This window comes from Cupriavidus sp. SS-3 (genome assembly GCF_035818815.1).
Taxonomy (GTDB): Bacteria; Pseudomonadota; Gammaproteobacteria; order Burkholderiales; family Burkholderiaceae; genus Cupriavidus; species Cupriavidus taiwanensis_C.
Genome location: NZ_JAYLVT010000012.1, coordinates 1 through 55,406 on the forward strand (window position 1 = coordinate 1; position 55,406 = coordinate 55,406).

At 68.5% G+C, this 55,406-nt stretch carries 54 protein-coding genes (1 of these 54 running past the window's edge); 29 read left to right on the forward strand and 25 right to left on the reverse strand.

Annotated features, from left to right (window positions below):
• Positions 1-240: 240 nt before the first annotated feature.
• The 4 genes from U9J39_RS18755 to U9J39_RS18770 all read right to left on the reverse strand — a co-directional run bounded on the left by U9J39_RS18755 (position 241) and on the right by U9J39_RS18770 (position 3,446).
• Positions 241-1,017: an enoyl-CoA hydratase gene (locus tag U9J39_RS18755; protein WP_115710947.1), complete on the reverse strand. Its 777-nt coding sequence runs from the start codon at positions 1,015-1,017 to the stop codon at positions 241-243.
• Between the two features lie 87 nt (positions 1,018-1,104).
• Positions 1,105-1,857 carry an amino acid ABC transporter ATP-binding protein gene (locus tag U9J39_RS18760; RefSeq protein ID WP_115710949.1) on the reverse strand — a complete coding sequence of 251 codons (753 nt, stop codon included), beginning with the start codon at positions 1,855-1,857 and terminating at the stop codon, positions 1,105-1,107.
• A gap of 37 nt (positions 1,858-1,894) precedes the next feature.
• On the reverse strand, positions 1,895-2,548 hold the full coding sequence (locus U9J39_RS18765) for an amino acid ABC transporter permease (protein ID WP_012353984.1): 654 nt from the start codon (positions 2,546-2,548) through the stop codon (positions 1,895-1,897).
• Between the two features lie 106 nt (positions 2,549-2,654).
• Positions 2,655-3,446: an amino acid ABC transporter substrate-binding protein gene (locus tag U9J39_RS18770; protein ID WP_115681219.1), complete on the reverse strand. Its 792-nt coding sequence runs from the start codon at positions 3,444-3,446 to the stop codon at positions 2,655-2,657.
• 264 nt (positions 3,447-3,710) lie between these two features.
• Between U9J39_RS18770 and paaG the strand changes: the two genes are divergently transcribed.
• Genes paaG through paaK form a run of 3 tightly spaced genes read left to right on the forward strand, consistent with a single transcriptional unit; the run spans position 3,711 to position 6,388 of the window.
• Positions 3,711-4,535, forward strand: coding sequence for a 2-(1,2-epoxy-1,2-dihydrophenyl)acetyl-CoA isomerase PaaG (gene paaG / locus U9J39_RS18775; RefSeq protein ID WP_115681220.1), 825 nt, complete (start codon positions 3,711-3,713; stop codon positions 4,533-4,535).
• 44 nt (positions 4,536-4,579) lie between these two features.
• Positions 4,580-5,032, forward strand: coding sequence for a hydroxyphenylacetyl-CoA thioesterase PaaI (gene paaI / locus U9J39_RS18780; protein ID WP_115681221.1), 453 nt, complete (start codon positions 4,580-4,582; stop codon positions 5,030-5,032).
• Between the two features lie 51 nt (positions 5,033-5,083).
• Positions 5,084-6,388, forward strand: coding sequence for a phenylacetate--CoA ligase PaaK (gene paaK / locus U9J39_RS18785; RefSeq protein ID WP_326347751.1), 1,305 nt, complete (start codon positions 5,084-5,086; stop codon positions 6,386-6,388).
• Between the two features lie 78 nt (positions 6,389-6,466).
• Here paaK and mltA read toward each other — a convergent pair whose 3' ends face one another.
• Positions 6,467-7,612 (reverse strand): murein transglycosylase A, encoded by a 1,146-nt coding sequence (gene mltA, locus U9J39_RS18790; RefSeq protein ID WP_326347752.1) that lies wholly within the window; start codon positions 7,610-7,612, stop codon positions 6,467-6,469.
• A gap of 124 nt (positions 7,613-7,736) precedes the next feature.
• Between mltA and U9J39_RS18795 the strand changes: the two genes are divergently transcribed.
• Complete coding sequence (locus U9J39_RS18795; RefSeq protein ID WP_116313136.1) at positions 7,737-7,952, forward strand: hypothetical protein; 216 nt, start codon at positions 7,737-7,739, stop codon at positions 7,950-7,952.
• A 13-nt stretch (positions 7,953-7,965) separates the two neighbouring features.
• On the opposite strand, the gene apaG is transcribed toward U9J39_RS18795, so the two are convergent.
• Positions 7,966-8,340 carry a Co2+/Mg2+ efflux protein ApaG gene (gene apaG / locus U9J39_RS18800; RefSeq protein WP_012353991.1) on the reverse strand — a complete coding sequence of 125 codons (375 nt, stop codon included), beginning with the start codon at positions 8,338-8,340 and terminating at the stop codon, positions 7,966-7,968.
• 278 nt (positions 8,341-8,618) lie between these two features.
• Between apaG and rpe the strand changes: the two genes are divergently transcribed.
• The 8 genes from rpe (at position 8,619) to U9J39_RS18840 (ending at position 15,954) form a co-directional block, all read left to right on the forward strand.
• Positions 8,619-9,320: a ribulose-phosphate 3-epimerase gene (gene rpe / locus U9J39_RS18805; protein WP_116313137.1), complete on the forward strand. Its 702-nt coding sequence runs from the start codon at positions 8,619-8,621 to the stop codon at positions 9,318-9,320.
• Positions 9,317-10,060, forward strand: a complete 744-nt coding sequence (gene gph, locus U9J39_RS18810) for a phosphoglycolate phosphatase (protein ID WP_115681225.1) — start codon at positions 9,317-9,319, stop codon at positions 10,058-10,060. Before rpe ends, gph begins: the two co-directional genes overlap by 4 nt.
• 437 nt (positions 10,061-10,497) lie before the next feature.
• Positions 10,498-12,015 carry an anthranilate synthase component I gene (trpE, locus tag U9J39_RS18815; protein ID WP_115710960.1) on the forward strand — a complete coding sequence of 506 codons (1,518 nt, stop codon included), beginning with the start codon at positions 10,498-10,500 and terminating at the stop codon, positions 12,013-12,015.
• Between the two features lie 20 nt (positions 12,016-12,035).
• Complete coding sequence (locus U9J39_RS18820) at positions 12,036-12,605, forward strand: aminodeoxychorismate/anthranilate synthase component II (RefSeq protein ID WP_115710962.1); 570 nt, start codon at positions 12,036-12,038, stop codon at positions 12,603-12,605.
• 62 nt (positions 12,606-12,667) lie between these two features.
• Positions 12,668-13,693, forward strand: coding sequence for an anthranilate phosphoribosyltransferase (gene trpD / locus U9J39_RS18825; RefSeq protein WP_115710964.1), 1,026 nt, complete (start codon positions 12,668-12,670; stop codon positions 13,691-13,693).
• A gap of 11 nt (positions 13,694-13,704) precedes the next feature.
• Positions 13,705-14,508 carry an indole-3-glycerol phosphate synthase TrpC gene (trpC, locus tag U9J39_RS18830; protein ID WP_116313139.1) on the forward strand — a complete coding sequence of 268 codons (804 nt, stop codon included), beginning with the start codon at positions 13,705-13,707 and terminating at the stop codon, positions 14,506-14,508.
• Positions 14,509-14,518: 10 nt separating this feature from the next.
• Positions 14,519-15,148 (forward strand): CYTH domain-containing protein, encoded by a 630-nt coding sequence (locus U9J39_RS18835; protein WP_115710967.1) that lies wholly within the window; start codon positions 14,519-14,521, stop codon positions 15,146-15,148.
• A 29-nt stretch (positions 15,149-15,177) separates the two neighbouring features.
• Positions 15,178-15,954, forward strand: a complete 777-nt coding sequence (locus U9J39_RS18840) for a uracil-DNA glycosylase (protein ID WP_115710969.1) — start codon at positions 15,178-15,180, stop codon at positions 15,952-15,954.
• Positions 15,955-15,966: 12 nt separating this feature from the next.
• Here the strand turns inward: U9J39_RS18840 and U9J39_RS18845 are convergent, their stop codons facing one another.
• On the reverse strand, positions 15,967-16,245 hold the full coding sequence (locus tag U9J39_RS18845; RefSeq protein WP_115710971.1) for an acylphosphatase: 279 nt from the start codon (positions 16,243-16,245) through the stop codon (positions 15,967-15,969).
• A gap of 220 nt (positions 16,246-16,465) precedes the next feature.
• On the opposite strand from U9J39_RS18845, the gene U9J39_RS18850 reads away from it, so the two are divergent.
• Together U9J39_RS18850 and U9J39_RS18855 are read left to right on the forward strand one after the other, a co-directional pair.
• A complete protein-coding gene (locus U9J39_RS18850) occupies positions 16,466-18,220 on the forward strand; it encodes an ABC transporter permease (protein WP_198036004.1) in 1,755 nt (584 codons plus the stop codon).
• Between the two features lie 7 nt (positions 18,221-18,227).
• The gene (locus tag U9J39_RS18855) at positions 18,228-19,556 is read left to right on the forward strand and encodes an ABC transporter ATP-binding protein (protein WP_326347753.1); all 1,329 of its coding nucleotides are present in this window, start codon (positions 18,228-18,230) and stop codon (positions 19,554-19,556) included.
• A 67-nt stretch (positions 19,557-19,623) separates the two neighbouring features.
• Here U9J39_RS18855 and U9J39_RS18860 read toward each other — a convergent pair whose 3' ends face one another.
• The 5 genes from U9J39_RS18860 to U9J39_RS18880 all read right to left on the reverse strand — a co-directional run bounded on the left by U9J39_RS18860 (position 19,624) and on the right by U9J39_RS18880 (position 27,213).
• Positions 19,624-22,032 (reverse strand): FUSC family protein, encoded by a 2,409-nt coding sequence (locus U9J39_RS18860; protein ID WP_326347754.1) that lies wholly within the window; start codon positions 22,030-22,032, stop codon positions 19,624-19,626.
• 59 nt (positions 22,033-22,091) lie between these two features.
• A complete protein-coding gene (locus U9J39_RS18865) occupies positions 22,092-23,906 on the reverse strand; it encodes a M61 family metallopeptidase (RefSeq protein WP_115710977.1) in 1,815 nt (604 codons plus the stop codon).
• Between the two features lie 83 nt (positions 23,907-23,989).
• The gene (gene acuI / locus U9J39_RS18870; RefSeq protein ID WP_115710979.1) at positions 23,990-24,994 is read right to left on the reverse strand and encodes an acrylyl-CoA reductase (NADPH); all 1,005 of its coding nucleotides are present in this window, start codon (positions 24,992-24,994) and stop codon (positions 23,990-23,992) included.
• 112 nt (positions 24,995-25,106) lie between these two features.
• Positions 25,107-25,865, reverse strand: coding sequence for a DsbC family protein (locus tag U9J39_RS18875; RefSeq protein WP_115710980.1), 759 nt, complete (start codon positions 25,863-25,865; stop codon positions 25,107-25,109).
• Positions 25,866-25,923: 58 nt separating this feature from the next.
• Complete coding sequence (locus tag U9J39_RS18880; RefSeq protein WP_115710982.1) at positions 25,924-27,213, reverse strand: UbiH/UbiF family hydroxylase; 1,290 nt, start codon at positions 27,211-27,213, stop codon at positions 25,924-25,926.
• Between the two features lie 259 nt (positions 27,214-27,472).
• Here U9J39_RS18880 and U9J39_RS18885 point away from each other — a divergent pair, with 259 nt between their 5' ends.
• The 3 genes from U9J39_RS18885 (at position 27,473) to U9J39_RS18895 (ending at position 30,149) form a co-directional block, all read left to right on the forward strand.
• Complete coding sequence (locus tag U9J39_RS18885; protein ID WP_115681238.1) at positions 27,473-27,718, forward strand: hypothetical protein; 246 nt, start codon at positions 27,473-27,475, stop codon at positions 27,716-27,718.
• Between the two features lie 283 nt (positions 27,719-28,001).
• Positions 28,002-29,093: a redox-regulated ATPase YchF gene (gene ychF, locus U9J39_RS18890; protein ID WP_115705000.1), complete on the forward strand. Its 1,092-nt coding sequence runs from the start codon at positions 28,002-28,004 to the stop codon at positions 29,091-29,093.
• Positions 29,094-29,507: 414 nt separating this feature from the next.
• Positions 29,508-30,149, forward strand: coding sequence for a LysE family translocator (locus tag U9J39_RS18895; protein WP_326347756.1), 642 nt, complete (start codon positions 29,508-29,510; stop codon positions 30,147-30,149).
• A 38-nt stretch (positions 30,150-30,187) separates the two neighbouring features.
• On the opposite strand, the gene U9J39_RS18900 is transcribed toward U9J39_RS18895, so the two are convergent.
• Genes U9J39_RS18900 through U9J39_RS18910 form a run of 3 tightly spaced genes read right to left on the reverse strand, consistent with a single transcriptional unit; the run spans position 30,188 to position 32,840 of the window.
• Positions 30,188-30,685, reverse strand: a complete 498-nt coding sequence (locus tag U9J39_RS18900) for a GDYXXLXY domain-containing protein (RefSeq protein WP_326347757.1) — start codon at positions 30,683-30,685, stop codon at positions 30,188-30,190.
• Positions 30,682-31,797 carry a DUF4401 domain-containing protein gene (locus U9J39_RS18905; RefSeq protein ID WP_326347758.1) on the reverse strand — a complete coding sequence of 372 codons (1,116 nt, stop codon included), beginning with the start codon at positions 31,795-31,797 and terminating at the stop codon, positions 30,682-30,684. The genes U9J39_RS18900 and U9J39_RS18905 overlap by 4 nt, the downstream gene beginning before the upstream one ends.
• Entirely contained in the window at positions 31,794-32,840 is a 1,047-nt protein-coding gene (locus tag U9J39_RS18910) for a DUF2157 domain-containing protein (RefSeq protein ID WP_326347760.1), read from the reverse strand. The genes U9J39_RS18905 and U9J39_RS18910 overlap by 4 nt, the downstream gene beginning before the upstream one ends.
• Positions 32,841-32,994: 154 nt before the next feature.
• On the opposite strand from U9J39_RS18910, the gene U9J39_RS18915 reads away from it, so the two are divergent.
• Positions 32,995-33,762 carry a 5'-methylthioadenosine/adenosylhomocysteine nucleosidase gene (locus U9J39_RS18915; RefSeq protein ID WP_115705009.1) on the forward strand — a complete coding sequence of 256 codons (768 nt, stop codon included), beginning with the start codon at positions 32,995-32,997 and terminating at the stop codon, positions 33,760-33,762.
• Positions 33,763-33,834: 72 nt separating this feature from the next.
• On the opposite strand, the gene U9J39_RS18920 is transcribed toward U9J39_RS18915, so the two are convergent.
• Positions 33,835-34,080 carry a hypothetical protein gene (locus U9J39_RS18920; protein ID WP_115710994.1) on the reverse strand — a complete coding sequence of 82 codons (246 nt, stop codon included), beginning with the start codon at positions 34,078-34,080 and terminating at the stop codon, positions 33,835-33,837.
• Positions 34,081-34,247: 167 nt separating this feature from the next.
• Between U9J39_RS18920 and hemA the strand changes: the two genes are divergently transcribed.
• The 6 genes from hemA (at position 34,248) to U9J39_RS18950 (ending at position 39,363) form a co-directional block, all read left to right on the forward strand.
• On the forward strand, positions 34,248-35,552 hold the full coding sequence (gene hemA / locus U9J39_RS18925; protein ID WP_115710996.1) for a glutamyl-tRNA reductase: 1,305 nt from the start codon (positions 34,248-34,250) through the stop codon (positions 35,550-35,552).
• Between the two features lie 93 nt (positions 35,553-35,645).
• Positions 35,646-36,728 carry a peptide chain release factor 1 gene (gene prfA / locus U9J39_RS18930; protein ID WP_092317999.1) on the forward strand — a complete coding sequence of 361 codons (1,083 nt, stop codon included), beginning with the start codon at positions 35,646-35,648 and terminating at the stop codon, positions 36,726-36,728.
• A 191-nt stretch (positions 36,729-36,919) separates the two neighbouring features.
• Positions 36,920-37,249 carry a hypothetical protein gene (locus tag U9J39_RS18935; RefSeq protein WP_018005248.1) on the forward strand — a complete coding sequence of 110 codons (330 nt, stop codon included), beginning with the start codon at positions 36,920-36,922 and terminating at the stop codon, positions 37,247-37,249.
• 155 nt (positions 37,250-37,404) lie between these two features.
• Positions 37,405-38,298, forward strand: a complete 894-nt coding sequence (prmC, locus tag U9J39_RS18940; RefSeq protein ID WP_116313147.1) for a peptide chain release factor N(5)-glutamine methyltransferase — start codon at positions 37,405-37,407, stop codon at positions 38,296-38,298.
• A 121-nt stretch (positions 38,299-38,419) separates the two neighbouring features.
• Positions 38,420-38,731, forward strand: coding sequence for a Grx4 family monothiol glutaredoxin (grxD, locus tag U9J39_RS18945; RefSeq protein ID WP_012354019.1), 312 nt, complete (start codon positions 38,420-38,422; stop codon positions 38,729-38,731).
• 8 nt (positions 38,732-38,739) lie between these two features.
• A complete protein-coding gene (locus tag U9J39_RS18950) occupies positions 38,740-39,363 on the forward strand; it encodes a UbiX family flavin prenyltransferase (RefSeq protein ID WP_012354020.1) in 624 nt (207 codons plus the stop codon).
• Between the two features lie 28 nt (positions 39,364-39,391).
• Here U9J39_RS18950 and U9J39_RS18955 read toward each other — a convergent pair whose 3' ends face one another.
• The 3 genes from U9J39_RS18955 to U9J39_RS18965 all read right to left on the reverse strand — a co-directional run bounded on the left by U9J39_RS18955 (position 39,392) and on the right by U9J39_RS18965 (position 42,425).
• The gene (locus U9J39_RS18955) at positions 39,392-39,586 is read right to left on the reverse strand and encodes a hypothetical protein (RefSeq protein WP_112776756.1); all 195 of its coding nucleotides are present in this window, start codon (positions 39,584-39,586) and stop codon (positions 39,392-39,394) included.
• Between the two features lie 143 nt (positions 39,587-39,729).
• Entirely contained in the window at positions 39,730-41,247 is a 1,518-nt protein-coding gene (gene amaB / locus U9J39_RS18960) for an L-piperidine-6-carboxylate dehydrogenase (RefSeq protein ID WP_326347762.1), read from the reverse strand.
• Complete coding sequence (locus tag U9J39_RS18965; protein WP_326347763.1) at positions 41,244-42,425, reverse strand: saccharopine dehydrogenase C-terminal domain-containing protein; 1,182 nt, start codon at positions 42,423-42,425, stop codon at positions 41,244-41,246. The genes amaB and U9J39_RS18965 overlap by 4 nt, the downstream gene beginning before the upstream one ends.
• A gap of 130 nt (positions 42,426-42,555) precedes the next feature.
• Here U9J39_RS18965 and U9J39_RS18970 point away from each other — a divergent pair, with 130 nt between their 5' ends.
• Together U9J39_RS18970 and dapB are read left to right on the forward strand one after the other, a co-directional pair.
• Entirely contained in the window at positions 42,556-43,005 is a 450-nt protein-coding gene (locus U9J39_RS18970) for an Lrp/AsnC family transcriptional regulator (RefSeq protein ID WP_010809873.1), read from the forward strand.
• Positions 43,006-43,050: 45 nt separating this feature from the next.
• Positions 43,051-43,860: a 4-hydroxy-tetrahydrodipicolinate reductase gene (dapB, locus tag U9J39_RS18975; RefSeq protein WP_115711005.1), complete on the forward strand. Its 810-nt coding sequence runs from the start codon at positions 43,051-43,053 to the stop codon at positions 43,858-43,860.
• Positions 43,861-43,896: 36 nt separating this feature from the next.
• On the opposite strand, the gene U9J39_RS18980 is transcribed toward dapB, so the two are convergent.
• From U9J39_RS18980 to U9J39_RS18995, 4 genes are all read right to left on the reverse strand, one after another.
• Entirely contained in the window at positions 43,897-44,628 is a 732-nt protein-coding gene (locus U9J39_RS18980) for a hypothetical protein (protein WP_116313151.1), read from the reverse strand.
• Between the two features lie 178 nt (positions 44,629-44,806).
• Positions 44,807-46,297, reverse strand: coding sequence for a chloride channel protein (locus U9J39_RS18985; protein WP_116313152.1), 1,491 nt, complete (start codon positions 46,295-46,297; stop codon positions 44,807-44,809).
• Positions 46,298-46,401: 104 nt separating this feature from the next.
• The gene (locus U9J39_RS18990; RefSeq protein ID WP_326347766.1) at positions 46,402-47,418 is read right to left on the reverse strand and encodes a Bug family tripartite tricarboxylate transporter substrate binding protein; all 1,017 of its coding nucleotides are present in this window, start codon (positions 47,416-47,418) and stop codon (positions 46,402-46,404) included.
• 54 nt (positions 47,419-47,472) lie between these two features.
• Entirely contained in the window at positions 47,473-48,966 is a 1,494-nt protein-coding gene (locus U9J39_RS18995; RefSeq protein WP_116313154.1) for an acyl-CoA synthetase, read from the reverse strand.
• Between the two features lie 123 nt (positions 48,967-49,089).
• On the opposite strand from U9J39_RS18995, the gene U9J39_RS19000 reads away from it, so the two are divergent.
• From U9J39_RS19000 to U9J39_RS19010, 3 genes are all read left to right on the forward strand, one after another.
• Positions 49,090-50,004 carry a LysR family transcriptional regulator gene (locus U9J39_RS19000; RefSeq protein WP_115711015.1) on the forward strand — a complete coding sequence of 305 codons (915 nt, stop codon included), beginning with the start codon at positions 49,090-49,092 and terminating at the stop codon, positions 50,002-50,004.
• Between the two features lie 134 nt (positions 50,005-50,138).
• Entirely contained in the window at positions 50,139-50,663 is a 525-nt protein-coding gene (locus U9J39_RS19005) for a winged helix-turn-helix transcriptional regulator (RefSeq protein ID WP_116313155.1), read from the forward strand.
• A complete protein-coding gene (locus tag U9J39_RS19010; RefSeq protein ID WP_116313156.1) occupies positions 50,656-52,014 on the forward strand; it encodes an MATE family efflux transporter in 1,359 nt (452 codons plus the stop codon). Before U9J39_RS19005 ends, U9J39_RS19010 begins: the two co-directional genes overlap by 8 nt.
• A 127-nt stretch (positions 52,015-52,141) precedes the next feature.
• On the opposite strand, the gene U9J39_RS19015 is transcribed toward U9J39_RS19010, so the two are convergent.
• Together U9J39_RS19015 and U9J39_RS19020 are read right to left on the reverse strand one after the other, a co-directional pair.
• On the reverse strand, positions 52,142-53,590 hold the full coding sequence (locus tag U9J39_RS19015; protein ID WP_326347768.1) for an efflux transporter outer membrane subunit: 1,449 nt from the start codon (positions 53,588-53,590) through the stop codon (positions 52,142-52,144).
• A protein-coding gene (locus tag U9J39_RS19020; RefSeq protein WP_116313158.1) for an efflux RND transporter permease subunit crosses the window boundary here: on the reverse strand, positions 53,587-55,406 show its 3' portion. 1,369 nt of this gene lie beyond the right edge of the window; 1,820 of the gene's 3,189 nt are visible here — the last part of the coding sequence; its start codon lies beyond the right edge, outside the window — the gene reads right to left on this strand; it ends in the stop codon at positions 53,587-53,589. The genes U9J39_RS19015 and U9J39_RS19020 overlap by 4 nt, the downstream gene beginning before the upstream one ends.

Sequence of the window (55,406 nt, forward strand, 5' to 3'; positions counted from 1 at the left end):
ACCTCCCGGTCGACCCCGCATCCCTTGCTGCGCCTGCCTTGCAGGTGCCGCGTCGTGTTGCGAGGGGGCGAATAGTAGGCCGGTTTCGCCGCCCTTGCAACACCTTTGTCACGATGATCCGCTAAACGTTCCCGCGATTATCGTGTAAGCCTTTGAATCACATAGGGAAACAGCCCCATCACGGGGCGGAAGCAAGGCAATAGCCCTTCTCCACCCTCGGGTATTCCCTGATCCCGGAGCCTAACGGTGCTGGAAATTCGGGCCGCGCTTCTCGACGAAGGCGGCCATGCCCTCCTTCTGGTCTTCGGTGGCGAAGGTGGCATGGAACAGGCGGCGCTCGAAGTGGACGCCCTCCGCCAGCGTGGTCTCGTAAGCGGCGTTGACCGATTCCTTGATCATCATGACCACCGGCAGCGAGAACCCGGCGATGGTCTCGGCCGCCGCCAGCACTTCGTCCAGCAGCTTGTCGGCCGGGACCACGCGCGAGACCAGGCCCGCGCGTTCGGCTTCGGCGGCGTCCATCATGCGCGCGGTCAGGCACAGGTCCATCGCCTTGGCCTTGGACACCGCGCGCGGCAGGCGCTGGGTGCCGCCGGCGCCGGGCATGGTGCCGAGCTTGACCTCGGGCTGGCCGAATCTGGCCGAGTCCGCCGCGATGATGATGTCGCACATCATCGCCAGTTCGCAGCCGCCACCCAGCGCATAACCGGCTACGCCGGCGATGACCGGCTTGCGGATCTTGCGGATGGTTTCCCAGTTGCGGGTGATGTAGTCGCCCTTATAGACGTCCATGAAGGAGTACTTGGCCATCATGCCGATGTCGGCGCCGGCGGCGAAGGCGCGCTCGCTGCCGGTGATGACGATGGCGCCGATACCTTCATCCTGGTCAAAGGCGGTCAGCGCGACGCCCAGTTCATCCATCAGCGCATCATTGAGCGCATTCAGGGCCTTCGGGCGATTCAGCGTGATCAGGCCAACACGGCCGCGGGTCTCGACCAGGATGTTCTCGTACGGCATGTCTTCTCCTAAATATGATCAGGCGGATGGCATGGTCGCCACCGGCTGCGGGCTATTCTGCCATCGGTTGCGGCGTGACGGCGCCGGCTAGAGCATGTGCGCGAGGAATTCGCGGGTGCGCGCGTGGGCCGGGGCGCCGAACACTTCTCCGGGAGGGCCTTCCTCGAGAATCTGGCCCTCGTCCATGAATACGACGTGGTTCGCCACTTCACGCGCAAACCCCATTTCATGGGTGACGACGAGCATGGTCATATGTTCTTCCGCCAGTTGCCGCATGGTGCGCAGCACCTCGCCGGTCAGTTCCGGATCCAGCGCGGAAGTGGGCTCGTCGAACAGCATGATGTCCGGTTCCATCGCCAGCGCGCGCGCAATCGCCACGCGCTGCTTCTGGCCGCCGGACAGCCGCGCCGGGTAGTTGTCGCGCTTGGCCAGCAGGCCCACCTTGCGCAGCAACTCCTCGGCCTGCGGGATCACCGCATCGCGCCGCAACCCCTTGACGGTCACCGGCGCCTCGATGATGTTCTGCAACACCGTCATGTGCGGAAACAGGTTGAACGACTGGAACACCATGCCCATCTTGCGGCAGATGCGACGCACGTCCGCGTCCGGCACATAGCGGGCCGCGCCGTCTGGGCCGGCGGCGGCCAGCGTCTCGCCCTCGATGTGAAGGCTGCCGCGGTCGATCACCTCGAGATGATTCAGGCAACGCAGCAAGGTACTCTTGCCCGAGCCCGACGGGCCGATCACTGCGGTGACATCGCCCTTGCGCAAGGTCAGCGAAACACCGCGCAGGACCTGCAGCGGCCCAAACGACTTGTAGATATCCCGTGCCGCGATCATGACGCCAGGCGCATCGGGTGAAGGGGCGCCGTTCGGGCTAGTCATCATGTTTGGCATAGCGTTTTTCGAGATTCTGGAAGAACCAGGTCAGAATCAGCGTCATCACCAGGTAGAACAGCGCGGCGACGAGGAATGGCGTGGTGGTGAAATCGCGCTGCACGATGCCGCGCGCCGTGCGCAGGATGTCATTGAGCGCCAGCACGTAGATCAACGAGGTGTCCTTGATCAGCGTAATGGTCTCGTTGCTGACCGGCGGCAGGACGCGGCTGACCATCTGCGGCAGCACCACCCGCCGCATGGTCTGGAAGTAGGTCATGCCCAGCGCCTTGCTGGCTTCATACTGGCCGCGGTCGACGGACTTGATCCCGGCGCGGAAGATTTCGGCGAAGTACGCGGCGTAGTTCAGCGCGAAGGCCACCACTGCCGCAGGAAAATCAGGCAGCCGCACGCCGATGACCGGCACGAACGGCAACGCGAAATAGATAAACAGCATCTGCAGCATCAGCGGCGTGCCGCGCATCAGCCAGATATAGCCGTTGACCAGGCCGCTCAGCAACGGCCACGACGAAATGCGCGCCAGTGCCAGCGCAAGCCCCAGCGGCACCGACAAGGCGAGCGTGATGGCGAAAAGCGTCAGCGTGACTTTGGCACCCTGCGCCAGCGGCAGCAGAAGAGATAAGACGTAATCCATGCTCGCGCGTACAGAAAGAGGTAAGGCCTCCGGGAAGCCCGGCGAACGGGTCCGGAGTTGGCGTGCCCCTCGCCTGAACCGCGAGGGGTGTCACGCCGGGTCTGGATTACTTGGTGATGTCGGCGCCAAACCACTGGGTGGCGATACGCGCCGCGGTGCCGTCCTGCTTCATCGAAGCCAGGGTCTGGTCGAGCTTGCCGAGCAGTTGAGCATCATCCTTGCGCACGCCGACACCGTATTCCTCGGTGCCGAAGTTCTCCTCCAGCACGCGGTATTCGCCGGCGCGCTTGCTGATCAGGTAGCGGCCCACCACCTCATCCACCACGATCGCGTCGAGGCGGCCTGCCGACAGGTCCATCAGCGCCGTCACGTTATCGCCGAAGGTCTTGAGTTCCTTCAGGCTGGCGGCAATCTGGCTTTCCTTCTTGATGGCATCCACCGCGCTGCTGCCGTCCTGCGCGCCGACGATGCGGCCGGCCAGGTCAGCCTTGGCCTTCACCGGCGACTGGCTGCCGACGATCACGATCTGGTGGTTGGTCATGTACGGCGCGGTAAAGCTGATGTTCTTCTTGCGCTCTTCGGTGATGGTCAGCCCGTTCCACAGCACATCGACGCGCTTGCCGTTCAGTTCCGCCTCCTTGGCGCTCCAGTCGATCGGCTTGAACTCGACCGTCATGCCGAGACGGCGGCTGGCCTCCTTGGCCATATCGATATCGAAGCCAACCAGCTCATTGTTGGCATCGCGGAAACCCATCGGCGGGAAATTGTCGTCCAGGCCTACGATGATCTTGGCGGCCGTATCCGTGCCGGCAGCCGGCGCGGGGGCGGATTCCTTCTTGCCGCACGCGGCGAACAGCGCGACGGACGAGATCAGGAGCAATGCAGCGAACTTCTTCATAGGATTTCCAATGCGGATGGGAGAGCGCGCCGGGCTTCGCTCGCGCAGGCCGGCGGGGTTTCAGATTGTTGTTGGCAGCGCGATTATAGAGCGGTGCCGTCGGCCGGCATTGCGTACCAGCCGGCATTTGCGCCAATCTCTTCCTACCCGCGGGCAAAAATTGGTGCTAACATTTGCCGACCGACTGGTCGGTTTATTTTAGAGGCATCAGCCCGTACCGAGCGCAAGCCTGGAGTCATCGATTCCATCCGGCAGGAGACAACAATGCCCCCGACGTCCACGCCCGCTGGCCAGCCGGTCAGCATCGAGAGCGGTCCCATCCTGCTGGCCTGGCAGGGGCCGGTCGCCATCATCACGCTCAATCGTCCCGACAAGCTCAACAGCTTTACCCGTGCCATGCACCAGGCGCTGCAGCAGGCGCTGGACCACGTCGAGGCCGGCGGCGCCCGCGCCCTGCTGCTGACGGGGGCGGGCCGCGGCTTCTGCGCGGGCCAGGACCTGGCCGACCTGGATTTCACGCCGGGGCATATGACCGACCTGGGCGAGCTGATCGATACCTGGTTCAATCCGCTGATCCGCCGCCTGCACGGCCTGCCGCTGCCGGTGGTGGCGGCGGTCAACGGCACCGCGGCCGGTGCCGGCGCCAACCTGGCGCTGGCCTGCGACATGGTGCTGGCGGCGCGCTCCGCCAGCTTTATCCAGGCTTTTGTCAAGATCGGGCTCGCGCCGGACTCGGGCGGCACCTGGCTGCTGCCACAGCGCATCGGCATGGCGCGCGCGCTGGGCCTGGCCATGACCGGCGAGCGCCTGAGCGCCGAGGACGCCGAAGCCTGGGGCCTGGTCTGGCAGACCATGGACGATCCGCTGCTGCCGGAACAGGCGCTGGCACTGGCCACGCACCTGGCCGGGCAGCCGACGCGCGCGCTGGCCGCGATCAAGCGCGCCATGTATGCCAGCGCCACCGCCACGCTCGACGCCCAGCTCGACCTCGAACGCGACCTGCAGCGCGAGCTTGGCCAGTCCGCCGACTATGCGGAAGGCGTTAACGCCTTCCTCGCCAAGCGCGCCCCGCATTTCACCGGCAAGTAGGGCGCGGGCCAGCCCGCCCGCATCCCCAGACACAGGAGATCAGCTTGAAACAGGACCCCCAGGCCCTCGCGGAAGCCGCCGCGGCCGCGATGTATGAAGCCGACACCTGCAGCCGCTGGCTGGGCATCACGGTCCAGGCGGTGCGCCCCGGCTATGCGCGGCTGACCATGCCGGTGCGCAAGGAATTCCTCAACGGCCACGGCATCTGCCATGGCGGCCTGATGTTTACGCTGGCCGATTCCGCCTTCGCCTTTGCCTGCAACAGCCATAACATCAACACCGTGGCGGCCGGCTGCAGCATCGAGTTCCTGCGACCCGTGCATGGCGACGACGTGCTCACCGCCGAGGCCACTGAACAGGTGTTGTCCGGCCGGCACGGCATCTACGATATCCGCGTGACCAACGCGGCGGGCCAGGCGGTGGCGATGTTCCGCGGCAAGTCCGCGCAGATCAAGGGACACGTGGTGCCGCCGCCCGACGCAATCGACGGCGCCTGAGCAAGGCCTGACAAGACCCTGATGACAAACGCCCCCCGTGCAGGAGACCTCATGAGCACGCGCCTGACCGATCTGCCCCTGGACCCGATCGAGACCGCCAGCCGCGCCGAACTGCAGGCGTTGCAGCTGGAGCGCCTGAAATGGTCGCTTGGCCACGCCTACGCCCATTCGCCGGTCTACCGGCGCAAGTTCGACCAAGCCGGCGTGCACCCGGACCAGCTGCAATCGCTGGCCGACCTGGCGCGCTTTCCGTTCACCAGCAAGCAGGATCTGCGCGACAACTACCCGTTCGGCATGTTCGCGGTGCCGCAGGAGCGGGTGGCGCGCATCCATGCCTCTTCCGGCACCACCGGCAAGCCCACCGTGGTCGGCTACACGCTGCAGGACATCGACAACTGGGCCACGGTGATGGCGCGCTCGATCCGCGCCTCGGGCGCGCGGCGCGGCGACAAGGTCCATATCAGCTACGGCTACGGGCTGTTCACCGGCGGACTGGGCGCGCACTACGGGGTCGAGAAGGCGGGCCTGACCGCGATCCCGTTCGGCGGCGGACAGACCGAGCGGCAAGTGCAGCTGATCCAGGACTTCAAGCCGGAAGTGATCATGGTGACCCCCAGCTATATGCTGGCGATCGCCGACGAATTCGAGCGCCAGGGCATCGACCCGGCCAGCACCTCGCTGCGCGTCGGCATCTTCGGCGCCGAGCCGTGGACGCCGGAGATGCGGCTGGCGATCGAGAAGCGCATGGGCATTTCGGCGGTCGACATCTATGGCCTGTCCGAGGTCATGGGGCCCGGCGTGGCCAACGAATGCGCCGAGACCAAGGACGGCCCGACCATCTGGGAAGACCACTTCTACCCGGAGATCATCGACCCGGACACCGGCGCGGTGCTCCCCGACGGCGAGTTCGGCGAGCTGGTGTTCACCTCGCTGACCAAGGAAGCAATGCCGGTGGTGCGCTACCGTACGCGCGACCTGACCCGCCTGCTGCCGGGCACTGCCCGCGCGGCATTTCGCCGCATGGAGAAAGTCACCGGCCGCACCGACGACATGATGATCGTGCGCGGCGTCAACGTGTTCCCGTCGCAGATCGAGGAACTGATCCTGAAGCAGGCCGAACTGGCGCCGCACTACCAGTGCGTGCTGGGCAAGGACGGCCACATGGACACGCTGACGGTGCGCGTGGAATGCGCCCATGGCGGCGAACCGGCGCGTGCGCAGGCCGCGCGCGAGCGGCTGGCGCATGAGATCAAGTCCTATATCGGAGTGACCGCTTCCATCGACGTGCTGCCGGAGGGGGGCATCGAGCGCTCGGTGGGGAAGGCGAAGCGGATCGTGGACCAGCGGCCGCGTTGAAATGCGCCGGTTGTCTCCCCTCGCCCGCTTGCGGGAGAGGGGAGACAACATTCGCAGTATTAGCCTGATGGGCTGGCCTTAACTGCGCGGCATCAGCACCCACATCCTGCCGCCCTGCTTCATCCGTCCGGCGGTCTCGCCGGCGGCATCGCCGGCCCCCCAGAAAAAGTCCGCACGCACGCCGCCCTTGATCGCGCTGCCGGTATCCTGCGCGAACATCAGGCGCTGGATCGGCTCGGTCGACAGCGGACGCGTGGTCGACAGGAACACCGGCACGCCCAGCGGGATCGTGGCCGGGTCGACCGCGATCGAGCGCTCCGCGGTCAGCGGCACGCCCAGCGCGCCCACCGGGCCGTCGTTGTTGGGCGGCAGCTCGCGGAAGAAGACAAAGCGCGGGTTGATGTTGAGCATCTCTTCGACGCGCCCGGGATTGGCGCGCGCCCAGGCCTTGATGCCCTGCATGGTGGCCTGGGCCGGGGTGATCTCGCCGCGGTCCAGCAGCCACTTGCCGAACGAGCGGAACGGCTGGTCGTTGGTACCGCCGAAGCCCACCCGCATCATGCTGCCGTCTGCCATGCGGATGCGGCCCGAGCCCTGGATCTGCAGGAACGCGGCCTCGACCGCGTCGTCGACCCAGACCAGCTCGTTGCCGCGCATGGCCGGGTTCTGCAGCAGCTCGGCGCGCGCCGGCAGTGCTCGGTTGCCGAACTGCGGCGGCTTGCGGTACAGCGGCACCTGGAATTTGCCCTGGCGCGTGCGCGACCCGTGCAGGATCGGCTCGTAGTAGCCGGTGATCAGGCCACTGTCGGTGCCGTCGCCATTGACCACGCGGTATGGCTGGAAGTTGCTTTCGAAGTACGCGCGCATGGCGTTGATGTCGCCGGCATTGACCATCATGCCGGCGGCGCAGGCGCGGGACCATTCCGCGCGCTTCTTCAGCGCCTGGCAGCTTTGCTGCAGCGCCGGCCAGGCGGCGCGCACATCGTCCTGGGCCCAGCCGCCGATCTCGGCCCAGCTGGCCGCCTGCAGCCGGCCCTTCTGCGACGACGCCGTCGGCGGCGTAGTGCCGGACGGGGTGGTCTCGACGCGCGGCGGCGGGCCGCTCATGCAGCCGGCCAGCAGCACCGCGGCGCCGGAAAGCGCGAGCCAGCCGCGCATGCGGCGCGGCGACGGGGAGGAAACCTGGGAAACCTGTGAAATCGGGAAAGCGTCCGCGTATGCCATCTTGCTATTGTTCAAAGTCCTGGAAACCGCAGCGTGCGGGGCGCATTCCGCCGGAAAGCCCCTACAATGCCACCGTCATCCCTCAACCACCGCCTGCGCCCCCGCGGGCCGCGCTGCATCTGCCATGAGCAAGTTCTTCGAAGCCCATCCCATGCTGCTGTTCGCCCTGGAAGCCGGCGTGGCGCTGTTCCTGCTGATCTTTATCGTGATCTGGACCATGGGCACGGCGAAAAAGCACCCGCGTCCCACCCGCGCGCCGTCGGAGCACCCGTCGCGCCAGCCGGCGCAGGGCGACACGCAAGCGCCGCAGCAGGATCAGGACAGCGCACCGCGCACGTAGGTTCCCCGCACGTTCAGTGCAGCATGCGCGGCAGCACCAGCGCGAACTCGGGGATCGGCACCTCGAAGCGATGGCCGTCCTCGGCCACGCAGAAGTATTCGCCCTTCATCGAGCCCACCGGGGTCGAGATCGTGGCCCAGCTGGTGTACTCGAAATGCTCGCCCGGCTTGAGCAGCGGCTGGTGGCCGACCACCCCTAGCCCGGCAACTTCCTGCGTGCCGTTGTCGCTGTCCGTGATGATCCAGTGCCGCGAGATCAGCTGTGCCGCGACCTCGCCGGTATTGTGGATGGTGATGGTATAGGCGAAGGCATGGCGCCCGCGCTCGGGGTCGGACTGGTCCGGCAGGTACTGGGTGCGCACCGACACGGAGAAGGCGTACTCGCTCATTTGGGCAGGGCCGGCGGCGGGAGCGGCCGGCAGGGAAATGGGTAGCCGCATTGTGCGGGATGGGCGCGGGACGGGCAAGAGCGCGGGCCTGGCGCCGCCCGGACGCGATCGCCCCGGGCGGGCGTAGAATAGCGGTCTTTCAACGCCGTGCCGCCCGCCGTGGCCCCGGCCGCTCTTGCCGCCCTGCTGGCCCCCCTGCTGGTTTCAGCGGCCTGGCGGCGCCCGCGGCCCGCCGCCAGCGGCGATAACAGCATTCCCTGCATTCACCGCGCGCCACCATGACCCAGCCCACCTTCCGCATCGCCCCCTCCATCCTGTCCGCCGACTTCGCCCGCCTGGGCGAGGAAGTCCGCCGCGTGACCGAGGCCGGCGCCGACTGGATCCACTTCGACGTGATGGACAACCATTACGTGCCCAACCTGACCGTGGGCCCGCTGGTGTGCGAGGCGATCCGTCCCCACGTGACCGCGCCCATCGACGTGCACCTGATGGTGCGCCCGGTGGACCGGATCATCCCGGACTTTGCCAAGGCCGGCGCCAATATCATCACCTTCCACCCGGAAGCCAGCGAACACGTCGACCGCTCGCTCGCGCTGATTCGGGATAACGGCTGCCAGGCGGGCCTGGTATTCAACCCGGCCACCCCGCTGCACCACCTGGACCACGTGATGGACCGGCTGGACGTGATCCTGCTGATGTCGGTCAACCCGGGTTTCGGCGGCCAGTCGTTCATCCCCGAGACACTGAACAAGCTGCGCGCGGTGCGCCAGCGCATCGACGAATACACCGCCCGCACCGGCCGCACCATCCTGCTGGAAGTGGACGGCGGCGTGAAGGTCGACAATATCGCCGAGATTGCCGCAGCCGGCGCCGACACCTTCGTGGCGGGCTCGGCGGTGTTCGGCAAGCCGGATGCCGACGGCGGCTACCGCGGCATCATCTCGGCGCTGCGCAGCGAACTGGCCAAGGCCGGCCAATGACGGCGGGCATGGCACTGCGCCGCACCGACTGGAGCGGCATCGAAGGCGTGATCGTCGACCTGGACGGCACCATGGTCGATACGGCGGGCGACTTCCACGCCTCGATCAACGCCATGCTGCTGGCGCTGGGCCGCCAGCACCCCAACCTGGGGCCGGTGGCGCCGATGTCCGGGCAGGAGATCGTCAGCTACGTCGGCAAGGGCTCGGAAAACCTGATCCGGCGCGTGCTCGACGCGCGCTTCTCGCCGCTGCACGCCAACGGCCTGTTCGCCGATGCCTACGCGCTGTACGACCGCGAGTACATCCGCATCAACGGCCAGTTCTCGCAGGTCTACCCGGGCGTGCGCGACGGGCTGGCGGCAATGAAGGCGGCCGGCCTGCGGCTGGCCTGCGTGACCAACAAGCCCTACAGCTTCACCGAGCCGCTGCTGGCCAAGACCGGGCTGGCGCCGTATTTCGAGCTGGTCTACGGCGGCGACGCGTTCCAGCTGCGCAAGCCCGACCCGTTCCCGCTGCTCAAGGTGGCGGAGGTGTTCCGGCTCGATCCGTCGGCGATGGCGGCCCTCGGCGACTCGGAAAACGACGCCCAGGCGGCGCGCGCGGCGGGCATGGGCGTGCTGCTGGTGCCCTATGGCTACAACCATGGCAATCCTGTACAAGCCGTCGAGGCCGATGGTATAGTCGACACCATTGCCCACGCCGCAGCGCTGTTTGCGGCACACCGGGCAGGTCATCGCTAGGGTCGGTCATCAGATCGGCCGCGACTGAAATCCCTGAACCTTCAATGTTTCTCAACCGCAAACGCATCTCTTCTGGCAGTGATCGGCAGGCCTGGCCCTGGCGTCGCTGGCGCGCCTCCCAACAGGCGTAAAGTGCGTTCGCGAGTCTGCTGACACGCCTTCGATCCGAAGGCGTCGACACTACCGGCCAAGGCGACCAGCCATGCCGGGCATCACCACCCAAACCCGCCGAGCCAGCGTAGCCTTATTTCTCTGCTACGTTTAGCTCAAGAACGCGCCGCACGCCCGCTTTCCGGCCGTGTGCAGCCTTGTCCGCAAGCTTGCCGCACCACGGTCCGCAACCGGGGCGGAATTCCCATACGCTCCAGCCAACTCTGCCGATATGCGGCACCGCGCCTGACCATCGCTCGCGGCGCGGGCCGAACAAGAGGACCGACATGACCGAACTGGAATTCAAATCGCTGGCCGACCAGGGCTACAACCGCATCCCGCTGATCGCCGAGGCCTTTGCCGACCTGGAAACGCCGCTGTCGCTGTACCTGAAGCTGGCCCAGTCGCAGACCCGCGGCGTCAACACCTTCCTGCTCGAATCGGTGGTGGGCGGCGAGCGCTTCGGCCGCTATTCCTTCATCGGCCTGCATGCGCGCACGCTGCTGCGCGCCTACGGCAACCGCACCGAGGTGGTGACCGACGGCAAGGTGGTGGAAACCCACGAAGGCAATCCCCTCGATTTCATCGCCGAGTTCGAGAGCCGCTTCAAGGTGGCGCTGCGCCCCGGCCTGCCGCGCTTCTGCGGCGGCCTGGCCGGCTACTTCGGCTACGACGCGGTACGCTATATCGAGAAGAAGCTCGCCAGCACGCAGAAGCCCGACGACCTGAACCTGCCCGACATCCAGCTGCTGCTGTGCGAAGAGCTGGCGGTGATCGACAACCTGTCGGGCAAGCTCTACCTGATCGTCTACGCCGACCCGACCACGCCGGAGGCCTATTCGCGCGCACGCCAGCGCCTGCGCGAACTGCGCATGAAGCTGCGCCAGCCCGTCGACGTGCCGGTGACCAGCCCGTCGGTGCAGACCGAGGTCTACCGCGAATTCGCCAAGGCCGACTACCTGGCCGCGGTGCACAAGGCCAAGGAATACATCATGGCCGGCGACATGATGCAGGTGCAGATCGGCCAGCGCCTGGTCAAGCCCTATCGCGACGCGCCGCTGTCGCTGTACCGCGCGCTGCGCTCGCTGAATCCGTCGCCGTACATGTACTTCTACAACTTCGGCGACTTCCAGGTGGTGGGCGCGTCGCCGGAAATCCTGGTGCGCCAGGAAGCGCGCAAGGTGGGCGCCAACGGCGACACCCGCACCGAACACATCGTTACCATCCGCCCGCTGGCCGGCACGCGCCCGCGCGGCAATACGCCGGACAAGGACGCGCAGCTGGCCACCGAGCTGCTCAACGACCCGAAGGAGATCGCCGAGCACGTGATGCTGATCGACCTGGCGCGCAATGACATCGGCCGCATTGCCGAGACCGGTTCGGTCAAGGTCACCGACAAGATGGTGATCGAGAAATACTCGCACGTGCAGCATATCGTCAGCTCGGTCGAAGGCACGCTGCGCGAGGGCATGAGCAACCTCGACGTGCTGCGCGCGACCTTCCCGGCCGGCACGCTGTCGGGCGCGCCCAAGGTCCATGCGATGGAAATCATCGACGAACTGGAGCCGTGCAAGCGCGGCATCTATGGCGGCGCGGTGGGCTACCTGTCGTTCGGCGGCGAGATGGACCTGGCCATCGCCATCCGCACCGGCATCGTCAAGGACGGCAACCTCTACGTGCAGGCCGCCGCCGGCATCGTTGCCGATTCGGATCCCGAAGCCGAATGGAGGGAAACCGAGGCCAAGGCGCGCGCCGTGATCCGCGCCGCCGAGCAGGTCCAGGATGGCCTGGACTCCGACATCTGAGAGAACAGGAGACAGACGCCATGCTGCTGATGATCGACAACTACGATTCGTTCACCTACAACCTGGTCCAGTACTTCGGCGAACTGGGCGTGGACGTGCGCACCTACCGCAACGACGAGATCACCATCGAAGAGATCGAGGCGATGAAGCCCGACCATATCTGCGTTTCGCCGGGCCCGTGCAGCCCCAAGGAAGCCGGCATCTCGGTGGCTGCGCTGCAGCACTTTGCCGGCAAGGTGCCGATGCTGGGCGTGTGCCTGGGCCACCAGGCCATCGGCGAAGCCTTCGGCGGCAAGGTGATCCGCGCCAAGCAGGTGATGCACGGCAAAGTCAGCACCATCGAGACCACGCAGCAAGGCGTCTTCGCCGGGCTGCCCAGGCACTTCGACGTGACGCGCTATCATTCCCTGGCGATCGAGCGCGAGACCCTGCCCGATTGCCTGGAGATCACTGCCTGGACCCCGGACGGCGAAATCATGGGCGTGCGCCACAAGACGCTCGCCGTTGAAGGCGTGCAGTTCCATCCCGAGTCGATCCTGTCCGAGCACGGCCATGCGATGCTGGCCAACTTCGTCAAGGCGCCGCGATGAGACTGCTCGACTCCGCGCCCGCCAGCCCCCATCACGCCATCCAGACTGTCAACGAGAACGCCATGATCACGCCGCAAGAAGCCCTGACGCGCTGTATCGAACACCGCGAAATCTTCCATGACGAGATGCTGCACCTGATGCGGCAGATCATGCAGGCGCAGATCTCGCCGGTGATGGCCGCCGCGATCCTGACCGGGCTGCGCGTCAAGAAGGAAACCATCGGCGAGATCTCGGCCGCCGCGCAGGTGATGCGCGAGTTCGCCAACAAGGTGGCGGTGAAAGACCGCGAACACTTTGTCGATATCGTCGGCACCGGCGGCGACGGCTCGCACACCTTCAATATCTCGACCGCGTCGATGTTCGTCGCCGCCGCCGCGGGCGCGAAGATCGCCAAGCACGGCAACCGCGGCGTCAGCTCCAAGTCGGGCAGCGCCGACGTGCTGGAGGCGCTGGGCGTGAACATCATGCTGACGCCCGAGCAGGTCGGCCAGTGCATCGAGGAAACCGGCATCGGCTTCATGTTCGCGCCGACGCACCACCCCGCGATGAAGAACGTCGCGCCGATCCGCAAGGAAATGGGCGTGCGCACCATCTTCAATATCCTGGGGCCGCTGACCAACCCGGCCGATGCGCCCAACATCCTGATGGGCGTGTTCCACCCCGACCTGGTCGGCATCCAGGTGCGGGTGATGCAGCGCCTGGGCGCGCAGCACGCCATCGTGGTGTACGGCAAGGACGGCATGGACGAGGTCTCGCTCGGCGCGGCCACGCTGGTGGGCGAGCTGAAGGACGGCGAAGTGCGCGAGTACGAGATCCACCCCGAGGACTTCGGCCTGTCGATGATCTCCAACCGCGGCCTGAAGGTGGCCGATGCCGCCGAATCGAAGGACATGCTGCTCGAGGCCCTGTCCAACGCGCCCGGCACGCCGCGCGAGATCGTGTCGCTGAACGCCGGCACCGCGCTGTACGCCGCCAACGTGGCGGACTCGGTCGAGGACGGCATCCGCCGCGCGCGCGAAGCCATCGCCAGCGGCGCGGCGCGGCAAAAGCTCGACGCCTTCGTGCGGGCCACGCAGCAGTTCAAGTAAGAGACGCCGATATGTCCGACATCCTGCAGAAAATCCTGACCGTCAAGGCCGACGAAGTCGCCGCCGCGCGCAAGCGGCGCGACCTGCCCAGCCTGCGCGCCGAGGCCGAAAGCCTGCGCACCGAGGCCGGTCTCGCGCCGCGCGGCTTCGAGCGCGCACTGCGCGACAAGATCGCTGGCGGCCACGCCGCGGTGATCGCCGAGATCAAGAAGGCCTCGCCGTCCAAGGGCGTGCTGCGCGAGCAGTTCCTGCCCGAGGCCATCGCCGAGAGCTATGCCACGCACGGCGCGGCCTGCCTGTCGGTGCTGACCGACGAGCATTTCTTCCAGGGCCACGCCGACTACCTGAAGCGCGCCCGCGGCGCCTGCCCGTTGCCGGCGCTGCGCAAGGACTTCATGGTCGACCTGTACCAGGTCTATGAAGCGCGCACCTGGGGGGCCGACTGCATCCTGCTGATCGTCGCGGCACTGGACCCTGGCCTGATGGCGGAGCTGGAAGCGTGCGCGCTCGAACTCGGCATGGACGTGCTGGTGGAAGTGCACGGCAACGATGAGCTCGACGCCGCGCTGCGGCTGAAGACGCCGCTGCTGGGCGTGAACAACCGCAACCTGCGCACCTTCGAGGTGTCGCTGGACAACACGCTGGACCTGCTGCCGCATATTCCGGCCGACAAGCTGGTGGTGACCGAATCGGGCATCCTCGCGCCGGCGGACGTGAAGCGCATGCGCGATGCCAATGTCCACGCGTTCCTGGTGGGCGAGGCGTTCATGCGGGCGAAGGAGCCGGGGGTGGAGCTGGCGCGTTTGTTTGGGTGATTTCCTCCCCATGCCCCAGGAAATCGAACTCAAACTCGCCGTCCCCGACGCCGCCCTGGCCCCGCTGGCCGCCTGGCTCGACGCCCACGGCCAGCCGCGAGGCGAAGCCACGCTGCTCAACGTCTACCTCGACACGCCCCGGCGCGACCTGGCACAGGCGCGCGCGGCGCTGCGCCTGCGCCGCAGGGGCGAGCAGTGGCTGCAGACGCTGAAGACCGCCGGCAGCAGCCAGGGCGGCCTGGCCACGCGGCATGAGTGGGAGACCGCCATCGCCGGCGAGGCCATCGAACTGCAAACGTTTCCCGCCGAGGCGCAAGCCGTGCTGGCGCCGCTGATCGGCAGCCTGGCCCCGGTGTTCCGCACCGACTTCATCCGCCGCACCTGGATCGTGACGCAGGACGACGCGCGGATCGAAGCCGCGCTCGACACCGGCACCATCACCGCCCCGGCCAGCGCCGCGCAGGAGCGCATCCAGGAACTCGAGCTGGAATGGCTCGATGGCGACGCCGCGCACGCCGCCGAGGCGCTGCGCGCCTTCGCCGCGCGGCTTGCCGCCGTGGCGGCGCTGGCGCCGTCGGACCTGAGCAAGGCTGCGCGGGGTTACCGCCTCGCCGGGATCGCCGAGGGCAAGGCGTCATAATCGCGGTTTTCCCGCCGCGCATATCCCGCATGCAAGCCGATCTCTTTGCCGCCGACGCGCCCCGCGCCCCCGGCGAACCCTCTCCCGCCGCCAGCCTGCAAGCGCAGGCCGATGCCTTGCCCGCCGCCTGGCGCGCCTTGCTCGAGCCCTGCATCGCCGTGCCGGCGTGGCGCGAGCTGGCAGCCTTCGTCGACGGCGAACGCGCCGCCGGCAAGCCGGTGTTCCCGCACCATGTCTTCCACGCGCTGCACCTGACGCCGCCCGACGCGGTCAAGGTTGTGATCCTGGGCCAGGATCCCTACCACGGCACCGGCACGGTTGGCGGCGTGGAGCAGCCGCAGGCGCACGGGCTCGCCTTCTCGGTGCCGGAAGGCATCAAGGTGCCGCCCAGCCTGCGCAACATCTTCAAGGAGATCGCCGCGGAATTCGGCGCCGACGGCAACTGCCCGCCGCGCACTTCCGGCAACCTGGAAGGCTGGGCGCGCCAGGGCGTGCTGCTGCTCAACACCGTGCTGACGGTCGAGCAGGGCCAGGCCGCCAGCCATGCACGGCGCGGCTGGGAAGCCGTCACCGATTGCCTGATCCAGCACCTCGCCGCGAGCCGGCCAAACCTGGTGTTCATGCTGTGGGGCAGCCATGCGCAGGCCAAGAAGCCGCTGCTAGGCGCCGGCCACTGCGTGCTGGAAGCGCCGCACCCGTCGCCGTTGTCGGCGCACCGGGGCTTCCTCGGCTGCGGCCACTTTCGCGAAGCCAACCGCTGGTTGGAAACGCACGGCCGCACGGCGATCGACTGGACCGCCGCCTAGCGCAGCGCACCGTTAGACCGTCGGCCGGAACTCGAAGCCGGCAAACTCCCCTTCCCCGCGCCCGACCTCGACAAACGCAACCTGCGCCGCCGGCGGGCCGGTTTCCATCCACGCCTGCAGCGCTTCCAGCTGCTTGACCGTGCCGTGCGCCATCACCTCGACGGTGCCGTCGGCCCGGTTGCGCACCCAGCCGCCCAGCCCGAGTTCGTCCGCCGCGTCGGCGCAGGCGGCGCGATAGCCCACGCCCTGCACGCGCCCATGCGCGACCAGGTGCCAGGTTGCCTTGTTCATGGCCGTTTCCCCGTGAGCGCACGCGACGCGTGCGCGTTCTGTCATCGACACCAAGTAAACTAGACCGCCATGCCGGGCGTTACCAGGGGATGCGCGCCGCCCGGCGTGATCAGCATGAAGCCGGCGGCATGCAGGCTTTGCCGTTGTCCGCCGGGGCCGCGAACCAGAGGCAGGCCACAAGCCTTCGTCCTCCAAGCTCGATACAGCCCGAGAAGCGCCCATGATGCCACCCGCCGACCGCAACGGGGCCCCGCCCGCCCCTGGCTTTGACAGCCAGCTCCTGCGCGCCCCGCCCAACCGCTTCGACCTGGCGTTGCTGCCGATCATCCTGGCCGTGATCGTGATGATCGCGTTCGCCGCGCAGCAGATGAACGTCCCGTTCCGGCCCGACCAGCCGCTGGCGGTGCACCTGGACGTGGCCTACCTGCCCTACTACCTGATGCGCACCAGCGTGCGCATGCTGGCCGCGCTGGCGGCGTCGCTGCTGTTCTCGCTGGCCTTCGCCGCGCTGGCGTCGAAGAGCCGCACCGCCGAGAAAGTGCTGGTGCCCGCGCTGGATATCCTGCAGTCGATCCCGGTGCTGGGCTTTCTTTCCATCACCGTGACCGGCTTCATCGCCCTCTTTCCGGGCAACCTGGCCGGCGTGGAGTGCGCGGCGATCTTTGCCATCTTCACCTCGCAGGCCTGGAACATGGCGTTCAGCCTGTACCAGTCGTTCCGCACCATTCCGGGCGACCTGCTCGAGGCCGCGGCGATGTTCCGGCTGTCGCCGTGGCAGCGCTTCTGGCGGCTGGAAGTGCCTTACGCCATGCCGGGGCTGCTGTGGAACATGATGATGTCGATGTCGGGCGGCTGGTTCTTCGTGGTCGCGTCCGAGGCCATCTCGGTGTCGGGCCACGATATCCGGCTGCCCGGCATCGGCTCCTATATCGCGCTGGCGATCCAGCAGCAGGACCTGGCCGCGATCGGCTGGGCCATCGTGGCGATGCTGGTCGGCATCCTGCTGTACGACCAGCTGCTGTTCCGCCCGCTGGTGGCCTGGGCCGACCGCTTTCGCTTCGAGACCCTGGCGCAGGACAAGCTGCCGCAGTCGTGGCTGCTGGACCTGCTGCGCCGCTCGGCGTGGGTGGGAGCGCTGCTGGCGCAGGCCGCGGCGCTGGCCGCGCGCACGCTGGCGTGGGGCGCGCGCTCGCGCATGCCGGCAGCGGCCCGCCCGGTCGATCCGCGCCGGGCGTCATGGCTGGGCCGCGCGCGCGACACGGCGATCGTGCTGGTCGCGCTGGCCGCGCTGCTGCGCGTGGGCTATTTCGTGCATAGCGAGGTGGGCTGGGCCGAGGTCCTCCATGTGCTGTGGCTGGGCACGCTGACCATGGCGCGGGTGATCGTGCTGATTGCGCTGGCGGCGCTGGTTTGGGTGCCGATCGGCATCCGCATCGGCGTGAACCCGGACCTGGCGCGCATCGCCCAACCGATCGCGCAGTTCCTGGCGGCGTTTCCGGCGAACCTGATGTTCCCGCTGGCGGTGATGCTGATCGCGCGCTTCGGGCTGAATCCGGAGATCTGGTTGAGCCCGCTGCTGATTTTCGGCACCCAGTGGTACATCCTGTTCAACGTGGTCGCGGGGGCTTCCGGCATTCCCACCGAACTGAAGCTCGCCGCGCGTAATTTCGGCCTGCGTGGCTGGCTGCTGTGGAAGCGCTTCCTGATCCCAGCGGTATTCCCGAGCCTGCTGACCGGGCTGGTGACGGCCGCCGGCGGCTCATGGAACGCGAGCATCGTGTCCGAGTACGTGACCTGGGGCGACCGCACCATCGTTGCCACCGGCCTCGGCAGCTATATCGCCGAGACCACCGCGCGCGGCGACTTCCCGCGCATTGCGCTGGGCATAGTCGTGATGGCGCTGTTCGTGGTCGGCTTCAACCGGCTGCTGTGGAACCGCCTGTATCAACTCGCGCAAGAGCGCACCCGCTTGTAAGGCAACGATGGCAGAGAACATTGCACCCACCACCGCCCCCGCCGTGATCGAGCTGCGCGGCGTCGGCAAGATCTTCCGCACCGCCAGCCAGAGCGACCGCGCCGTGCTCGAAGGCGTGGACCTGACCCTGCGCGCGGGCGAGATCGTCGCTATGCTGGGCAAGTCCGGCTCGGGCAAGTCCACGCTGCTGCGCATCATGGCAGGGCTGGTCGGCGCCGACCGCGGCGAGGTGCGATTCCGCGGCCAGCGCCTGGCCGGCACCGCCGAAGGCATCGCCATGGTGTTCCAGTCGTTCGCGCTGTTTCCGTGGCTGACGGTACAGCAGAACGTCGAGCTGGGACTTGAGGCGCAGGGCGTGCCCAGGACCGAGCGCGAACGCCGCGCGGAAGCCGCGATCGACATGATCGGCCTGGCCGGCTTCAACAGCGCGCTGCCGCGCGAGCTGTCGGGCGGCATGCGCCAGCGCGTGGGCATTGCGCGCGCGCTGGTGACCGAGCCCGACCTGCTGCTGATGGATGAAGCGTTCTCGGCGCTGGACGTGCTGACCGGCGAGACCCTGCGCGACGAGATGCTGGCGCTGTGGGCAAGCGGGCGCGCCAATATCCGCAGCATCCTGATCGTTTCGCACAATATCGAGGAAGCAGTGATGATGGCCGACCGCATCGTGATCCTGTCGAGCGACCCGGGCCGCATCCGCGCCGAAGTGCCAGTGGCGCTGCCGCGCCCGCGCAACCGCGACAGCGCGCAGGTGCGCGCGCTGGTCGACCAGCTCTACGCGCTGATGACCGCCCCGGCGGCCGAAGCGCGCGTGCCCGCGCCCGCGCGCGAGATCGGCTACCGGCTGCCGGACGCCGACATCAGCCAGATGGAAGCCATCCTCGACCTGCTGTGCGAAGCCCCGTTCCAGGGCCGCGCCGACCTGCCGCACCTGGCCGACAAGGCCGGCCTGACCGACGACGAACTGCTGCCGGCCTGCGAAGCGCTGCAGCTGGTGCAGCTGGTGTCGATCGAGGCCGGCGACATCGCCGCCACCGACGCCGGCCGCGCCTATTACGCCGCCGGGCCGCAGCAGCGCAAGGCCATCTTCGGCCGGCAACTGCTTGCCAACGTCGCGCTGGCCGCGCATGTGCGCCGCGAACTGGTGGCGAGCGAAGCCGGCGAGATCCGCGAGGAACAGGTGCTTGAGGAACTGGAGCAATTCCTCAAGCCGGCGGAGGCCGAACGCGTGCTGAGCGTGGCGATCGGTTGGGGGCGGTACGGGGAGATCTTCGAGTACAGCTATCACAGCGGGATGCTGACGTTGCCGGAGGATGAGGGGGCGGGGCACGGCGTTTGATCTTGCTGCTGGTTTTCTCCCCTCTCCCGCGAGCGGGAGAGGGGAGAAAACGATCGGTTCCGGATCTCTACGACCGCGCCCGCATCGCCCGCCCGATCGCTCCGGTGCGCAGCGCAATCTTGGCCGCGTCCTCGCGCAGCGCGCGCAGCCGGCGCTCCAGCACCGCGTTGGCGGGGCGGCCGGTGGAGCTTGACGTCACCCCTGCCTGTTCGCTCGACTCGCCCGCCGCGGCGGCCTGCACCAGCGTGTCGGTGCGGCGCTTGTCGGCGGAATCGGCCAGGCGCGCGCGGCGTTCCGCGGCGGCGTCTTCCTCGGCTTCGGCCGCTTCGGGCGTGACGGTTTCGACGACCTGATCAGGGGTCGCTTCAGCCAGCGCTTCCGGCGCCGCCTCGACTGCCGCCGCAACCGGCTTGTCGGCTTCCACCGGGACGGCCTCCTTGCGCTCCGCCGGCGCCTTGCGGATGAAGCCTGCGCCGCGGCCGCCGCCGCGCTCGTCGGCGTGCAGCCGTTCGCTGGCCACCTGCAGGCTGTGGCTGGCGGCCTCGGTGGCCTGCTCGATCGCGGCCTCGGCGGCCGGGATATCGAGCTCATCGTAGTGCTGGCGCACCTGGATGCGCGCGGCGGCCACGTGCGCGGCCACCAGGTAGTTCTGCACGATGAAGCGGTTCAGGTTGTCGACCGCGCGATGCCGGCTCCTGGGCTCGTCCAGCATGCGCTGGAACGATGAGATCAGCGCCGACAGGTTGTCCATGAACTGCTTGCGCTGCACGCGGTAGGCAAAGTCATCCTTGGCCCGGCGCAGCAGCAGGTCGCGCGTGGCGGCGATATAGCGGCGGTTGGCCTGCAGCACGGCCTCGACCAGCTTGGGGATGGCGCGGTACTCCCAGCTCGGCAGCACGAAGCTGAACAGCGACGCGATGATGCCGCCGATCACCGTATCCACCAGCCGCTCGCCCGCCACGGTGGGACTGTTCGGCATCAGCAGGTGGATCTGGATCAGCACCTGGATGCAGGCGGCGATCGCGGTGTAGCGGTATTTGATGGTGACGAAGGCGGCGCTGGCCACCAGCGACAGGAACAGCACGCCCAGCAGGATCAGCGGCTGGTGCACCACCTTCAGGATCGCGACCGAGACCACGCAGCCGATCAGCGTGCCGATCACGCGGTCGTTGTAGCGCTGCTTGGTCATGCTGAAGTTGGGCTTCAGGATCACGATGATGGTCAGCAGGATCCAGTAGCTGTGCGACACATAAGGCAGGCGCTCGGCAATCCACAGGCCCAGCGCCACCGCCATCGACACCCGCAGCGCAAAGCGGAACGCCGGCGAAGTCCACTTCAGGTTGTCGCGCAGCACGCTCAGCTCGTACTTCTGGCGCGTCAGGAACGGCGTCATGTCGGAGCCGGGCAGCACCTTGGCCGGTTCCACCGGCGTGCGCGAGGCCTCGTGCAGCTGGCCGATCAGCGTGATCGCGCCGCGCATCATGTCGAGCGTCTCGACCAGCGCCGTCATCGCCGCCGGGTTGATATGGTGGTGGCGCAGCTGCGCGATCTCGGCCTCGACCGCGCGCAGGCCAGGGCGGTATTCCACCGTGGCGTACGAGCCGCGCCCGCGCGTGACCTCGTAGGCGATCTCTTCGACGTCCTTGCACATCTGCATCACCAGCCCGCGCAGGTGGTCCAGCACCGGCGTGCCGGCGAAGGTCTGGCGCAGCATCGGATAGTCGGTGTTGGTCGACAGGATGTACTCGTACAGGTCGAGCATGCGCAGGTGCACCTGCACCAGCAGCCCATCGTGGGGGGTGCGGTTGCCGCGCAGCACCAGGTCGCGCGCGGCCTGCTGGCGCTCGGCCACCACGATCTGCTGGCGCACCAGCTGGTTGAACTGGGCCTCGAAGTCATTGCCGGCGTCGTAGAAGCCGGCCTTGATTTCAAGGTAGCCCGCCAGCTCGTACAGCGATTCGGCCAGCACCTGCTGCCGGGTGCGGCGCTCGGTGACCCAGCTCACCAGCATCGCGTAACCAAGATAGGCGACCGCACCGACGCTGAACAGCACCGCATGTTCCAGCGCGCGCCGCACCAGGAAGTCTTCGTTGATCGTGAGCGTCATCACGAACAGTGCGGCGAACTGCAGCGGCAGCGTCTTGTTGCCGTACACCGTCATCATGCCGGCCATGAACGTCACCAGCACCAGCAGGAACGGCATCACGCGCGGGAACGGCGTGGCCAGCGCCACCACCAGCGTGACCACGCTGCACAGCAGCACGCTGGCCAGCATCTCGTTGAACTTGTGGTTCAGCGGGCTCGGCAGGTCCATCAGGCTGGTGCACAGCGCGCCCATCGACACCACCATGGCGGTGGGCAGGTCGCTGAAATGCAGCGCGATCAGGGTCGCGCCGATCACGCCCGTGGCCGAGCGCAGCCCCCGGTACACATAGTGCGAATACAGGAAGGTGCGGGGATCGTGCGCGTATTGCATGCAGCGGGGGCGGTGGACAGCGGTGGCGTGGTCTGGTGTCGCGGCGAAAGAAGACTAGCTCACTGGCCCAGCCAGCGCGAGCGCGCCGCATGCCGCCCGCCCTCCGCCTTGAGCTTGAACTGCGCCGCCGGCTCGCGCGCCAGCGTCACCGGCAGCGCCTGCAGCTCGTCGCGGCGGAAGGCGTGCAGCTCGATGCGGTCGCCGGGGCGGTAGCGCGCCAGCAGCTTGTCGAGCTGGCCCGGCGCCATGCGCACGCCGTCGACGGCAACCAGCAGGTCGCCTGCGGACAGCCCTGCGGCCTGCGCGGCGCCGCCGTCGAGCACCTGGGTCACGCGCACCCAGCCGTCTTCGGTCTTGACCTTGATCCCCAGCGCGGCGGTGCGCGCCGGTTTCTGCGCCTCGGCCTTGATTCCGAACGCCTTGAACAGCGGCGGCAGCGGCAACTCGCCGGTGCCTTCGGTCAGCGCACGCAGCAGCGGCCCCATGCGCAGGCCCGTGACTTCATCGAACAGCGCATGGACCTCGGCCTCGGTCACGCCGCGCTGCACCGCGTCCGGCGCATAAAAGCCACGGCCATAGCTGCGCCACAGCGCGCGCATGACATCGTCGAGCGAGCGCCGCCCGCGGGTCTTGTCGCGGATGGTCAGGTCCAGCGCCAGCGCCACCAGCGCGCCCTTGGTGTAGTAGCTGACAATGGCGTTGGGCGCATTCTCGTCCTGGCGGTAGTACTTGGTCCAGGCATCGAACGAGCTTTCGGCCACGCTCTGCTTGGTGCGGCCGTTGCCGCGCAGCACGCCGTTCCAGGTCTTGGCCAGCATCTCGACATACTGCGCCTCGGTGACGCAGCCCGAGCGCACCAGCACCAGGTCGTCGTAGTAGCTGGTAAAGCCCTCGAACAGCCACAGCAGCGGCGTGTAGGTTTCCTGCGCCAGCCGGTAAGGCACGAATGCGGCCGGCTTGATGCGCTTGACGTTCCAGGTGTGGAAATACTCGTGGCTGCACAGCCCGAGGAAGGTGCGGTAGCCCTCGCTGGTTTCGCTGTTGCCGCGCACTGGCAGGTCGTTGCGCGAGCAGATCAGCGCGGTGCTGGCGCGATGCTCCAGGCCGCCGTAGCCATCGCTGGTGACCATGGTCATGAACACGTAGCGGCGGTTGCTGTCCAGGAACGGCGCCTGCGCGGTGCGCGGCTCGAACAGCCGGATCTGGGTCTCGCAGATGCGCTTCAGGTCGCGGCACACGCGCTCGAGATCCAGTTGCGGCACGCGCCCGGTGAAGACCACGTCGTGCTGCGCGCCGCAGGCGCGGAAACTGGCCAGCTGGAAGGTGCCCATCTCGACCGGGTGGTCGACCAGTTCGTCGTAGTCGGCCACCAGGTAGCGGCCGAAGCCATAGCGCTTGGCCCCGTCGCGTCCCGGCGCCTCGCGCATGGCGGTGGCCACGCGCCAGTCGCGGTAGGCCTCGCCCGCGGGCGCGTGGATGTCGACGGTGCAGGGCCGCTCGGCCTGCCCCTCCACGCACAGGAACACCGAGCTGCCGTTGAAGAAGCCGTGGGTGGTGTCCAGGTGCGCGGCGCGCACCGACAGGTCCCAGGCGTAGACCTCGTAGCTGAGCGTCAGCGGGCCGTCGGCCAGGGCGACGGGCGCGGCCTGCCAGCGCTGCTTGTCGAGCTTGCTCAGCCTGACCTCGCGCCCGCCCGCGTCGGCGCGGATGCGCACGATATTGCGCGCGAAGTCCCGGATCATGTAGCTGCCGGGAATCCACGCCGGCAGCGAGAAACACTGCCCGGCCGGATCGGGCTCGCTCACGGTGACGGTAACGGCAAACAGGTGCGCTTCAGGCTGAAGCGGGGCGATGGCGTAGCGGATCGGCGTCATGGGCAGGATTGTAACGTCGGCGCTGCATGCAGCGCCGACGCGGGGAGGCGCGGGGGAAGGCCGGCAAAGCGGCCTGGTGCTGCTCAGCCGCGATTCACATCCACCACCACGCGCCCGCGCATGGCGCCTTCCATGATCTTGCGGCCGGCGTCGATGGCTTCGCCCAGGCCGATCTCGCGCGTCAGCGCATTGAGCCGGTCCGGCTCCAGGTCGCTGGCCAGGCGCTGCCAGGCCTGTTCGCGCAGCGGCATCGCCGCCATCACGCTGTCGATGCCATGCAGCGTGATGCCGCGCAGGATGAAGGGCGCCACCGAGCCCGGGAAGTCCAGCCCCTGCGCCAGCCCGCACGCCGTCACCACGCCGCCGTAGCGCACCTGCGCACAGGCATTGACCAGCGTGTGCGAGCCGACCGAATCGATCACCGCGGCCCAGCGTTCCTTCTGCAGCGGCTTGCCGGGCACGCCCAGCTCGGCGCGGTCGATCACGTCGTCGGCGCCCAGCGCCTTCAGGAAATCCGCCTCGCGCGTCTTGCCGGTGGAAGCCACCACCTGGTAGCCCAGCTTGCTCAGCAGCGCGATCGCCACCGAACCGACCCCGCCCGAGGCCCCGGTCACCAGCACCTCGCCGTCGCCGGGGCGCACCGGGCCGTTGACGCCGCCGCGCTCCAGCGCCAGCACCGACAGCATCGCGGTATAGCCCGCGGTGCCGATCGCCATGGCCTGGCGCGTGGTGAAGGCGGCGGGCAGCGGCACCAGCCAGTCGCCCTTCAGGCGCGCGCGCTGCGCCAGGCAGCCCCAGTGGGTCTCGCCCACGCCGTACCCGTTCAGCACCACCTTGTCGCCGGCCTTCCAGCGCGGGTGCGCGGACTCAAGCACCGTGCCGGCACCATCGATGCCCGCCACCATCGGCCACTTGCGCACCACCGGCGAGCGCCCGGTGATGGCCAGGCCGTCCTTGAAGTTGATGGTGGAGTAATCGACGGCAACCAGCACGTCGCCATCGGCCGGTAACTGGGCTTCGTCGAGGGTGGCCAGGTTGGCCTGGGTGGCGCCGTCGGCCTGGGTCAGCAGCACTGCCTGGAAAGTCATGGTGTCTCCTTGGTCGCCTGGCGGCGATCGCATGCAATGAGGGGAAAGGCAGAAAGCACAACGGCCGGACAGGTCCGGCCGTCGCTCGAGCCGGGACAGGTCCGGCGCACGTTTATTTCTTGATGCTGGCGAGCTTGCGTTCCAGCGTGGCGACGTCCGCCGCGCCGGGGATGCGGGTGCCGTCGGTGAAGAACACCGCCGGAGTGCCGGTCACGTTCATGCTGTGGCCCAAGGCCAGGTTCTCTTCCAGCGGCGTCTTGCAGCTGCCGTTGCCGGTCAGCGCCACCTGCTTGAGCATCCAGTCGCGCCAGGCCTTGGTGCGGTCGGCCGCGCACCAGACCTGTTTCGACTTGGTCTCCGAATCCGGCGACAGCACCGGGTACAGGAAGGTGTACACGGTGATGTTGTCCATCTGCTGGAAGGTCTGCTCGATGCGCTTGCAGTAGCCACAATTGGGATCGGAGAACACCGCGATCTGGCGGCTGCCATCGCCCTTGGACCACTTGATCGCGCGCGCCAGCGGCAGGTCCGACCACTTGATGCGGTTGATCTCGGCCAGCCGCTCCTCGGTCAGGTTGGTGCCGGTGCGGGTATCGATCATCTCGCCGTTCAGGATGTAGCGGCCGGTGGCATCGGTGTACACCACCTGGCCGCCGATATTGGCTTCGAACAGGCCCGGCACCGGGGTCTTGCCGACGCTCTTCACTTCGGCGCGGCCGCCCAGCATCTTCTGCAGCGACTCCTTGATGCGGTCGGTGCCGGGCTCGCCCGCCGCCATGGCGTGCAGCGCAAAGCCGGCCGCGGCCAGCCCGCCGGCGATGGCGGTGAGCGTGGCGTAGAGGGCGGGACGGCGGCGCAGGGATGGGAACATGTGGACTCCAGGGGATTCGGTAAGGGGGCGTACGGGGGAGCGGACAGTGCGTGCGAACCTAGCCGAGCGCGCGCCCGATCAGCAAGCGCTTGAGCAGCGTCTGTCCGCCGACCGCGCGCATGCCGGTATTGCGCACCACCCGCGCCACGCTGCCCGGCAGCGAGAACAGCCGGTGCAGCCCGTCGGTGGCGGCGGTCAGCGACAACAGGTCGGTGGCGCGCGCGCGCTCGTAGCGGCGCAGCAGGCGCAGGTCGCCTTCGCTGCGGAAAGGTTCTTTGTCGGCCATCACGCGCCCAAGTTCCGCGACGTCGCGCAGGCCCAGGTTCATGCCCTGGCCGGCCAGCGGATGCACCACGTGGGCGGCGTCGCCTACCAGCGCCACGTGCGGCTGCACGAACTGGTCGGCACGCTGCAGCACCAGCGGGAAGCCCTGCGCAGAGGTCACGCAGCGCAGCGTGCCGAACTGCGCCCCGACCGCGCCGCTGGCGCCCTGCATCACCGTGGCGGCCAGCGCCTCGGGCGACAGCGCCAGCAGTTCGCGCGCGTGGGCCTCGTCGGCGGACCAGACCATCGACACATGGTTGTCCGGCAGCGGCAGCATGGCCAGCACCTCGCCGTTGGCGGGCTCCTCGTCGGCCATCAGCTTTTCCGGCGCGCCCAGGAACCACTGCCAGGCGGTTTCATGGTGCGGCCGCTCGCACGCAAAATTGGCGACCACGCCAAGCTGGCGGTACTTGCGCGTGCTGACGCCGATATGGCATTGCTGGCGCAGCCACGAGCGCGCGCCGTCGGCGCCGATCGCCAGCGCGGTGCGCACCTTGCCGCCGTTGTCCAGCGTCAGGGTGATGCCGTCGGGGTCGCGCTCGCACACGCTGGCGGTGCCGTCGTGCCACGTCACCTGGTGCTGGAAGCCGAGCGCGGTGTCGAGCGCGCGCTCGACCAGCCGCGACTCGATGATCCAAGCCAGCTGCGGCACCGCCGCGGCATACGCGGAAAAATGCAGGTCGCCGTCGAAGCTGGGCGAGGTCTCGGCGGCGCTGACGTCGCCGAACACGCGCATGTCGCGCACCGGCTGGATCCGCGCCGGGTCCAGCGCCTCCCACACGCGCATGCGTTCGAGCAGCGCTTGCGAGCTGGCGGAGAAGGCGTAGATGCGGCTGTCCCAGTCATCCGGCCCGGCGCTGGCGGCGGCGCGCGCCGGCTTCGGCGCGATCAGCGCGACGTCCATGCCCTGCTGGGCCAGCAGCAGCGCGCAGGACTTGCCGACGATGCCGCCACCGACGACGGCAACCTGGAAAGCGGAAGATTTGCGCGCGGCAGGTCGCGCGGACGCGTGGGATCGGGTCATGGCTGGATTATAGCCACGTCACTCCGAAGCCCCGTCCAAGCCGGTCCGCCCGTGCGAAAGTGGCCCGCCCAGCGCATCGGACACATACGGGCAACCCTCCGACAGTACCCATCTGGTTGGCCCGATCCTTATATCCGCAGGTCATAAGCCTTAGAACAAAACAATAGGATGGGCCTTGCCGCCCGCGGATGGGCTCGGGCCTATATTGAAACGAAATGTTTCTGGCCGGGGAACTCACCACCTGAAGGGAGGTGGACCAATGATTAAACAATCACTATTGATTGCCGTCGCTGCCGCTGGAGCCATGGGCACGGCATTCGGGGGTACCGGTCCTCGCGACGTCTACACGGATGGCGCGAAGGTTTCGAAGTTTGATGTCTACACCGACGGCGCGCGTACGCGCGACAGCTTCACCGATGGCGCACGAACCGTGGACCAGCGCGACATGTTTACCGACGGCGCGAAGACCACGGACATGCGGGACGGATTTGCCGACGGCGCCTGATCGCTACCCTGACGATCTGGCACCAGTCCACGATGCACGGCCAAGGCTGACCCCTTGGCCGTCTTGTTTGCCAGGCCGCCCTGTCACTCCACCGTGCCCTGCCCCCAAAAGGTTACAATTGCGGTTTTCCGTGGCAAAGGCGTGCAACCTCGCCGAGCCCGCGCGATGTGATGTCTTTGTCTCGTCCCGAAGCCCTCCCCTGGCGGCAGCGCGCGATCCGCGCCCGCGACGGCTGCGCGGACCCGGTGGCATCACGCAACCCATTGATTCCGAAGACCAAACCATGAGCCTCCAATGCGGCATCGTCGGCCTGCCCAACGTCGGCAAGTCCACGCTGTTCAATGCCCTGACCAAGGCCGGCATCGCCGCCGAAAACTATCCCTTCTGCACCATCGAGCCCAATGTGGGCGTGGTCGAGGTGCCGGATCCGAGGCTCGCGAAGCTGGCCGAGATCGTCAAGCCGGAGCGCATCCTGCCGGCCACGGTCGAGTTCGTCGACATCGCCGGCCTGGTGGCGGGCGCCTCCAAGGGTGAAGGCCTGGGCAACCAGTTCCTGGCCAATATCCGCGAATGCGATGCCATCACCCACGTGGTGCGCTGCTTCGAGGACGACAACGTGATCCACGTGGCCGGCCGTGTGGACCCGCTGTCGGATATCGAAGTCATCAACACCGAACTGGCGCTGGCCGACCTGGCCACCGTCGAGAAGGCGCTGGCGCGCTACGTCAAGCCGGCCCGCGCCGGCGACAAGGAAGCCCAGCGCCTGGTCGCCGTGCTGGAAAAGGCCCAGTCCGTGCTGGACCAGGCCAAGGCCGTGCGCACCCTGGACCTGGCGCCCGAAGAGTGGGATGCGATCCGCCCGTTCTGCCTGATCACCGCCAAGCCAACCATGTACGTGGCCAACGTGCGCGAGGATGGTTTCGACAACAACCCGCACCTGGACGCGGTGCGCGAATACGCCAAGCAGACCGATTCCCCCGTGGTCGCCGTCTGCGCCGCCATCGAAGCCGAGATCGCCGACCTCGACGACGCCGACAAGGCGGAGTTCCTGGCCGACCTGGGCATGGAAGAACCCGGCCTGGACCGTGTGATCCGTGCCGGCTTCAAGCTGCTCGGCCTGCAGACCTACTTCACCGCCGGCGTCAAGGAAGTGCGCGCCTGGACCATCCACGTCGGCGACACCGCCCCCAAGGCAGCCGGCGTGATCCACACCGATTTCGAACGCGGCTTTATCCGCGCGCAGACCATCGCCTATGAAGACTTCATCAGCTTCAAGGGCGAGACCGGCGCGAAGGAAGCCGGCAAGATGCGGGCGGAAGGGAAGGAGTATGTGGTGAAGGATGGGGATGTGATGAACTTCTTGTTCAACGTCTAAGCCAAAGCTGTTGATTCGGGATGTCTCACGACATCTCGAAACCAACCAAAAGCCCAGCAACTGCTGGGCTTTTTTTCCTCACGGCAGCGGCACAGTCACATCCCAAGCAAGTTCGGAAATTTCAGTACTGCTTTGGGGACTCATCTCACATTCATTTCCTTCTGCGCTGTCCAGCATGAGTGTCGGCGGACAATGGGACCGCCATCCTGTATGCGGCCAACTAATTTCGCTCGTAAAAATCACGCCCAGCGAGTGCGCTATTAAGAAGTTGCCGAGACACTGCGAGTGCAGCCAACCCTGGCGTTGCTTATGAGAGCACAACTCCAAGACCTTCTCCCCGGCCACAAGCCGGGGAAGAATGACTGATGAACAGCGTGACGCCGACCTGAGCCAGGTCGATAGAAAGGACTATCCATGCCTGTAGAGCTAACTGCATTCAATGGCGTTCTGGGGCTCGTGCTGACCTCCGCTGTGCTGATCGCCGTGCCAGGCCCGAGCATCATGTTCCTTGTCGGGCAAACGATAGCAGTGGGACGGAGAAATGCGTTACGGGGTGTGATCGGCAATGCGATCGGGACCTATTGTGTTGCTGTGATCGTAGCGATGGGAATCGGCTCGCTGCTGATGCGCTCCGACCATGTCTTGATTTTCATTCGACTGCTAGGTGCCGTAGTCTTGCTAGGCATCGGCTTTCAATATTTGCTCTTTTCCAGACCTATGCTGGTAGGAGGAAAAAGCAATCCCCAAAAGAGCCAGCAATCATTGGTTGCAGGAATCATCGTGGGCTCGACCAATCCAAAAGCACTGATTATGTTTGGCTCGATAGTCCCCAGCTTTATGGGCGACGGGGCGGAAAGTCCGATCGCCTACTTGCTAGTTTTTTCACTGATACCGATTGGCCTGGGACTGGTCATAGATGCGGCGTGGGTCGCCGCCGCTCATGTCGCGAGTTCGAGCACATTATTCAGCGGGAAAAGGCTAAGGCTCTTCAACATCATTGGGGGCGGATTGATGATTTCGATGGCCATTCTGCTAGCAGCGGAAGCCCTGCATTGACGAGTGCATTCAAATTTGATGCGACAGGACAGGGGACTTTACAACTTCTCCATCCCCTTCCCCCGCAACCCCACCAGCAGCGCCTGCCCGTCCGCCCCCACGCGAAACTCCCCATACTCGGCCTGCGCGAACCGCTCGCCCTGCCCCTCCTGGAAGAAATACGCATCGGTCGACACCTGCACCTGCATGCCGCCCCAGCGCGAGCGCGCGGTCTGGTAGCGCAGCAGTTGCTCGCCCGGCGCCAGCGGCTCGGCGCCGTGCACGCGCACGAAGCTGGCAATGCCCTGTTCATTGCGGCGGATCACGGCGACGCCGTCGCGCGGCACTTGGGCGTCCTGAGCCCGGGCGGCGCGGATCTGGTTGCCGATGTCGAAGTTCAGCGCCATGTAGTCGCCCTGCATCAGCGAGCGCGGATCGACCGGCGCGAGCCTGAGGAAGACGACGTCGCCGTGCGCCAGCAGGCGCTCCTTGCCGGCGATGCCGACGGCGGCCAGCGCCAGCGTCAGCGCCCAGGCGATCAGGATCCAGCGTTTCATGCGGCCTCCATCTGTGCGCGGCGCAGCAGCCAGTAGCGGCCGGCGAGCAGCAGGGCGCCGGCGGCGGCGAGGGTGGCCGACTTGGCAAGCAGAGTCCAGTGCAGCGCCGAGTAGTACCAGATAAAGCCGATCGCGATGCTGGTGACGCCCAGCCCCAGCCACGGCATCGACGCCCGCCGCAGCCCCAGCCCCAGCGCGAGTACGCCGGCCACGACCGCGGGTGCCGCTGCCATCAGCGCGCCGAACGCGACCAGGCCGCCCGGCACGGCGCCCTGCATGGCCTGGCCGAGCCCCAGGCGGCGGCATTCAACCAGCGCGAAGCCGGCCAGCATCACCGTGAGCAGTCCGCCCGCGGCCCAGTGCGCCAGCGGGATGCGCGCCGCTTCCGGCCCCTCCAGCCAGGCCAGCGGGTGGCTCATGCCGGTAACGACCAGCGCCGCCGCCAGCGTGAACAGCAGCGTCGCGTCGGCCAGCGGTTCCAGCAGCGCATGGCGGCCGTCCGCGCACAGGCGCGCCTCGGCCAGCGTGAAGCCGGCCGCCAGGGCAGCGCCGAGCGGCACCAGCCAGCCGAGCGACCAGGTCAGCAACAGCCAGTCCTCCGGCTTGCCGCCGGCCATGGCGAGATGCACCGCGCCGGCCAGCCCGATCCACGCGCCCAGCCCGCACAGCAGCCGGTGCAGCCGGTTGGGCACGAGCCAGGCCAGCGCGGCCTCGAACAGCGCCAGTGCGGCCCAGAAGCCGGCACTCTCGGCCACGCGCGTGAAGCCCAGCGCCTCGGTCAGGCCGAACACGGCCATGCCCTGCCCGCTCAGGCTGACCGCCAGCGCGAACTGCCCAGCGGCGATGCCACCGCCGCGCCAGTACAGCAACGCGGCCAGCGCAATCATGGCCAGCCCGGTGACGGCCATCGCCACGCCGTTCTCGCGCGCGGCAACGAACACGGTGCCGACCAGGAAGAACTGGAAGAACAAGGCGCCCAGCCAGCCCGCCGCGCCCATCAGGCAGCGCACCGCCCACGGCGTGTGGGGATGCGCGGGCGGCTCGCCCTGTACCTCGCCGCGTGCGGCGAGCTGCTGCCAGAGCCGTTGCTCGGTCTGCAATACGTTGCTCATGCCTGCTCCAGCTGGCTGCGCCAGGCCCGCATCAGCCACGCGGCCGCGGCGGCGGCCAGGCCGATGGTCAGCAGGCCAAGCAGCAGGAAGGCGCCGAAATCGTCCTTGCCCTCGAACAGCACCTTGGCAATGGCCGCGACGGCCAGCACGATGCCGGTCAGGCAGGCCAGGCTCAGTACCACGATGTCGAAGGCATGCCAGCGGAACCACCAGACCAGCGCGGCCAGCGCCAGCACCGCCAGCGCGAAGGCGGCGCCGTCGAAGTCGCTGCGCAGCAGGCTGGCCAGCCCGAGCGAGCCGGCATGCAGGCACGCCAGCGCCGCCAGCATGCGGCCGCCGGTCAGCCCGCGGAAGCCGAGCGCAGGCGCCTGTGCGCACAGCAGCTGCCACAGCGCCAGCTGCAGCGCCACCGCGCCCAGCAAGGCCAGCGTGGCGGTGCGCACGTGACGCGAATCGAACAGCAGCGAGAACACGCCGTCGACGCCGAAGCGGAGGCTGAAGTACCGCAGCAGCGCAAGGTTGCCGACCACGATCACCAGCCACCAGTGCGGCGCCGCGCGCGCCGCCAGCGCCCACGGTAGCGCCAGCAGCGCCCACAGCGCGAACAGTTGCCAGGGGTCGGCGCCGGTCTGGTAGGTCTGGCCGATCACCGCCAGCAGCACGCCCGCCACCACCTGCGCGCCGCCCAGCGCGGCCCGGCCGACGGCATCGCCCGCCGGGCGCAGCCAGGCAAGGCCGGCCAGCAGCGTGATCGCGCCGGCCAGCAGGCCGAACTTGGAAAACTTGTGCAGGTCCTGCCAGTTGAAGGCAAAGAACACGATGACGCCGGCGCACAGCAGCGCTGTGCCAAGCGCCATCAGCGCGGTATCGAGCCAGCGGCGCCAGTCCGCGGCGTCCGGTTCGGTGCGCGCCCACGGCGCCGCCACCGCCGCCGGCGCGAGGCGGCCCAGCGCGCGCCAGTGGGCCAGCGCCTGGCGGATGGCGCGCCGCTCGCCAACGGCTTCTTGGTCCGGGCCATTTGCTCCGATGCGGGTTGCTTGCATGCTCGCCCTTGCGTGCTGGAATGACGGCGACTTTAGCAAAGTGATACCTGGGCCGCACCTGTTGCGTGGGAGGGGGCGTGCGCTCGCGCTCCATCCAGGCCCGGCCTGCGCGGGCCGGGTATGCTGTGGCCCTTGTCCAAGTTGCCCACGCCCCATGACCCTCGGAATCCTTGCCGCCATCCACGATGAAGTCGATGGCCTTGTCGCCGCCATGCGCCATGACGACAGCCGCGCCACCGTACGCACCATCGGCATGCGCGACTACTACAGCGGCCATTTGTACGGGCAGCCGTGCGTGCTGGTGCTGGCGCGCATGGGCAAGGTGGCTGCGTCGGCCACCACGGTCACGCTGATCCGCGAGCTGGGCGCCACGCAGATCGTCTTTACCGGCCTGGCCGGCGGCATCGGCGCGGCCACGCAGGTGGGCGACATCGTCATCGCCGATCGCACCCTGCAGCATGACCTGGACGCGCGCCCGTTCTTCGGCCGCCATGAAGTGCCGCTGCTGGAGCGCGCCGAATTCCCGGCCGATGCGGCGCTGACGGCCGAGCTGCATGCCGCCGCGGCAGATTTCCTGCGCGACGACCTGGCCGTCGACGTGCCGCGCGCGGTGCGCGAGAAGTTTGGCGTCGCGGCGCCGACCCTGCACCGGGGCATGATCGCCAGCGGCGACCAGTTCATCGGCTCGCCCGCCGCGGTGGCGGAGTTGCGCGAGCGGCTGCCCGGCCTGCTGGCGGTAGAAATGGAAGGCGCGGCGGTGGCGCAGGTCTGCCATGAATATGGCGTGCCTTACGCGGTGATGCGGACCATCTCGGACCGCGCCGACGACACCGCGCATGTGGATTTCTCGGCATTCCTGACCGACGTGGCCAGCCACTATTCCAGCGGGGTGCTGCGCCGCCTGCTGGCCGCGAGGGCCTGACGCCAGGCAAGGCGGCAGACTGACCGGGATCAAGCCGCGTGCAGATTCCTGACCGGAAAGTCGGTTCAGTATTTACCGTCCGCGCGGCCGCACCGTGCCCCAGAAGCCCACCAGCAGCGCCGACCCGGCGATCACCGCGAGCCAGCTGCTGAGCTGGCCGTCGACAAACCAATGCAGCGCGCGGCCGGTGTAGAAAGCCGCCGCCGCGCCCGCCGCGCCCAGCACCAGCGCGGCCGGGAGGGTCACCACGCGCCCTGCCGGGTGCAGCCGGCGTGCCGCCAGTCCGACCAGCAAACCCACGATCAAGGTGCCCAGCATCCGCTTCTCCTGTGTTGTCCGCATCACAGCCGGCAACCGGCCGCGGCGTAACGATACTGCAATCCGTTGCCCCTGCCACCTACCGCGGCGGGCGACTGCAATGATCGGTCCCGGCGGTATAATGACATCCGGTCCGGCCGCGCTCCGGGCCACACCAGTCCCCAACAATGCAACTGCTCGCGATCGGCATCAATCACACCACGGCACCCGTCTCGCTGCGCGAGCGGGTGGCGTTTCCGCTCGAGCAGATCAAGCCGGCGCTGGGGGCCCTGCGCTCCCACCTGTCGGGGCGCAGCGGCACCGAAGCCGCGATCCTGTCCACCTGCAACCGCACCGAGATCTACTGCGCGACCGACGTGCTGACGCCGGGCACGGATGGCTTCGAGCACACCCTGCGCTGGCTGTCGCAGCACCACAACGTGCCCGCCGGCGAACTGGCCCCGCACCTGTACGCGCTGCCGCAGTCCGAAGCCGTGCGCCACGCCTTCCGCGTGGCCAGCGGGCTGGATTCGATGGTGCTGGGCGAGACCCAGATCCTGGGCCAGCTCAAGGACGCGGTGCGCACCGCCGGCGAAGCCGGCTCGCTCGGCACGTACCTGAACCAGCTGTTCCAGCGCACCTTCGCGGTGGCCAAGGAAGTGCGCGGGCAGACCGAGATCGGCGCGCATTCGGTGTCGATGGCCGCGGCCGCGGTGCGGCTGGCACAGCGGATCTTTGAAAGCGTCTCGACCCAGCGCGTGCTGTTTATCGGCGCGGGCGAGATGATCGAGCTGTGCGCCACCCACTTTGCCGCGCAGCAGCCGCGCCAGATCGTGGTGGCCAACCGCACCGTGGAACGTGGCGAAAAGCTGGCCGAGCAGCTCAGCGGCCAGGGCCTGACGGCCAACGCGATCCGCCTGTCGGAACTGGGCGAACGCCTGCATGAGTTCGACATCGTGGTGTCGTGCACCGCCAGCTCGCTGCCGATCATCGGCCTGGGCGCGGTGGAGCGCGCGGTCAAGCGCCGCAAGCACCGCCCCATCATGATGGTCGACCTGGCCGTGCCGCGCGACGTCGAGCCCGAAGTCGCGCGCCTGGACGACGTCTTCCTCTATACCGTCGACGACCTCGGCGCGGTCGTGCGCGAAGGCAACGCCCTGCGCCAGGCCGCGGTGGCGCAGGCCGAAGCCATCATCGAAAGCCGCGTGCAGAACTTCATGCACTGGCTGGAAACCCGCAGCGTGGTGCCGGTCATCCGCGAACTGCAGAGCAGCGGCGAAGCCATCCGCCAGGCCGAACTGGAGCGCGCGCGCCGCATGCTGGCGCGCGGCGACGATCCGCAGGCCGTGCTCGAGGCGCTCTCCGGCGCGCTCACGCGCAAGTTCCTGCACGGCCCCACGCACGCGCTCAACCACACCCAGGGCGAGGACCGCGAGGCGCTGCTGCGCCTGGTGCCGGGCCTGTTCCGCCACAGCAGCCACTCCGAGCGCTAGCCGCGCTCGCCTTGCCGGCGCCCCGCGCCCGGCACGCCTTCGCCGCCGCCATCGCACGCGCGGCCCGGCCCACCCCATTCCCTGTCCGCCCCGATGAAAGCCAGCATGCTTGCCAAGCTCGACCAACTGGCCGAGCGACTCGACGAAGTCAACGCCCTGCTCGCGCGCGAAGACGCGACCGCCAATATCGACCAGTACCGCAAGCTCAGCCGCGAACATGCGGAGCTGTCGCCCGTGGCCGAGCAATACGGCCAGTACCGGCAGGCCCAGGACGACCTCGCCACCGCGCAGGCCCTGCTCGACGATCCGGAGATGAAGGATTTTGCCGCCGACGAGATCGCCGCCGCGCGCGACCGGCTCGAAGCGCTGCAGGCCAGCCTGCAGCGCCTGCTTTTGCCCAGGGACCCGAACGACGACCGCAACCTGCTGCTCGAAATCCGCGCCGGCACCGGCGGCGAGGAGAGCGCGCTGTTCGCCGCCGATCTGCTGCGGATGTACACGCGCTATGCCGAACGGCAGCGCTGGCAGGTCGAGGTCATGAGCGAATCGGAATCAGACCTGGGCGGCTACAAGGAAGTGATCATCCGGATCGCCGGCGATGCCGCGTTTTCGCGGCTGAAGTTCGAATCGGGCGGACATCGCGTTCAGCGCGTGCCCGCGACCGAGGCGCAGGGCCGCATCCATACCTCCGCCTGCACGGTTGCCGTGATGCCCGAAGCAGACGAGGTCGGCGAGGTCGAGATCAACCCGGCCGACCTGCGCATCGACACCTTCCGCGCCTCCGGCGCGGGCGGCCAGCACGTCAACAAGACCGATTCCGCGGTACGACTGACCCACCTGCCCACCGGCATCGTGGTCGAGTGCCAGGACGACCGCAGCCAGCACCGCAACAAGGACAAGGCGATGAAGGTGCTCGCCGCCCGCATCAAGGACATGCAGGCGCGCGCCGCGCAGGCGCGCGAGGCCAGCACCCGGCGCAACCTGATCGGCTCGGGCGACCGCAGCGACCGCATCCGCACCTACAACTTCCCGCAGGGCCGCGTGACCGACCACCGCATCAACCTGACGCTGTACAAGATCGACATGATCATGGACGGCGACATGGACGAGCTGCTGTCGGCGCTGTCCGCCGAGCATCAGGCGGACCAGCTGGCGGCGCTGGGCGAAGACGCCTGAGCGCGCCTTTATGACACCCAGTCGATGCTTCGGCGATGAACAACGCGTAAAGTCGCCTATGTCTTTGTATCTGTTGTAAATGCTTGAAACAGCACTGGCGGGGGTAAAGTCGCTGTCTATAATCGATTTCGACCGGCAAACGGAGAATGGTGCCGGGTAGTCACTCCCGAGAACATAGTTAGGACGAAATCATGAAAAAACTGCTCGCGCTGTTGATGATCACCGCGGCCATGGCCGCTTGCAGCAAGAAGGAAGAAGCGCCGCCCGCCGCCTCGAACGCCGAGAGCGCGATGCAAAGCGCCGCGGAATCCGCCAAGGCCGCCGCAAGCGATGCCGCCGCTGCCGCCAGCAACGCCGCAGATGCCGCCAAGGCTGCCGCCAGCGACGCCGCCTCCAACGCTTCCGCCGCCGCGGAGAAGGCCAAGGAAGACGCCGGCAACGCCATGGAGCATGCCAAGCAGGCCGCCAAGGATGCCGTCAACGCCGGCGCGGACAAGGCCAAGGACGCCGTCAATAAGTAATCGCCCCGGCGGGGGCATTGCGCCCGCCGCCGCCGATGAGCGGTACACTGGCACGAAGCCGGAAGTTTCACCAGAGCACCGCCCCAAAGCCCCGCCAGGTCCCGCACCGGTGGGGTTTTTTGTAGCCGGCACCAGAACCGTCTTTTACCCACTCGATGTCCACCCCCGACTCCACCGCGCTGCCGGCAACCCCCACGCTGCGCGAGGCCCAGACCCTCGCCGCCATGGCCGGCCTGCCTGCGCTGGAAGCGCGCATGCTGCTGACCCATGTCACCGGCCTGAGCCGCACGCAGCTGATCACGCGCGACACCGACGTGCTGACCATCGCGCAGCGCGACGCGTTTGCGACGCTGCTGGCGCGACGGCTGGCGGGCGAGCCGATGGCCTACCTGATCGGCGAACGCGAGTTCTTCGGCCGCAAGTTCCGGGTCACGCCCGACGTGCTGATCCCGCGCCCCGATACCGAGGTTGCCGCAGAAGCCGCGCTGGCGCGCCTGGCCACGGTGCCGCAGCCCAATGTGCTGGACCTCGGCACGGGCTCCGGCATCCTTGCCGTGACGCTTGCGCGTGAGCGGCGCGACGCGCGGGTCTGGGCCACCGATATCTCGCCCGGCGCGCTGATGGTGGCGCAGGACAATGCCCGCGCGCTGGGCGCCGAGCATATCGAGTTCCTGGTCTCGGACTGGTACGCGGCGCTGCCGCCGGACCTGCGCTTCCACCTGATCGTCAGCAACCCGCCCTATATCGCCGCGGGCGACCCGCACCTGGCCGAAGGCGACCTGCGCTTCGAGCCGATCGACGCGCTGACCGACCACGACGACGGCCTCTCCGACTTGCGCGCCATCGTCGGCGGCGCCGGCGCGCGGCTGCTGCCGGGCGGCTGGCTGCTGATGGAACACGGCTATGACCAGGCGGCGGCCACGCGCCTGCTGCTGCAAGCCGGCGGCTTCGACGAGGTCTTCACCGCGCGCGACCTGGCCGGGCTGGAGCGCTGCACCGGCGGACGCTGGCCGGGCGCGCAACCCGCCGGTACGTCCGCGGCACCCTGAAGCGCCGCGGCGATTCCGGTAAAATCGGCGTCAGATTCCCGCCGTGCGGCCCGGCCGCACGGTATCCCTTCCTCCCCAGGCGGCGCCCGCGACACGGCTTCGCCCCACTGAAAAGCAAACCATGAGCGACGTGCAGCAACAGATCGACCAGATCGTCAAGGGCAACCCGGTAGTCCTGTTCATGAAGGGCACCGCGCAATTCCCGATGTGCGGCTTCTCCGGCCGCGCCATCCAGATCCTGAAGGCCTGCGGCGTCGATGCGCCGACCACGGTCAACGTGCTGGACGACGAAGGCATCCGCCAGGGCATCAAGGAATACGCCAACTGGCCGACCATTCCCCAGCTCTATGTGAACGGCGAGTTCATCGGCGGCTCGGACATCATGATGGAGATGTACCAGAACGGCGAACTGCAAACCCTGCTGAAGGGCTGAGTCCCGCCATGTCCGGGGCTGGCGGCACACCGCAACGGCTGATCGTCGCCATCACCGGCGCCACCGGGGCCATCTACGGCGTGCGCCTGCTGCAGGTGCTGCGCGCGGCGCCCGCGGTGGAAACGCACCTGCTGATTTCGCCGGCCGGCGTGATGAACCTGCAGCACGAGCTGGACATCGGCCGCGCCGAGGTCGAAGCGCTGGCCAGCGTGGTGCACAACGTGCGCGACATCGGCGCGACCATCGCCAGCGGCTCGTTCCGCGCCCAGGCCATGGTGGTGGCGCCGTGCTCGATGCGCACGCTGGCGGCAATCGCGCATGGTTTCTCGGACAACCTGATCACCCGCGCCGCCGACGTCACGCTCAAGGAACGCCGCAAGCTGGTGCTGATGGTGCGGGAAACGCCGCTGAACCTTGCGCACCTGCGCAACATGACGGCGGTGACGGAAATGGGCGGGATCGTGTTCCCGCCGGTGCCGGGCTTCTACCAGAAGCCGCAGAGCATTGCCGAACTGGTTGACCATACGGTCGGGCGCGTGCTGGACCTGGTGGACCTGCCGCAGATCGGGCAGACCCTCGCACCCAGCTGGGGCGGGCTGAACGCCCGGGCCGGCGACGCGGCCGGGAACTGAGTCCGGCCCCCGGGTTACCGGGATCCGATTACCAGCGGCGATAGCCGCGGCCATAGTACCCGTACCCGCCGTAGTAGTACGGACGCGGCGCCACCACCACCGGCGCGGGCGCGACGTACACCGGCGCAGGACCGACCGCCGGGCCGGCGGGCGTGGGATAGACGGCGCAGCCGCCCAGCAGGGTCACCGATGCCGCACCGGCAGCCAGTCCAATCGTCAGCATTCTCATCATTTCATCCTTGGGGTCGCAACGGGCATGTGCCTGCCTTGCTGACGTTATACGGGCGGAACGCGTAATACGGCGTCAAAGCCGTGTAACGCTTGTTACCGTTCCCTACGCGCCATGCCGCCGCCCCCGGGATGCCGTCAGATTTCGAAGCGGATGCCCTGTGCCAGCGGCAGCGAATCGCCGTAGTTGATGGTGTTGGTAGCGCGGCGCATATAGCCCTTCCACGCATCCGAGCCTGATTCGCGGCCGCCGCCGGTCGCCTTTTCGCCGCCGAAGGCGCCGCCGATTTCCGCGCCGCTGGTGCCGATATTGACGTTGGCGATGCCGCAATCGCTGCCCGCCGACGACAGGAAGCGCTCGGCCTCGCGCATCGATTCGGTGAAGATGCACGACGATAGCCCGTGCGCGGCGGCATTGTTCAGCGCGATGGCCTCGTCCAGCGAGGTGTACGGCATCAGGTACAGGATCGGCGCGAAGGTCTCGCTCAGCATGGTGTCGTGCTGCGCGTCGGTCATCACCAGCGCGGGCCGCACGTAGCAGGCATGCGGATAGCGGTCGGCCAGCAGGCGCTCGCCGCCGGTGACGATATTGCCCTGCGCGCGGCACGCCGCCAGCGCGTTGGCCATGGCGTCGCCGGCGGCGCTGTCGATCAGCGGGCCGACCAGCGTGCCGTCTGCCAGCGGATCGCCGACCGGCAGCCGGTCGAACACCGTGATCAGCCGGCTCGCCATGGTGTCCATCAGGTCGGCATGGATAAAGCAGCGGCGCAGCGTGGTGCAGCGCTGCCCCGCGGTGCCGGCCGCGGCAAAGGTGATGGCGCGCACCGCCAGCTCGATATCGGCCGAGGGCGCGACGATGGCGGCGTTGTTGCCGCCCAGCTCCAGGATGCAGCGCTTGAAGTGCCCGGCGCAGGCGATGCCGACCTCGCGGCCCATGCGGGTCGAGCCGGTGGCGCTGACCAGCCGCACCGCCGGGTGCTCGACCAGGTGGGTGCCCAGGTTGCGTCCGCCCGGCAGCACCGCCGAGATGCCGCCGTGCTGCGCCGCCGCCGCGGCCAGCACGCGCTCCAGCAGGCCGTGCGCGGCGAGCGCGCACAGCGACACCTTCTCCGACGGTTTCCAGATCACGCCGTTGCCGCACACCAGCGCCAGCGCCGCATTCCACGCCCACACCGCCACCGGGAAGTTGAACGCCGAAATCACGCCGCATAGTCCGTACGGATGCCAGGTCTCGCGCATGGCGTGCTGCGGGCGCTCGGAGGCGATGGTCAGCCCGTGCAGCTGGCGCGACAGGCCGACCGCGAAATCGCAGATGTCGATCATCTCCTGCACCTCGCCCAGCCCTTCCTGCAGGATCTTGCCGGACTCGAGCGACACCAGCCGGCCCAGCGCCGTCTTGTGTTCGCGCAGCACCTCGCCGAAGCGCCGCACGATCTCGCCGCGCGCCGGCGCCGGCATTAGCGCCCACGTGGTCTGCGCCGCGTGGGCCCGCGCGATCAGCGCATCGGCCTGCGCCGGCGTACAGGGCGGCAGGTGGCCGATGGCCTCGCCGTCGACCGGCGAGCGCACCGTCACGGCACCGGCAGGCGTGCCCTCGCGCCATGGCCGCGGCAGGCCCAGCGAATCCCAGCAGGCGGCAAACTCTTGCGCTTTCATACGAGACTCTCCTGGAGCGGATGCTGCGTGTAGTGGCGGCCGAAGCGGTTGGCCAGGAAGGCGTCGAGCGGCATCGACTCCTGCCGCACGAAGCCCGCCTGCGGCAGCGCGCCGCTGGCCACCATGTCGAGCGCGGTGCAGATGCCCGCGGCGGTGGTCAGCTGGATCGCATTGACGTGGCCGCCCTCACCGTCCACGCCGCCGATGCGCGCCGAGAACGAAGCCTGCGTCAGCGGCCCGCGCCCGCGTTCGCCTCCGGCCGGGTAGCCGGTGGCGGTCGCGAACACGATCACCACATCCTGCTCGGTCACCGGAATGGCGCGGTCGAAGATATCGCGCAGCCAGTCGCGGCGTTCACGCAGTCGCAGGTCGTTGAGCAGCAGCTTCATCAGCGCACAGTGGCCGGGATAGCGGATCGACTTGTAGTCGACATGGCGCGCGCGCCCGGCCAGCGTCTCGGGCAGCGTGCCGAGCCCGCCCGATGTATTAAAGGCTTCATATTCGATGCCGTCCAGCGCAAAGCTCTCCAGCCCTTCCAGCGCCGTCAGTTCGACGCGCCGGCCGTCGACGATGGCCTCGCATGGGTTGCAGTACTCGTTGATCAGCCCCTCGGTGCTCCAGGTCAGGTTGTACTTGAGCGCGTTGCTCGGGTAGCGCGGCAGCGCCCCCACCCGCATCTGCAGGTCCAGCAGCTCGCCGCCGCCGCGCAGGAAACGCTGCGCGAGATCGTGGCCGACCACGCCGATAAATCCTGGCGCCAGTCCGCATTGCGGCATCAGCACCGAGCGCGCGCCCTGCGCCAGCTGGCGGATGGCCTGGGTGGCGGCGACGTCCTCGGTCAGGTCGAAGTAATGCACGCCCAGGCGCGCCGCCACCGAGGCCACGCTGATCGCGGCATGGAACGGCAGCGCGTTGAGCACGGCATCGGCGCCGGCCAGCAGCGCGGCGCAGGTGCCAGGCTCGGTGGGGTCGCCGGCGCGCGCCAGCACGCCGCGCGGCAGGCCATCGAGGCGGCGCCCGTCATGGTCGACCAGACTGACGCGGTAGTCGCCGCTGTCGTGCAGCATGGCCGCAATGGTGCGGCCAATCTTGCCCGCGCCCAGCACTGTCACGTGCAACGGGCGGGCCGCCTTGGGCAGCTCGCGCGGGGCCTGCCGGCCGAGGTTCGAGGCTTGCATGGTGTCTCCGTCCACAAGAAGAAAAAGGATTCGGTTGACTGGAGTATGGAGAGCCCTGCCGACACAATGAAGGCACAAGAACGACGAAAAACCGCCATAATCGAACGAAACGGCAAGGCATCCCGACGCAATGACCGAACTCGACACCACCGACCGCCACCTGCTGTCGCTGCTGCAGGCCAACGCCCGAGAAAGCGCCGCCAACCTGGCGCGGCACCTGGGGATCGCGCGCACCACGGTGGTGGCGCGCATCGCGCGGCTGGAGCGCAGCGGCGTGATCGCCGGCTACGGCGTGCGGCTGGGCCAGCGCATGGAAGACAACGCCATCCTGGCGTATTGCGGCCTGTCGGTGCAGCCCAAGGCCGCGCCCGCGATCCTGCGCGCGCTGCAGCGGCTGCCCGAGATCGAAGAGGTCAATTCCGTCAGCGGCCCGGTCGACTACCTGGTGGCGATCCGCTGCGACACGCATGACCGGCTCGACCGGCTGCTCGACGAGATCGGCATGCTCGACGGCGTCAACCACACCACCACCTCGATCGTGCTGGCGCGCAAGCTCGACCGCCGGCGCGCCGCCGGCTGACGCGGTATGCTGCCAGACCCATCAGCCTTTGCGGAGCAACAGAACATGAGCAATCCGATCCGTGTCGCCGTGGGCGGCGTGACCGGCTGGGCCGGCGGCGAACTGGCGCGCGGCGTGGCCCATGCGGCCGACATGGCCCTGGTGGCGGGCCTGTCGCGCGGCGCCGCCGGCCAGACCCTGGCGCAGCTGACCGGCCATGCCGATACCCCGGGCGTGGCCGCCGCCAGCATCGAAGCGCTGGGCCAGACGCCGTACGACGTCTACGTCGAATACACCAAGCCCGGCATCGCCAAGCACAACATCCTGCAGGCGCTGGCGCACGGCGCGCACGTGGTGGTCGGCACCTCCGGGCTGACCGACGACGACTATGCCGAGATCGACGCGGCCGCGCGCCAGGCCGAGCGCGGCGTGCTCGCCTGCGGCAATTTCGCTATCACCGTGGTGCTGCTGCAGAAATTTGCCGAGATGGCGGCGCGCCACCTGGAACACTGGGAGATCATCGACTACGCCAAGGCCGGCAAGATCGACGTACCCTCCGGCACGGTGCGCGAGCTGGCGTACCGGCTCGGCCAGGTCAAGGCCGCCGCGCAGGCGGTGCCGGTCGACCAGGTCAACGGACCGAAGGAGACCCGCGGCGCGACCATGTCGGGCACGCAGGTGCACGCGGTGCGGCTGCCGGGCTACCAGCTGGGCGTGGAAGTGATCTTCGGCGCCGACGGCCAGCGCCTGCACCTGAAGCACGAAGCCGGCGACGGCTCCAAGCCCTATGTTGCCGGCGCGCTGCTGGCGATCCGCAAGGTGCACACCGTGCGCGGCGTGGTGCGCGGGCTGGACAAGGTGATGGAAGGACTGTGAGTCTGTCGGCAGGCGCAGCGCCGCCCGCCTGTGCTGCTACCAGCTGCCCGGCTTTTCCGGCTTGGCCGGCGCCTTCGGCGCGGGCTTGGCCGCGGCGGTCTTGCCCTTGGCCGCCGGCGCCGAGGCCGGATTGAGCTGCTTGTCGACCTCGGCGTCCTTGTCCGCCATCAGCGCGCGCGCCTGCGGCAGCAGCATCTCGATGGTGCCGGTGCTGGGGTCTTCCGGCATCGCGTACAACTCCACCGTCAGCGGCCGCTGCATCCAGCCGGCATGCAGCGTCTTGACGGTCTTGCCGGCCTTGTCCCGCATGTCTTCCTGCTCCTGGCGGAAGGGCTTGCCGTAGAGCGCGCTGATGCTGTCGGCCGCGGCCTGCTGCGAGTTGGCTCCGGCGGTCGGTACCACCAGGCCGACCAGCGCATTGCGGTCGACAAAGGCCACCACATAGGGGCCATCCATGAACGCCGGGCGCTGCGCGCGCGGCACCCCAACCTGGCGCATCAGGCCATCGCCCTTCAGTTCGACGCAATAGCCCGTGACATCGCGGCCGTCGGGCGAGCGCTTGTCGGCGCAGTCGGGCAGCGCCGGCAGCGGGTTGCCGATTTCCAGCATGGCCAGCAGCGGCGCCAGCGCGCTGTTTTCGGCCTGGGCCGAGGGCTTGGCGGCCGGTGCGGAGGCGGGGGTGGCGGCAGGGGCAGCGGGGGTAGCAGCATTGGCGCCGGCGGCGCCCAGCAGGCCGGCAAGTGCCAGCCCGGCAACGGGGAATTTCAAAACGGACTCCTGGTGAAAGGCTCCGGGTTGGAGCCCGCCCCCGCCGGGTTGTTCCTGCGCGGCGCGAGATCGTGGCGAACGATTCACTTGCGGCGCGCACGGCAAGGAACGACAAGGGGGCGTGCGCTAGCTTACCCGATGGCACCGGCGCCGCCGTCACTCGCGCGCCGCGCCGGCATTACCCCGCCGGCGCCTTGCGCGTCAGCGCCAGGGCCTCGCGCCGGAAAGTGTGGCCGACCTGGTGGTAGAACGGGTGCGGCGAGAACTGCCGCGAGATGAACGACGCCAGCAAAGACGCCGCCAGCAGGAACACCGTCAGGTCCTGCGTGCGCGTCATCTCCATCACGATCACGCTGGCGGTGATCGGCGCCTGCGTGGCCGCCGCCAGGAACGCCGCCATCGACACCAGCGCCAGCACGCGCGGCTCGGCCATGCCGCCGACGAAATGCGCGACGTTCTCGCCGATGCCCGCGCCGATCGCCAGCGCGGGCGTGAAGATCCCGCCGGGGATGCCGGCGAAGTACGACACCACGGTCGCCACCAGCTTGGCCAGGCCGAACCACAGCGTCGCCTGCGATTCGCCGTTGATCAGCGCCGCGGCCTGCTCATAGCCGGTGCCAAAGGTTGCGCCCGCGGTGGCCCAGCCGAGGATCGCCACCACCAGGCCGCAGCCGAACGCGGTCCACACCGGATGCCGCCCCGGCCAGTCGCGCCATGCGGCCGGCAGCAGCGCCGGCACACCGCCCTGGAGCGCCTTGGCGAACACGCCGCCCAGCACGCCGGTCACCAGCGCGCACAGCAGGACCGGGCCCCAGGCCTCATGCAGTCCCAGCATCGGCACCTTGACCACGAAATACGGGTTGTTGCCCAGCACCGCCAGCGACAGGAAGCCGGCGGTCAGCACGCCCGACAGCACCAGGCGGTCCCAGCGCACCGCGGTGCCGCGGCCCAGTTCCTCGATGGCGAACACCACCCCGGCCAGCGGCGTGTTGAACGCCGCCGCCAGCCCGCCGGCCGCGCCGGCCGCGATCAGCGCATTGGGATGAAAGCCGATGCGAAAGCGCAGCTTCTCCTGGCACCAGCGTCCCCAGGCCAGCATCGCCGCCGCACCCACCTGCACCGACGGGCCCTCGCGCCCGACCGAGGCGCCCGCCAGCAGCGCCGCGGTGGTCAGCACCACCTTCCACATCGACTGGCGCAACGACACCAGCAGCGTCTGCGCCGGGCCCGACGGCGGCAAGGTGACCGCCGCGATCACCTGCGGGATGCCGCTGCCGCGCGCCTGGGGCGCCAGCCGGATGGTCAGCCAGCGCAGCGCGGCCAGCCCGAACGGCAGCATCACGAACGCCAGCCACGGCGTGGCCTGGGTCAGCTGGCGGTTCCAGTGCAGCGCGACCTCGGCGATCCACGCGAACACCAGCGAGAACAGCCCGACGCAGCCCGCGCCGAACATGAACGCGGCATAGCGCAGCGTGGTGCGCGAGATGCGCCCGGCCTGGCGCGACTTGCGCCACGCCGCCACGCGCGCGCGGCGGCTGATCTGGTTCAGCAGGCGGGGATCGGATGGCGGCGCGCCGGTGTCGGGCTGCGCCTGGGAGTCCGGGCTATCGCCCGGCGCGGCGGACGATGACGAGGCAGGCTTGGGATCGTTGGGGTCGCGATCTGTCATGGCTGGGGCGGGCGCAGGCATCCGGCGGGAGCGCGCCCCGCCGCCTTGATGAGCTGAAACTATACGCCCATCGCCCACCGGTCCCTGCGCGCCCGGCCGACGCGTCAGTCCAGCGAGATGTTGTTCGCCTTGATCACCTTGCCCCAGTGCGCGCGGTCGGCCTCGAGATAGCGGTCGATCTCGGCCTGCGTGCGCGGCGGCTGCACCAGCAGCCCGAGGGCGCTGAAAGTGGCGCGGAACTGCGGGTCCTTCAGCACGTGGTCGGCGGCTGCCTGCAGCCTGGCCACCGCTTCGGGCGGCGTCTGCGCGGGCACGGCCAGGCCGAACCAGGTGGCGGCCTGGAAGTTGGGATAGCCGCTTTCGGCCACGGTCGGCACGTTCGGCAGCACCTCCAGCCGGCTGCGCCCGGTGACCGCCAGCGCCTTGAGCTTGCCCGCCTTGATATGCGGCAGCGAGGTGCTGACCACGTCCACCATCAGTTGCACGTCATTGGCCAGCAGCGCTGCCAGCGCCGGGGCGCTGCCGTTGTACGGCACGTGCGTGACACCGATGCCCAGTTCGGTCTTGAGCATCTCGGTGGCCAGCTGCAGCGCATTGCCCAGGCCCACCGAGGCATAGTTGAGCTTGCCGCCCTCGGCCTTGGCGTAGGCCGCGAACTCGCGGATATTGCCGGCCGGCACCCGGGTGTTGGTGACCACCACCAGCGGCGCCTCGGCGCCAATGCTGAAGATGCGGAAGTCCTTGGGCGGATCGTACTGGATCTTCTTGTACAGCATCGGGTTGAGCACCATGCTGCCATTGGTCGCCAGCACCATGGTGTAGCCGTCGGCCGGCGCGCGCGCCACGCTGGTGGTGCCGATCATGGTGGCCGCGCCGGGGCGGTTTTCCACCACTACGGTCTGGCCCAGCTGGCGCGACATGCCATCGGCCAGCGCGCGGCCGAACTGGTCGGTCGAGCCGCCCGGCGTATATGGCACCACCAGCTTGAGCGGGCGCTCGGGATAGGCCGCCTGCGCGGCCCCGCCCCAGAGCGCCAGCGCGCACCCCGCGCCAGCCGCGATCGCGGCGAGCCATGCGCGCCGTGGCTTGCGTCCGGCTGTCTTGGTCGGTTTGTTCTGCATCGCGTCTCCTCCTGTCGTTATCGGCTTGTGCCAGGTGCAGTCCCGCCGGTGCGCTCAGACGCGGCGCTGGCGGCCTTCCCAGTATCGGTCGCGCAGCCGGCGCTTGGCCAGCTTGCCGGTTTCGTCGCGCGGCAATTGCGCCTCGACCACGATGCTGCGCGGCACCTTGAAGCCGGACAGCCGCTCGCGCAGCCAGTCGATCACCTCGGCCTCGCGGATCTCGGCGCCCGGCATCGGCTGCACCATGGCCAGCAGGCGCTCGCCGTATTCCGCGTCGGGAATGCCGAACACCACGCAGTCGGCCACGCCCGGATAGCGCACCAGTTCGTGCTCGATCTCGGCCGGGTAGATATTGACGCCGCCCGAGATCACCATGTCCGAGGCGCGGTCGCAGATGAACAGGTAGCCGTCGGCATCGACATAGCCCATGTCGCCCAGCGTCACCAGCCCGTCGCGGTCGATGGCGGCGCGCGCGGCCTCATTGTTGCGGTAGGTGAAGTCCGGGTAAGCGGGCTGGCGCACGTAGACCAGGCCGATTTCGCCCGGCGCGCACTGGCGGCCTTGTTCGTCGAGGATGCGCAGCTGCGCGTCGTCGACCGGCCTGCCGGCGGTGCCCGGGCGCGCGGCGGCGTCGGCCGGGGTGGCCACGGTGATCATGCCGGCCTCGCTGGAGGCGTAGGTTTCATGGATCACCGGACCCAGCCACTCCAGCATCGCGCGCTTGACCTCTGGCGCGCACGGCGACCCGGTCGAGGCGACGAAGCGAATGGAAGACAGGTCGTATCTGGCGCGCACCTCCGGGGGCAGCTTGAGCAGCCGCACGTACATGATCGGCACCAGGTAGAGCACGTCGATGCGGTGCTGCTCCACCAGCGCCAGCACTTGCTCGGCGTCGAAGCGCGGCGTCAGCACCAGGCGCTCGGCCATCTGCAGCGCGTTCTGGATAAACGAGCCCGGCGCACTGTGGTACAGCGGCGCCGACATCAGCGCGCGGCAGCCCGGCTCCAGCCCGTAGGTCTGCCGCACCACCGAACGCATGCGCGCCAGCTGTTCCTCGAGCCCGACCAGCGGCAGCGCCTGGCGCAGCACGCCCTTGGGCCGGCCGGTGGTGCCCGAGGTGTATGCCATATGGCCGCGCGGTGCCACGCGCGGGCCGTCGTACGCGGGCTGCTGCGCGAGCCACGCTTCATATTCAGTCGCGCCCGCGGCGGGACCGCCCACCGACAGCACCGGCATGCCGGCCGGGACCGCGTCGCGCAGCGCGGGTAGCAGGTCGTCCTGCACCAGCAGCACCCTGGCGCCGCTGTCGCTCAGCAGGAAGCGGACTTCCTCGGCGGTAAAGTGCCAGTTGATGGGGCAGTAGTAGCAGCCGGCGATGCGGCAGGCATGGACCACGTCGGCATACACCGGATCGTTGCGCAGCAGTACCGCGATCACGTCGCCCTCCTGCACGCCGAGCGCACGCAGGCCGCCGGCCAGGCGGGCGCCGCGCGCCAGCAAATCCTCGCCGCTGCGGTGCATGTCTTGATACCAAAGGTCCGTGGCCATCCGCTCTCTCCAAGCTTGGGTTTTGTCAGCCGCCCACTGTATCGGCGTAGCCACGCATCGACAATCAGACCGGGTGGAATCACAATGTTGCGCCAGACGTGACAATCCTTCAGGCAATCCCCGATGGACCTCAACCTGATCCAGGCCTTCGTCGACATCGTCGATGCCGGCAACCTTGCCGAAGCCGGGCGCCGGCGCGGCGTTACGCGGTCGCAGGTCAGCCGCCAGCTGCGCGAGCTGGAACACCAGGCGGGCGCGCAGTTGCTGCGCCGGACCACGCGCCGGCTCGAGCTGACCGAGCCCGGCCAGGCGCTGTACCAGCACGGCGTGCGCATCCTGCAGGAAGTGGCCTCGGCGCAGGCCGAGATCGACAGCCTGGGCCAGACCCTGCGCGGCCATGTGCGCGTGAGCGTGCCTACCGGGCTGGGCGACGCCTATATCGCGCCGCTGCTGCTGCAGTTCGCGCACAAGCATCCCGGCATCACGCTGCGGGTGTTCTTTGCCAATCGCGTCAACGACCTGATCGCGGCCGAAATCGACGTGGCGCTGAAGGTCACGTCGGCGCCGCCGCTGGACCACGTGGCGCGGGAAATCTGCGATATCCGCTGGCAACTGTATGCATCGCCGCAATACCTCGCCAGCATTGGGTCGGTGCAGGTGCCGCCGGACCTGGCCGGCTGCAGCTTCCTGTGCCCGCCCTTCCCGCCCCGCCAGTTCCCGCTGTCGCTGTACCGTGACGGCCAGCGCGTGGACGTGGCGCTGACGCCAACGCTGCAGTCCGAACACTTCCTGTTCCTGGCGCGGGCCGTGCGCGAGGGCCATGGCATCGGCATGCTGCCGGTCTATATCGGCTGGGAAGAGGTGCGGGCGGGCAACCTGGTGCCGGTGCTGCCGGACTGGCGCCCGGAGGGGCTGGGCAACAAGCTGTTCATCATCACCACGCCCAACCTGCATCCGTCGATGGCCACGCGCGCGCTGATCGGCTTCCTGCGCGAGGAACTGGGCAAGCTGGAGGTATTCCGGGACGCGGTGAAGTAGCCGGCACCAGTGGCCGCTGATCGCACGCTTTCGCAAGGCCATGGGTTGGCCCGCCTGCGAACTTGCGGTTTGCAAGCTATGCTGCAGCAAGCTTGCAAATCGAAAGCAAGCACCACACACCACGGCGGAGACCCATGCCCCCCACCGATTTCACCGCGATGCCCTGCCCCGTGGCCCGCTCGATGGCCGTGCTGGGCGAACGCTGGGCCATCCTCGTGTTGCGCGAGGCCTTCTACGGCAGCACGCGCTTCGACGAGTTCGAACGCAACCTGGGCATCGCTCCCAACATCCTCAGCGCGCGCCTGAAGACGCTGGTGGCGCACGGGCTGCTGGCGCGCGTTGCGCCCGAGGGCGGCGCACGCCATGTCTACCAGCTGACCGACAAGGGCCGCGACTTCTTCCCTGCCTACGTGGCGCTAAAAGCCTGGGCCGACCGCTGGATGACCGACGACAAGGGACCGCTGACGCTGCTGCAGGACCGCCGCACCGGTACCGAGATCGCCGAGCCGGCATTGACCCGCGCCGATGGCAGCGCGATCACGCTGGACGACGTGCGGGTGTTGCCGGGCCCGGGCGCGGGCCGCTTCCTGCGCCAACGCTTCGGCGACGCCGGGGCCGCCGCGGTCGCGGCGGGAGGGCAGGAGACCGCCCATGACTGACACGCGCGCATTGCCCGCCGGCACGCTCCCCGCCGACGCGGTGCCGGCCACCGAAATCGCCCGCCGCATCGGCAAGCTGGCCGGGCCCACCGCGCTGATTGCCCTGCTGCAGGCGGTGGCACAGCTGATCGAAACCTGGCTCGCCGCGCGCCAGGGCACCGCGGCGCTGGCCGGCTGGGCCGTGGTGCTGCCGTTTGCGCTGCTGCTGCAGCAGATGTCGACCGGGGCCATGGGCGGCGGCGTGGTCGCGGCCATCGCGCGCGCGCTGGGCGCCAACAAGCGTGACGATGCCTCGGCGCTGGTGATGCATGCGCTATGGATCGCCGTGATCGCCGGCCTGGCGTTTGCCGTGGCGCTGGCCGGGTTCCCGCGCGCGGTGCTGGGCGCGGTGGCCGGCGCCACCGCAGCCGATGCGGCCGCCACTTATGCGATCTGGCTGTTCGGCGCCGGCGCGATCCCGGCCTGGCTGGCCAACACGCTGGCGTCGGTGCTGCGCGGCGGCGGCCGCCATGCGCTCGCGGCGCGCGTTCTGGCGCTGATGTGGATCGCGTTCCCGGCGCTGTCATGGCTGCTGGCCGAGCCCGCCGGCATGGGCCTGGCCGGCATCGGCGCGGCGCTGGCGGCGGTATCGTGGGCCGCGGCGCTGGCGATGGCGATCGTGGTCGCGCGCGGCGGCGCGGGCTTCGTGCCGGTGCTGCGGGTGCGGCTGTCGTGGCCACTGTTCGCGCGCATCCTGTCGGTGGGGCTGGTGGCGTGCGCGCTGGCCTCGGTCGCCAACCTGACCACCATCCTGGTAACCGCGCAGCTGCGCCACCATGGCACCGCCGCGGTGGCGGCCTACGGCATCTCGGCGCGGCTGGAATTCCTGATGATCCCGCTTGCGTTCGGCGTGGGCTCGGCGCTGACGGCGCTGGTCGGCCGCGCCGTCGGCGCCGGCGACTGGCATACGGCGCGGCGCACGGCCTGGGTGGGCGCACTGCTGGCGCTGGCTATCGCCGGCAGCGCGGGCGCCGCCGTCGGCCTGGCGCCGGTGCGCTTTGCCAGCCTGTTCACCAATGACGCCGAAGTGATCGCCATCGCCGCGCGCGCGCTGTCATGGGTGGGGCCGGCATTCGGCGGCTTCGGGCTCGGCATGGCGCTGTACTTCGCCTCGATGGGCGCGGGGCGCATGCGCTGGCCGGTGGCGGCCGGGCTGTGCCGGATCGCGCTGGCCGCCGGGGGCGGCTGGTTATTGGCCAATGTGTTCGGGATGGGGTTGGACGGGCACTTCCTTGGGGTGGCGCTGGGAATCACGGCGTATGGCGTGGTGACGGCGCTGGGGGTCAGGCAGGGGGAGTGGTCGGCGCGATGAAGCCGTTACGGGCCAACATCGCTGGTTGGCTCGCCTCTCCCGCCTTGCGGGAGAGGCGAGCCTCTGCAAGCGGTGCCAGTGAATGGTGGCGGCAGCGGTGCGCAAACCCTCGCAACTCCGTGCGTTGCTACCGCGCCAGCACCTTCGCATCCCCCTGCATTCCCGCCTCGCGCACAGCCTGCGGCACCGACGGCCAGCCGCCGCCCAGCGACTTGTACAGCGCCGCGGTGCTGGTCAGCGTGTCCACCTGGCCCTGGATCACCGCCAGTTGTGCGTTGAACAGCTTCTCGCGGGCATTGGTCACCTCGAGGTAGCTCGAATAGCCGCCCTCATAGCGCGCGAAGGCCTGGTCCGCATAGATCGTCAGGCTCTTTTCCTGCTCGCGCAGGCTGCCAAGGCGGGTGCGCGTCTCGGTGCCGCTGGCCAGCGCGGAGTTGACGTCGGCCAGTGCCTCCAGCACCGTGCGCTGATAGGCCAGCAGGGCCTGGTCGCGCTGCGCCGAGGCCGTCTGCACCTGCCCGCGGATGGCGCCGCCCTGGAACACCGGCTGGGCCAGGCCGGCGCCGAACCCCCACACCTGCGAAGCGCTGTGCCACAGCGCTCCCGGCGTGCTGGCGATGGCTCCGAACAAGCCGCTCAGGTTGACCGCCGGCAGGTACAGTGCCTGCGCCGCGCCAAGTTGCGCGTTTGCCGCGATGGCCGACTGCTCGGCCTGCAGCACGTCCGGACGCCGCGACAGCAGCGTGGCGGGCATGTCGGCGCCGATGGACGGCGCCTGCAAGGCTGTCACAGCCTTGCCGCGCTCGATCGGCCCGGGCTCGCGCCCGAGCAGCACGGATAGCGCGTTTTCGGTCTGCGCAATGGCGGTGCGCAACGGCGGGATGGTGGCCTCGGCCACGTAGAAATCATTCTCCGCCTGCGCCAGCTCCATCTGGGAAATGACGCCGCCCTCGTACCGCTGCCTGAAAATGTCCAGCCCGTCGCCGCGCGAAGCCAGCGTCTGCTTTGCGACTTCGAGTTGCGCATCGAGCCCCCGCAAGGTCGCATAGCCCTGGACCACCGACGCCGCCAGCGACAGCACCACCCCGCGGCGGGCATATTCCGCGTTCCACAGGCTGGCCTCGGCCGCCTCGGCCTGGCGGCGGATGCGGCCCCACAGGTCCAGTTCCCAGCTTGCGTTGGCCAGCAGCTGGTAGGTGTTGCGCGGGCTGTCGAGGCCGGCGAAGGGCGTGCCGTTGAACGTGCCGAGGCGCTGGCGCGCGGCCGACGCCGACAGGTTCAGCTGCGGAAAGAAGCCCGAGCGCGCCACCATCAGCTGGCCGCGGAATTCGTCGATGCGCGCGGCCGCAATGCGCACGTCAAAGTTGCTGGCAAGGGCCTCGTCCACCAGGGCGGTGAGCACGGGATCGTCGAACTGGTTCCACCAGTCGCTGTCGGCGGCAACCGCCAGCGGGCCGGTGTCGATGCGGTACTGGGCCACATCCGGCGTCGCCGGCCGCTGGTAATCAGGGCCGATGGCGCAGCCGCCCAGCGCTGCCGCCGCGCAGGCGCCGAGCATCCACGCACGCGCGCTCATGATGGTTCTCCGGCCGATGGCCTGGCCTGGGGCGGGCCGTCGCCCGAGGTCGGCGCCGCACCGCCCGCCGCCTTTTCCCTGGGCTTGCGCTCGGCCAGCACCTCCAGCCCCCAGAAGAACATCGGGATAAAGAACAGCGCAATCACCGTGGCCCCGAGCATGCCGCCGATCACGCCCGTGCCCAGCGATTGCCGGCTCGCCGCCGAGGCGCCGCTGGCGATGGCGAGCGGCACGCAGCCCAGGATGAAGGCCAGCGAGGTCATGATGATCGGCCGCAGGCGCAGCTTGGCGGCGTGAATGGCCGCGTCATAGGCGCTGAGGCCCTCCTTCTGCCGCATTTCCACGGCGAACTCGAAGATCAGGATGGCGTTCTTGGCCGCCAGCGCGATCAGCACGGTCAGGCCGATCTGGAAATAGACATCGTTGAGCATGCCGCGCATCAGGATGGCCAGCAAGGCGCCAAACAGGGCGAACGGCACGGCCAGCAGCACGCCGAGCGGCAACGACCATTTCTCGTACTGCGCCGCCAGGATCAGGAACACCATCAGCAAGGCAAAGGCGAAGACATAGACCGCCGTGGATCCAGCGGTCTTTTCTTCAAAGGCCTGCCCGCTCCAGGAATAGGCGTAGCCGATGCCGAGCACCTCCTGCGCGGTTTCCTCCATGGCCGCGATGGCCTGCCCCGAGCTGTAGCCCGGCGCGGCGTCGCCCATGATCTTGGCCGCGGGGAAGTTGTTGAAGCGCGTGACGATGTCGGCGCCAGGGACGTACTTGGTGGTGGTCACCGCCTTGATCGGCACCATCTCGCCCTTGTGGTTGCGCACATAGACATTGTCCAGGTCCTCGGGACGCGAGCGGTACTTCGGCTCGGCCTGCAGGATCACCTGGAACAGCCGGCTGTTCTTCGGGAACTGGCTCACGTAGAGCGAACCGAACATGGTCTGCAGCGCGGAGTACACCGCCTCGACCGGCACCCCCTGCGTTTCAGAGCGCTCCCGGTCCACCTCCACCATGAACTGGCGCGAGCGCGAATTGATGGTGGAATTGACGCCCGTCAGCTCCGGCCGCTGGCGCGCCCTGGCAATAAACTGGTGCACCTTCTCCTCGAGCTGCTGGTAGGTGCCGTCCGCCGTGCTCTGCAGCCAGAACTCGAAGCCGCCCGTGGTACCCAGACCCGGGATCGAAGGCGGGTTGATGGGAATGACCGCGCCGTCCTGGTATGTGGAGAACTCTTTCTTGGCCTTGAGGATCAGGTCCTCGGCGCTCTCGCCCTCGCCGCGCTCGTGGAAGCCCTTGAGCGTGACGAACAGCGTGCCGGCATTGGCCTTGTTCTGGGAATCGATCAGGCTGTAGCCATCCACCGTTGCCACCGAGGACACGCCGGGCTGCCGGGCCAGCCATGTTTCCGCGCGCGACGACAGGTTGCCGGTGCGGTCCAGGCTGGCGGCATCCGGCATCACCACGGCCCCGAACAGGTAGCCCTGGTCCTCCACCGGCAGGAACGATCCCGGAATGCGCATGAACATCAGCACGCTGACGGCGACCATCGCGAGGATGATCGCAATCGACATCGCGGTACGCTTGATGACCACCTGCAGCGATCGGTCATAGCCGGCCACCAGCCGGTCAAAGGAATTGTTGAACCAGGTGAAGAAGCGGTTCTTCTTGTGTTCGCCGGGCTTGAGCAGGATGGCCGCCAGCGCCGGCGACAGCGTCAGCGCGACCACGCCCGACAGCACCACCGACACCGCGATGGTGATGGCGAACTGCTTGTAGAGCTGGCCGGTAATGCCAGACAGGAAGGCCACGGGAATGA

Coding starts and splice junctions, on each gene's coding strand:
- U9J39_RS18755 (WP_115710947.1), bottom strand. CDS start 1,017: ATGCCGTACGAGAACATCCTGGTCGAGACCCGCGGCCGTGTTGGCCTG.
- U9J39_RS18760 (WP_115710949.1), bottom strand. CDS start 1,857: ATGATCGCGGCACGGGATATCTACAAGTCGTTTGGGCCGCTGCAGGTC.
- U9J39_RS18765 (WP_012353984.1), bottom strand. CDS start 2,548: ATGGATTACGTCTTATCTCTTCTGCTGCCGCTGGCGCAGGGTGCCAAA.
- U9J39_RS18770 (WP_115681219.1), bottom strand. CDS start 3,446: ATGAAGAAGTTCGCTGCATTGCTCCTGATCTCGTCCGTCGCGCTGTTC.
- paaG (WP_115681220.1), top strand. CDS start 3,711: ATGCCCCCGACGTCCACGCCCGCTGGCCAGCCGGTCAGCATCGAGAGC.
- paaK (WP_326347751.1), top strand. CDS start 5,084: ATGAGCACGCGCCTGACCGATCTGCCCCTGGACCCGATCGAGACCGCC.
- mltA (WP_326347752.1), bottom strand. CDS start 7,612: ATGGCATACGCGGACGCTTTCCCGATTTCACAGGTTTCCCAGGTTTCC.
- U9J39_RS18795 (WP_116313136.1), top strand. CDS start 7,737: ATGAGCAAGTTCTTCGAAGCCCATCCCATGCTGCTGTTCGCCCTGGAA.
- apaG (WP_012353991.1), bottom strand. CDS start 8,340: ATGAGCGAGTACGCCTTCTCCGTGTCGGTGCGCACCCAGTACCTGCCG.
- rpe (WP_116313137.1), top strand. CDS start 8,619: ATGACCCAGCCCACCTTCCGCATCGCCCCCTCCATCCTGTCCGCCGAC.
- gph (WP_115681225.1), top strand. CDS start 9,317: ATGACGGCGGGCATGGCACTGCGCCGCACCGACTGGAGCGGCATCGAA.
- trpE (WP_115710960.1), top strand. CDS start 10,498: ATGACCGAACTGGAATTCAAATCGCTGGCCGACCAGGGCTACAACCGC.
- U9J39_RS18820 (WP_115710962.1), top strand. CDS start 12,036: ATGCTGCTGATGATCGACAACTACGATTCGTTCACCTACAACCTGGTC.
- trpD (WP_115710964.1), top strand. CDS start 12,668: ATGATCACGCCGCAAGAAGCCCTGACGCGCTGTATCGAACACCGCGAA.
- trpC (WP_116313139.1), top strand. CDS start 13,705: ATGTCCGACATCCTGCAGAAAATCCTGACCGTCAAGGCCGACGAAGTC.
- U9J39_RS18835 (WP_115710967.1), top strand. CDS start 14,519: ATGCCCCAGGAAATCGAACTCAAACTCGCCGTCCCCGACGCCGCCCTG.
- U9J39_RS18840 (WP_115710969.1), top strand. CDS start 15,178: ATGCAAGCCGATCTCTTTGCCGCCGACGCGCCCCGCGCCCCCGGCGAA.
- U9J39_RS18845 (WP_115710971.1), bottom strand. CDS start 16,245: ATGAACAAGGCAACCTGGCACCTGGTCGCGCATGGGCGCGTGCAGGGC.
- U9J39_RS18850 (WP_198036004.1), top strand. CDS start 16,466: ATGATGCCACCCGCCGACCGCAACGGGGCCCCGCCCGCCCCTGGCTTT.
- U9J39_RS18855 (WP_326347753.1), top strand. CDS start 18,228: ATGGCAGAGAACATTGCACCCACCACCGCCCCCGCCGTGATCGAGCTG.
- U9J39_RS18860 (WP_326347754.1), bottom strand. CDS start 22,032: ATGCAATACGCGCACGATCCCCGCACCTTCCTGTATTCGCACTATGTG.
- U9J39_RS18865 (WP_115710977.1), bottom strand. CDS start 23,906: ATGACGCCGATCCGCTACGCCATCGCCCCGCTTCAGCCTGAAGCGCAC.
- acuI (WP_115710979.1), bottom strand. CDS start 24,994: ATGACTTTCCAGGCAGTGCTGCTGACCCAGGCCGACGGCGCCACCCAG.
- U9J39_RS18875 (WP_115710980.1), bottom strand. CDS start 25,865: ATGTTCCCATCCCTGCGCCGCCGTCCCGCCCTCTACGCCACGCTCACC.
- U9J39_RS18880 (WP_115710982.1), bottom strand. CDS start 27,213: ATGACCCGATCCCACGCGTCCGCGCGACCTGCCGCGCGCAAATCTTCC.
- U9J39_RS18885 (WP_115681238.1), top strand. CDS start 27,473: ATGATTAAACAATCACTATTGATTGCCGTCGCTGCCGCTGGAGCCATG.
- ychF (WP_115705000.1), top strand. CDS start 28,002: ATGAGCCTCCAATGCGGCATCGTCGGCCTGCCCAACGTCGGCAAGTCC.
- U9J39_RS18895 (WP_326347756.1), top strand. CDS start 29,508: ATGCCTGTAGAGCTAACTGCATTCAATGGCGTTCTGGGGCTCGTGCTG.
- U9J39_RS18900 (WP_326347757.1), bottom strand. CDS start 30,685: ATGAAACGCTGGATCCTGATCGCCTGGGCGCTGACGCTGGCGCTGGCC.
- U9J39_RS18905 (WP_326347758.1), bottom strand. CDS start 31,797: ATGAGCAACGTATTGCAGACCGAGCAACGGCTCTGGCAGCAGCTCGCC.
- U9J39_RS18910 (WP_326347760.1), bottom strand. CDS start 32,840: ATGCAAGCAACCCGCATCGGAGCAAATGGCCCGGACCAAGAAGCCGTT.
- U9J39_RS18915 (WP_115705009.1), top strand. CDS start 32,995: ATGACCCTCGGAATCCTTGCCGCCATCCACGATGAAGTCGATGGCCTT.
- U9J39_RS18920 (WP_115710994.1), bottom strand. CDS start 34,080: ATGCTGGGCACCTTGATCGTGGGTTTGCTGGTCGGACTGGCGGCACGC.
- hemA (WP_115710996.1), top strand. CDS start 34,248: ATGCAACTGCTCGCGATCGGCATCAATCACACCACGGCACCCGTCTCG.
- prfA (WP_092317999.1), top strand. CDS start 35,646: ATGAAAGCCAGCATGCTTGCCAAGCTCGACCAACTGGCCGAGCGACTC.
- U9J39_RS18935 (WP_018005248.1), top strand. CDS start 36,920: ATGAAAAAACTGCTCGCGCTGTTGATGATCACCGCGGCCATGGCCGCT.
- prmC (WP_116313147.1), top strand. CDS start 37,405: ATGTCCACCCCCGACTCCACCGCGCTGCCGGCAACCCCCACGCTGCGC.
- grxD (WP_012354019.1), top strand. CDS start 38,420: ATGAGCGACGTGCAGCAACAGATCGACCAGATCGTCAAGGGCAACCCG.
- U9J39_RS18950 (WP_012354020.1), top strand. CDS start 38,740: ATGTCCGGGGCTGGCGGCACACCGCAACGGCTGATCGTCGCCATCACC.
- U9J39_RS18955 (WP_112776756.1), bottom strand. CDS start 39,586: ATGCTGACGATTGGACTGGCTGCCGGTGCGGCATCGGTGACCCTGCTG.
- amaB (WP_326347762.1), bottom strand. CDS start 41,247: ATGAAAGCGCAAGAGTTTGCCGCCTGCTGGGATTCGCTGGGCCTGCCG.
- U9J39_RS18965 (WP_326347763.1), bottom strand. CDS start 42,425: ATGCAAGCCTCGAACCTCGGCCGGCAGGCCCCGCGCGAGCTGCCCAAG.
- U9J39_RS18970 (WP_010809873.1), top strand. CDS start 42,556: ATGACCGAACTCGACACCACCGACCGCCACCTGCTGTCGCTGCTGCAG.
- dapB (WP_115711005.1), top strand. CDS start 43,051: ATGAGCAATCCGATCCGTGTCGCCGTGGGCGGCGTGACCGGCTGGGCC.
- U9J39_RS18985 (WP_116313152.1), bottom strand. CDS start 46,297: ATGACAGATCGCGACCCCAACGATCCCAAGCCTGCCTCGTCATCGTCC.
- U9J39_RS18990 (WP_326347766.1), bottom strand. CDS start 47,418: ATGCAGAACAAACCGACCAAGACAGCCGGACGCAAGCCACGGCGCGCA.
- U9J39_RS18995 (WP_116313154.1), bottom strand. CDS start 48,966: ATGGCCACGGACCTTTGGTATCAAGACATGCACCGCAGCGGCGAGGAT.
- U9J39_RS19000 (WP_115711015.1), top strand. CDS start 49,090: ATGGACCTCAACCTGATCCAGGCCTTCGTCGACATCGTCGATGCCGGC.
- U9J39_RS19005 (WP_116313155.1), top strand. CDS start 50,139: ATGCCCCCCACCGATTTCACCGCGATGCCCTGCCCCGTGGCCCGCTCG.
- U9J39_RS19010 (WP_116313156.1), top strand. CDS start 50,656: ATGACTGACACGCGCGCATTGCCCGCCGGCACGCTCCCCGCCGACGCG.
- U9J39_RS19015 (WP_326347768.1), bottom strand. CDS start 53,590: ATGAGCGCGCGTGCGTGGATGCTCGGCGCCTGCGCGGCGGCAGCGCTG.